General features: G+C 28.0%; 53 protein-coding genes (1 of these 53 running past the window's edge). 32 read left to right on the top strand and 21 right to left on the bottom strand.

Annotated elements, in window-relative coordinates; all coding sequences use genetic code 11:
- The 5 genes from KI686_RS14600 to KI686_RS14580 all read left to right on the top strand — a co-directional run.
- Positions 1 to 1004: the final stretch of an amidohydrolase family protein gene (locus tag KI686_RS14600; RefSeq protein ID WP_237590070.1), read on the top strand. The gene continues 1966 nt to the left of window position 1, outside the view; the window shows 1004 of its 2970 coding nt (coding positions 1967-2970); the start codon falls outside the window, past its left edge; its stop codon occupies positions 1002 to 1004.
- 12 nt (positions 1005 to 1016) lie between these two features.
- Entirely contained in the window at positions 1017 to 2315 is a 1299-nt protein-coding gene (locus tag KI686_RS14595; RefSeq protein ID WP_237590069.1) for an amidohydrolase family protein, read from the top strand.
- A 182-nt stretch (positions 2316 to 2497) separates the two neighbouring features.
- Positions 2498 to 3292, top strand: a complete 795-nt coding sequence (locus KI686_RS14590; protein WP_237590068.1) for a TrmH family RNA methyltransferase — start codon at positions 2498 to 2500, stop codon at positions 3290 to 3292.
- Between the two features lie 6 nt (positions 3293 to 3298).
- Positions 3299 to 4045 carry a polyphosphate--glucose phosphotransferase gene (ppgK, locus tag KI686_RS14585; RefSeq protein WP_237590067.1) on the top strand — a complete coding sequence of 249 codons (747 nt, stop codon included), beginning with the start codon at positions 3299 to 3301 and terminating at the stop codon, positions 4043 to 4045.
- On the top strand, positions 4046 to 5278 hold the full coding sequence (locus KI686_RS14580) for a M48 family metallopeptidase (RefSeq protein ID WP_237590066.1): 1233 nt from the start codon (positions 4046 to 4048) through the stop codon (positions 5276 to 5278).
- Here KI686_RS14580 and KI686_RS14575 read toward each other — a convergent pair.
- Positions 5275 to 5748 (bottom strand): hypothetical protein, encoded by a 474-nt coding sequence (locus KI686_RS14575; RefSeq protein WP_237590065.1) that lies wholly within the window; start codon positions 5746 to 5748, stop codon positions 5275 to 5277. The genes KI686_RS14580 and KI686_RS14575 overlap by 4 nt on opposite strands.
- 99 nt (positions 5749 to 5847) lie before the next feature.
- Here KI686_RS14575 and KI686_RS14570 point away from each other — a divergent pair, with 99 nt between their 5' ends.
- From KI686_RS14570 to KI686_RS14560, 3 genes are all read left to right on the top strand, one after another.
- A complete protein-coding gene (locus tag KI686_RS14570) occupies positions 5848 to 8070 on the top strand; it encodes a RelA/SpoT family protein (protein WP_237590064.1) in 2223 nt (740 codons plus the stop codon).
- 73 nt (positions 8071 to 8143) lie between these two features.
- Positions 8144 to 8593 carry a Fur family transcriptional regulator gene (locus tag KI686_RS14565; protein ID WP_237590063.1) on the top strand — a complete coding sequence of 150 codons (450 nt, stop codon included), beginning with the start codon at positions 8144 to 8146 and terminating at the stop codon, positions 8591 to 8593.
- Positions 8594 to 8632: 39 nt separating this feature from the next.
- Positions 8633 to 9904 carry an adenylosuccinate synthase gene (locus KI686_RS14560; RefSeq protein WP_237590062.1) on the top strand — a complete coding sequence of 424 codons (1272 nt, stop codon included), beginning with the start codon at positions 8633 to 8635 and terminating at the stop codon, positions 9902 to 9904.
- 66 nt (positions 9905 to 9970) lie between these two features.
- On the opposite strand, the gene KI686_RS14555 is transcribed toward KI686_RS14560, so the two are convergent.
- Positions 9971 to 11773 carry a hypothetical protein gene (locus KI686_RS14555; protein ID WP_237590061.1) on the bottom strand — a complete coding sequence of 601 codons (1803 nt, stop codon included), beginning with the start codon at positions 11771 to 11773 and terminating at the stop codon, positions 9971 to 9973.
- Between the two features lie 107 nt (positions 11774 to 11880).
- Positions 11881 to 13317, bottom strand: a complete 1437-nt coding sequence (locus KI686_RS14550; protein WP_237590060.1) for a pyridoxal phosphate-dependent decarboxylase family protein — start codon at positions 13315 to 13317, stop codon at positions 11881 to 11883.
- Between the two features lie 239 nt (positions 13318 to 13556).
- Between KI686_RS14550 and KI686_RS14545 the strand changes: the two genes are divergently transcribed.
- The 3 genes from KI686_RS14545 to KI686_RS14535 all read left to right on the top strand — a co-directional run bounded on the left by KI686_RS14545 (position 13557) and on the right by KI686_RS14535 (position 17178).
- On the top strand, positions 13557 to 14279 hold the full coding sequence (locus KI686_RS14545) for a DUF542 domain-containing protein (protein ID WP_237590059.1): 723 nt from the start codon (positions 13557 to 13559) through the stop codon (positions 14277 to 14279).
- Between the two features lie 80 nt (positions 14280 to 14359).
- Positions 14360 to 15994 (top strand): OstA-like protein, encoded by a 1635-nt coding sequence (locus KI686_RS14540; RefSeq protein ID WP_237590058.1) that lies wholly within the window; start codon positions 14360 to 14362, stop codon positions 15992 to 15994.
- Positions 15995 to 15996: 2 nt separating this feature from the next.
- Complete coding sequence (locus KI686_RS14535; RefSeq protein ID WP_237590057.1) at positions 15997 to 17178, top strand: aspartate aminotransferase family protein; 1182 nt, start codon at positions 15997 to 15999, stop codon at positions 17176 to 17178.
- A gap of 118 nt (positions 17179 to 17296) precedes the next feature.
- Here KI686_RS14535 and KI686_RS14530 read toward each other — a convergent pair whose 3' ends face one another.
- The 3 genes from KI686_RS14530 to pheT are packed head-to-tail and all read right to left on the bottom strand — an operon-like array spanning position 17297 to position 21440.
- On the bottom strand, positions 17297 to 17911 hold the full coding sequence (locus KI686_RS14530; protein WP_237590056.1) for a LysE family translocator: 615 nt from the start codon (positions 17909 to 17911) through the stop codon (positions 17297 to 17299).
- 23 nt (positions 17912 to 17934) lie between these two features.
- Positions 17935 to 18969: a quinone-dependent dihydroorotate dehydrogenase gene (locus tag KI686_RS14525; RefSeq protein WP_237590055.1), complete on the bottom strand. Its 1035-nt coding sequence runs from the start codon at positions 18967 to 18969 to the stop codon at positions 17935 to 17937.
- Positions 18970 to 19013: 44 nt separating this feature from the next.
- Positions 19014 to 21440, bottom strand: coding sequence for a phenylalanine--tRNA ligase subunit beta (gene pheT / locus KI686_RS14520; RefSeq protein WP_237590054.1), 2427 nt, complete (start codon positions 21438 to 21440; stop codon positions 19014 to 19016).
- Positions 21441 to 21673: 233 nt separating this feature from the next.
- Here pheT and KI686_RS14515 point away from each other — a divergent pair, with 233 nt between their 5' ends.
- Both KI686_RS14515 and KI686_RS14510 read left to right on the top strand, forming a co-directional pair.
- Positions 21674 to 23284 (top strand): ArnT family glycosyltransferase, encoded by a 1611-nt coding sequence (locus KI686_RS14515; RefSeq protein WP_237590053.1) that lies wholly within the window; start codon positions 21674 to 21676, stop codon positions 23282 to 23284.
- Between the two features lie 199 nt (positions 23285 to 23483).
- Positions 23484 to 25334 carry an LTA synthase family protein gene (locus KI686_RS14510; protein WP_237590052.1) on the top strand — a complete coding sequence of 617 codons (1851 nt, stop codon included), beginning with the start codon at positions 23484 to 23486 and terminating at the stop codon, positions 25332 to 25334.
- Here the strand turns inward: KI686_RS14510 and KI686_RS14505 are convergent.
- The 5 genes from KI686_RS14505 to KI686_RS14485 all read right to left on the bottom strand — a co-directional run bounded on the left by KI686_RS14505 (position 25327) and on the right by KI686_RS14485 (position 29429).
- Positions 25327 to 25884 carry a phosphatase PAP2 family protein gene (locus tag KI686_RS14505; protein WP_237590051.1) on the bottom strand — a complete coding sequence of 186 codons (558 nt, stop codon included), beginning with the start codon at positions 25882 to 25884 and terminating at the stop codon, positions 25327 to 25329. The two genes, KI686_RS14510 and KI686_RS14505, sit on opposite strands and share 8 nt — an antisense overlap.
- Positions 25885 to 25994: 110 nt before the next feature.
- Positions 25995 to 27155 (bottom strand): peptidylprolyl isomerase, encoded by a 1161-nt coding sequence (locus tag KI686_RS14500; protein WP_237590050.1) that lies wholly within the window; start codon positions 27153 to 27155, stop codon positions 25995 to 25997.
- A 13-nt stretch (positions 27156 to 27168) separates the two neighbouring features.
- On the bottom strand, positions 27169 to 27873 hold the full coding sequence (bamJ, locus tag KI686_RS14495; protein ID WP_237590049.1) for a BamJ family beta-barrel-assembly machinery protein: 705 nt from the start codon (positions 27871 to 27873) through the stop codon (positions 27169 to 27171).
- A 7-nt stretch (positions 27874 to 27880) separates the two neighbouring features.
- Complete coding sequence (gene gldI / locus KI686_RS14490) at positions 27881 to 28411, bottom strand: gliding motility-associated peptidyl-prolyl isomerase GldI (RefSeq protein WP_237590048.1); 531 nt, start codon at positions 28409 to 28411, stop codon at positions 27881 to 27883.
- Positions 28401 to 29429, bottom strand: a complete 1029-nt coding sequence (locus KI686_RS14485; RefSeq protein ID WP_237590047.1) for a DHH family phosphoesterase — start codon at positions 29427 to 29429, stop codon at positions 28401 to 28403. The genes gldI and KI686_RS14485 overlap by 11 nt, the downstream gene beginning before the upstream one ends.
- A gap of 79 nt (positions 29430 to 29508) precedes the next feature.
- Between KI686_RS14485 and KI686_RS14480 the strand changes: the two genes are divergently transcribed.
- From KI686_RS14480 to KI686_RS14455, 6 genes are all read left to right on the top strand, one after another.
- Positions 29509 to 30549, top strand: a complete 1041-nt coding sequence (locus KI686_RS14480) for an alkaline phosphatase D family protein (RefSeq protein WP_237590046.1) — start codon at positions 29509 to 29511, stop codon at positions 30547 to 30549.
- Between the two features lie 51 nt (positions 30550 to 30600).
- The gene (locus KI686_RS14475) at positions 30601 to 31020 is read left to right on the top strand and encodes a nucleoside-diphosphate kinase (RefSeq protein ID WP_237590045.1); all 420 of its coding nucleotides are present in this window, start codon (positions 30601 to 30603) and stop codon (positions 31018 to 31020) included.
- A gap of 166 nt (positions 31021 to 31186) precedes the next feature.
- A complete protein-coding gene (locus KI686_RS14470; RefSeq protein WP_237590044.1) occupies positions 31187 to 32857 on the top strand; it encodes an ArnT family glycosyltransferase in 1671 nt (556 codons plus the stop codon).
- Positions 32858 to 32960: 103 nt separating this feature from the next.
- Positions 32961 to 34055 carry a T9SS type A sorting domain-containing protein gene (locus tag KI686_RS14465; RefSeq protein ID WP_237590043.1) on the top strand — a complete coding sequence of 365 codons (1095 nt, stop codon included), beginning with the start codon at positions 32961 to 32963 and terminating at the stop codon, positions 34053 to 34055.
- A gap of 45 nt (positions 34056 to 34100) precedes the next feature.
- Positions 34101 to 34562: a hypothetical protein gene (locus KI686_RS14460; RefSeq protein ID WP_237590042.1), complete on the top strand. Its 462-nt coding sequence runs from the start codon at positions 34101 to 34103 to the stop codon at positions 34560 to 34562.
- Positions 34563 to 34629: 67 nt separating this feature from the next.
- Positions 34630 to 35250, top strand: coding sequence for a DEAD/DEAH box helicase (locus tag KI686_RS14455; protein ID WP_237590041.1), 621 nt, complete (start codon positions 34630 to 34632; stop codon positions 35248 to 35250).
- A 266-nt stretch (positions 35251 to 35516) separates the two neighbouring features.
- Here KI686_RS14455 and KI686_RS14450 read toward each other — a convergent pair whose 3' ends face one another.
- The 4 genes from KI686_RS14450 to KI686_RS14435 form a co-directional block, all read right to left on the bottom strand.
- Entirely contained in the window at positions 35517 to 36410 is an 894-nt protein-coding gene (locus tag KI686_RS14450; RefSeq protein WP_237590040.1) for a carbohydrate kinase family protein, read from the bottom strand.
- Between the two features lie 3 nt (positions 36411 to 36413).
- Positions 36414 to 37913 carry a mannitol dehydrogenase family protein gene (locus tag KI686_RS14445; protein ID WP_237590039.1) on the bottom strand — a complete coding sequence of 500 codons (1500 nt, stop codon included), beginning with the start codon at positions 37911 to 37913 and terminating at the stop codon, positions 36414 to 36416.
- Positions 37914 to 37920: 7 nt separating this feature from the next.
- Positions 37921 to 39636, bottom strand: coding sequence for a purine-cytosine permease family protein (locus KI686_RS14440; protein ID WP_237590038.1), 1716 nt, complete (start codon positions 39634 to 39636; stop codon positions 37921 to 37923).
- Between the two features lie 87 nt (positions 39637 to 39723).
- Complete coding sequence (locus KI686_RS14435) at positions 39724 to 40533, bottom strand: hypothetical protein (protein WP_237590037.1); 810 nt, start codon at positions 40531 to 40533, stop codon at positions 39724 to 39726.
- 321 nt (positions 40534 to 40854) lie between these two features.
- On the opposite strand from KI686_RS14435, the gene KI686_RS14430 reads away from it, so the two are divergent.
- Both KI686_RS14430 and hxpB read left to right on the top strand, forming a co-directional pair.
- Positions 40855 to 41592, top strand: a complete 738-nt coding sequence (locus tag KI686_RS14430; RefSeq protein WP_237590036.1) for an NUDIX hydrolase — start codon at positions 40855 to 40857, stop codon at positions 41590 to 41592.
- A complete protein-coding gene (gene hxpB / locus KI686_RS14425; protein WP_237590035.1) occupies positions 41592 to 42233 on the top strand; it encodes a hexitol phosphatase HxpB in 642 nt (213 codons plus the stop codon). Before KI686_RS14430 ends, hxpB begins: the two co-directional genes overlap by 1 nt.
- Positions 42234 to 42294: 61 nt before the next feature.
- Here hxpB and KI686_RS14420 read toward each other — a convergent pair whose 3' ends face one another.
- The 5 genes from KI686_RS14420 to KI686_RS14400 form a co-directional block, all read right to left on the bottom strand.
- Positions 42295 to 42900 (bottom strand): DUF6515 family protein, encoded by a 606-nt coding sequence (locus tag KI686_RS14420; protein ID WP_237590034.1) that lies wholly within the window; start codon positions 42898 to 42900, stop codon positions 42295 to 42297.
- A gap of 220 nt (positions 42901 to 43120) precedes the next feature.
- Positions 43121 to 43420 (bottom strand): hypothetical protein, encoded by a 300-nt coding sequence (locus KI686_RS14415; RefSeq protein WP_237590033.1) that lies wholly within the window; start codon positions 43418 to 43420, stop codon positions 43121 to 43123.
- 326 nt (positions 43421 to 43746) lie between these two features.
- Positions 43747 to 44082 (bottom strand): GIY-YIG nuclease family protein, encoded by a 336-nt coding sequence (locus KI686_RS14410; protein ID WP_438617010.1) that lies wholly within the window; start codon positions 44080 to 44082, stop codon positions 43747 to 43749.
- Positions 44083 to 44452: 370 nt separating this feature from the next.
- Complete coding sequence (locus KI686_RS14405) at positions 44453 to 45181, bottom strand: LytR/AlgR family response regulator transcription factor (protein WP_237590032.1); 729 nt, start codon at positions 45179 to 45181, stop codon at positions 44453 to 44455.
- Between the two features lie 3 nt (positions 45182 to 45184).
- Complete coding sequence (locus KI686_RS14400; protein ID WP_237590031.1) at positions 45185 to 46219, bottom strand: sensor histidine kinase; 1035 nt, start codon at positions 46217 to 46219, stop codon at positions 45185 to 45187.
- Between the two features lie 689 nt (positions 46220 to 46908).
- Between KI686_RS14400 and KI686_RS14395 the strand changes: the two genes are divergently transcribed.
- A complete protein-coding gene (locus KI686_RS14395; RefSeq protein ID WP_237590030.1) occupies positions 46909 to 47550 on the top strand; it encodes a DUF6266 family protein in 642 nt (213 codons plus the stop codon).
- 83 nt (positions 47551 to 47633) lie between these two features.
- Here the strand turns inward: KI686_RS14395 and KI686_RS14390 are convergent, their stop codons facing one another.
- Entirely contained in the window at positions 47634 to 47930 is a 297-nt protein-coding gene (locus KI686_RS14390; RefSeq protein ID WP_237590029.1) for a helix-turn-helix domain-containing protein, read from the bottom strand.
- Positions 47931 to 48368: 438 nt separating this feature from the next.
- Here KI686_RS14390 and KI686_RS14385 point away from each other — a divergent pair, with 438 nt between their 5' ends.
- The 10 genes from KI686_RS14385 to KI686_RS14340 all read left to right on the top strand — a co-directional run bounded on the left by KI686_RS14385 (position 48369) and on the right by KI686_RS14340 (position 57294).
- Positions 48369 to 49334 (top strand): nucleotidyltransferase family protein, encoded by a 966-nt coding sequence (locus tag KI686_RS14385; protein ID WP_237590028.1) that lies wholly within the window; start codon positions 48369 to 48371, stop codon positions 49332 to 49334.
- Positions 49334 to 51022, top strand: coding sequence for a ThiF family adenylyltransferase (locus KI686_RS14380; protein WP_237590027.1), 1689 nt, complete (start codon positions 49334 to 49336; stop codon positions 51020 to 51022). Before KI686_RS14385 ends, KI686_RS14380 begins: the two co-directional genes overlap by 1 nt.
- Complete coding sequence (locus KI686_RS14375; RefSeq protein WP_237590026.1) at positions 51019 to 51492, top strand: Mov34/MPN/PAD-1 family protein; 474 nt, start codon at positions 51019 to 51021, stop codon at positions 51490 to 51492. The genes KI686_RS14380 and KI686_RS14375 overlap by 4 nt, the downstream gene beginning before the upstream one ends.
- Positions 51479 to 52354, top strand: coding sequence for a DUF6602 domain-containing protein (locus tag KI686_RS14370; protein ID WP_237590025.1), 876 nt, complete (start codon positions 51479 to 51481; stop codon positions 52352 to 52354). The genes KI686_RS14375 and KI686_RS14370 overlap by 14 nt, the downstream gene beginning before the upstream one ends.
- 222 nt (positions 52355 to 52576) lie before the next feature.
- Positions 52577 to 53128, top strand: a complete 552-nt coding sequence (locus tag KI686_RS14365; RefSeq protein WP_237590024.1) for a hypothetical protein — start codon at positions 52577 to 52579, stop codon at positions 53126 to 53128.
- 178 nt (positions 53129 to 53306) lie between these two features.
- Entirely contained in the window at positions 53307 to 53885 is a 579-nt protein-coding gene (locus tag KI686_RS14360; protein WP_237590023.1) for a Crp/Fnr family transcriptional regulator, read from the top strand.
- A 102-nt stretch (positions 53886 to 53987) separates the two neighbouring features.
- On the top strand, positions 53988 to 55046 hold the full coding sequence (locus tag KI686_RS14355) for a lipocalin-like domain-containing protein (protein WP_237590022.1): 1059 nt from the start codon (positions 53988 to 53990) through the stop codon (positions 55044 to 55046).
- A 196-nt stretch (positions 55047 to 55242) separates the two neighbouring features.
- Positions 55243 to 55824, top strand: a complete 582-nt coding sequence (locus KI686_RS14350; protein ID WP_237590021.1) for a DUF4334 domain-containing protein — start codon at positions 55243 to 55245, stop codon at positions 55822 to 55824.
- 10 nt (positions 55825 to 55834) lie between these two features.
- Positions 55835 to 56578: an SDR family NAD(P)-dependent oxidoreductase gene (locus KI686_RS14345; protein WP_237590020.1), complete on the top strand. Its 744-nt coding sequence runs from the start codon at positions 55835 to 55837 to the stop codon at positions 56576 to 56578.
- Between the two features lie 26 nt (positions 56579 to 56604).
- On the top strand, positions 56605 to 57294 hold the full coding sequence (locus tag KI686_RS14340; RefSeq protein WP_237590019.1) for a hypothetical protein: 690 nt from the start codon (positions 56605 to 56607) through the stop codon (positions 57292 to 57294).
- The last annotated feature ends 377 nt before the right edge of the window (positions 57295 to 57671 follow it).

Below are 57671 nucleotides of genomic sequence, written 5' to 3'. Positions count from 1 at the left end.
ACATTAATATTTATAGAAACATTTCTGGAGGAACAACAACTTCTCAAATTTTACATGGTTCTGCCAACCCAATTGGTGGACGTTCTGCAATCATCAAACTAAAGTGGGGAGAAAATGCAGAAGAAATGATTTACGACAACTCACCTAAATTTATAAAATTTGCTTTAGGAGAAAACGTAAAACAATCTCGTAGCACAAATGGTACTCGTTTTCCACAAACAAGAATGGGTGTAGAACAAGTTTTTATCGATTATTTTACAAGAGCGGAAGAATATGATGCTTTAAAGAAAAGCGGTAAGCCTTATAGAAAAGATGCCGAAATGGAAACATTAGCAGAAATTATTAACAGCGAACGTTATATTTCTTGTCACTCTTATGTACAATCAGAAATTAATATGTTAATGAAAGTTGCAGAAAAATTTGGTTTTACAATTAACACTTTTACACATATTTTAGAAGGATATAAAGTGGCAGATAAAATGAAAGAACACGGTGTTGGTGGTTCTACATTCTCAGATTGGTGGGCTTATAAATACGAGGTTAATGACGCAATACCTTACAATGCAGCAATTATGCATGATGCCGGTGTTACTGTTGCTATTAATTCTGATGATAGAGAAATGTCTAGAAGATTAAACCAAGAAGCTGCAAAAACAGTTAAATATGGTGGTATGACAGAACTAGAAGCTTGGAAAATGGTAACAATTAACCCAGCTAAACTTTTACATATTGATGATAGAGTTGGTAGTATAAAAGTAGGTAAAGACGCAGATGTTGTTTTATGGAGTGATCACCCAATGTCTATCTATGCTAAAGTTGAAAAAACAATCATAGAAGGTAAAGTATTTTTTGATAGAAACGAAGACATTAAAAAACGTGAAGCTATTAAAGAAGAAAGAAGCAAATTAATTAATATGATGTTACAGGAAAAAATAGGAGGTGCTAAAACGCAAACCCCAAGAAAAAGAATCGATATCGATTTTCACTGTGATACAGAAATATAAAGCTACAGAAATATGAAAAAAATAATATATAGTTTGCTATTTACTTTCTTGTTAGGTAATAGCATTATAGCACAACAAACACCTGCAGATAAACAAACTGCAGACTATTCTATAGAAGGTGCAACAGCACATTTAGGAAATGGAGAGGTTATAGAAAACTCTTTAATAATGTTTAGCGAAGGAAAAATTGTTTTTGCAGGAAGTGCAAATGCAAAAATTGCTAGAAGAGGAACCGTTATTAACGCTAAAGGTAAACATGTTTATCCTGGTTTTATTGCAGCCAATGCAAGTTTAGGTTTAGTAGAAATTGATGCTGTTAAAGCAAGTGATGATGAAGATGAGATTGGTACAAACAACCCGCATATAAGAAGTTTAATAGCTTATAATGCAGAAAGTAAAGTGGTAGAATCTATGAGACCAAACGGAGTTTTAATGGCGCAAATTACACCAAGAGGTGGTTTAATTTCTGGTACATCTTCTATTGTACAATTAGATGCTTGGAACTGGGAAGATGCTGCTATTAAGGTTGATGATGCTATACACATGAATTGGCCAGGAAGCCTTTCTAGCGGAAGAAGAAGGTTTGGTGGTGATGGTACATTAAAACCAGACCCAAACTATCCTAAAAGTATAGCTGGTATTAAAACTTATTTTTCTAATGCTAAAACTTATTTAGCAGGTAATGCAGAAAAAAAACATTTACCTTATGAAGCTACTAAAGGTTTATTTGATGGTACTCAAAAACTTTTTATCCATGTAAACGGACAAAAAGAAATTACAGATGCAATTACTATTTCTAAAGAATTAGGTATAGAGAAAGTTGTTATTGTTAAAGGTGGAGATGCAGATAAAGTTGCAGATTTACTTGTAAAATACAACATTCCAATTATTTTAGAAAGACCTCATAGAAACCCAAGTAGTGAAGATGATGCTTATGATTCTACATATACTATTGCAAAAATACTTACAGAAAAAGGTATTACAGTAGGTTTAGGTATGGAAGGGTCTATGGAACGTATGAATACAAGAAATTTACCTTTTTACGCTGGTACTTTTGCGGCTCATGGTTTAGAAAAAGAAGAAGCTTTAAAGTTATTAACTTTTAATAATGCAAAAATATTAGGAATCGATGATTTTGCAGGAACTTTAGAAGTTGGTAAAGACGCAACTTTATTTATATCTGAAGGAGACGCATTAGATATGAGAACTAACATTATTTCTAACGCTTTTATACAAGGTAGAAAAATTAGTTTAGAAACTCATCAAACAAAATTGTGGAAAAGGTATTCTAATAAGTATAAAACAAAATAATTTCATCTTATTAAAGTTTAAAAAAGGCTCGCTTAACGCGAGCCTTTTTTTACTATAAATAATTTTTCCTTTTCACAGAATTTTAAGTACAAATCCAAATAAATACACTCAACTTACTGTTATACAAATATTGTTATTATTTTGACTTAAGACAATACCTATAAATAGGTATATTTGCATTGATGAAAGAAATTACAAGTATCCAAAACTCTTACATAAAAAACTTGCTAAAACTGCAAGAAAAAGCACGTGAACGAAAAAAACAAGGGCTATTTATTATTGAAGGTAAACGAGAAATTTCTTTAGCCATATCTGCTGATTATGAATTTGATACAATTCTTTTTTATCCAGAATTAATCTCAGAAAAAGAAATTTTACACCTATTTAATAAAAACATAAATAGAGTATCAATTTCTAAAGAAATATATCAAAAAATAGCTTATAGAGAATCTACAGAAGGAATTGTTGCTGTTGCAAAAACAAAAGATTTTTCTTTAAAGAACATTAAATTTAAAAGAGAAAAACCTTTAATTTTAGTAGCAGAAAGTGTAGAAAAACCAGGTAATATAGGGGCTCTTTTAAGAACTGCAGATGCTGCAAATGTAGATGCAATATTTATAGCAGACCCTAAAAGCGATTTATATAACGCCAATATTATTAGGTCTAGTGTTGGTTGTGTTTTTACTAACAACATTGCCATTGGTACATCAGAAGAAATAATTACTTTTTTTAAAAAACAGAATATTAATATATATGCTGCTACTTTGCAGAACTCTAATGAATATCATAAGGAAAACTATACAGAATCTTCTGCAATAGTTGTTGGTACAGAGGCAACGGGTTTAACAGAAACTTGGCGAGAAGCTGCTAAACAAAATATAAACATACCTATGCAGGGACAAATAGATTCTATGAATGTTTCTGTTTCTGCTGCAATTATTCTTTTTGAAGCAAAAAGACAAAGAGATTTTAAATAAAAAAAAATGAAAGTATTAGGAATTGACATTGGTGGATCTGGAATAAAAGCTGCTGTTGTAAACACAAAAACAGGAGAATTACTTACTGATAGACACAGAATACCTACACCAAAACCAGCTACACCAGAAGCTGTTGCCAAAGTTGTAAAAGAAATGATAAAGCATTTTGATTGGAAAAAAGCTGTTGGTTGTAGTTTTCCTACCACAATTGTTGATGGAAAATGTATTCATTATGGTAACTTAAGTGAAAAATGGCTAAATGTAAAAGTTGATAAACTATTTAAAAAAGAATGTAAACTGCCATTTTATGTTAGTAATGATGCAGATTTAGCCGGTCTTGCAGAAGTTAGTTTAGGTGCCGGTAAAAAAGAGAAAGGTGTTACTTTGGTTATAACAATTGGTACAGGTATTGGTTCTGGTTTGTTTTTTGACGGAAAATTGATTCCGAATGTAGAAATAGGAAAAATGTTGCATACCAATGGTAAAATTATTGAGTTTTACACGGCAGATTCTATAAGAAAAAAAGAAGATTTATCGCTAAAACAATGGGCTTTACGTTTTGATGAATTATTAGAATATGTAAGAATTGTTTTTTCACCTAGTTTAATTATTTTAGGTGGTGGAATTAGTAAAAAATATGATGAATTTAAACAGCATTTAACAACAGATGTTAATGTTAAAGTTGCTGAATTTAAAAACAATGCTGGTATTATTGGTGCTGCAATGTATGCTAGTAAAATGGAAAAAAAATAAATGCAACCTACTACTCTATTTTATATTTTAATAGCAATTTTAGTTATCAGTTTTATTATTGATAAAGTTTTAGACTTCTTAAATTCTAAACATTTTGATGATGAAATTCCTGATGAATTAAAAGATGTTTATAATAAAGAAGAGTATCTGAAATCTCAAGAATACAAAAAAGTAAATGATAAATTTTCTAATTTAACATCAGCATTTTCTTTGGTGTTAACTTTAGTTTTCTTTTTTGTTGATGGATTTAAACATGTAGATAATTTTGCAAGAAGCTTAACTGATAACCCCATTTTAGTAGCTTTAACTTTTTTTGGTGTTATAATATTAGGTTCAGATATTTTAACAACACCTTTTTCTTATTACAAAACATTTGTTATAGAAGAAAAATTTGGTTTTAATAAATGTACAAAAAAAACTTTTTGGTTAGATAAATTAAAAGGAGGTTTAATGAGTGCTATTTTAGGTGGTGGAATTTTATCTTTAATTATTTGGTTTTATCAATTTGCAGGAGAAAATTTTTGGTTATACGCATGGGCTTTAGTTGCTTTTTTCTCTTTGTTTATAAATATGTTTTACGCAAAACTAATTGTACCTTTATTTAATAAACAAACAGCTTTAGAAGCTGGCGAATTAAAATCAGCAATAGAAAAATACTCAAAAAAAGTAGGTTTTACTATCAATAATATTTTTGTAATCGACGGCTCTAAACGTTCTACAAAAGCAAATGCTTATTTTTCTGGTTTTGGTTCTCAAAAAAGAATTACTTTATATGATACTTTAATAAGTGATTTAGAAACAGATGAAATTGTTGCTGTTTTAGCACATGAAGTTGGTCATTATAAAAGAAAACATATCGTTTTTAATTTAATATCCTCTATGCTACTTACGGGTTTTACGCTATTTATATTGTCTATTTTCATCGATTCTTCTCTTTTATCAGAAGCATTATCAATTTCAACACCAAGTTTTCATATTGGTTTAATAGCATTCGGAATTTTATATTCTCCAATTTCTGAAATTACAGGATTATTTATGAATTATATGTCTCGTAAATTTGAATATCAAGCAGATAATTATGCCAAAGAAACTTTTAATGCAAAAGCACTAATTACATCACTTAAAAAATTATCTAAAAACAGTTTAAGTAATTTAACTCCGCATTCTGCGTATGTTTTTGTGCATTATTCTCATCCAACTTTGTTGGAAAGAATAAAAAATTTAGAAAATTAATTTTTTTCTATTACAGAATAAACAATATCATCTATCATTTTTTTAGAACGTTTACTAGCACTATAAACCAACATTGTTGTCAGTTCAATGCAAGTTTTCTTGTCGTATTTTAGGTAATAAACTTGCTTTAAATAGTTAATTCCTTTTTTAGATATAATTCCCTCTTTAAGTAATATTTTTTCTCCTTTTATTGTCTTTTCTCCTATAAATTTCAGTTCACTAGAATTAGAAATTTTATTCAGTTTTGTTTTTTGTTTTTTATAAGAAATGGGTAAATATAATGCTACAATTAGAGCTTTTGGCTCTTGTGCAGCATACATGTTAGTAGTAACATTTGTAAAAATATCTTTATTTATGTTGATATTTACTTTCTTATTTTGAAGTTTAAAAAGCAGTTCTTTTTCTCCTTTGTCTTGAGATTGAATATGATAACTTAAAATAAATATTATAAATATAAGAATGTTTTTCATTGTTCAAAAATAGAAAATTTAGAAAACTAATTATTTGTTTGTTAAAATACTTCTTCATAAATTCACTTATAATATTATATTTTTTCAAAAGTGTAACTTATGGAATACAACGCAACAATAGAAGAAGAAAATAAAGAAATAGCTAACCGCTATAAAGATTTATTAAAAGGAACTTATGAGGTTTTATCTAAAGAAGATAAAGAACTTATAAGAAAGGCGTTTGATATTGCTGTAGAAGCACACTCTAAACAGCGTAGAAAAACAGGAGAACCTTATATTTTTCATCCAATAGCAGTTGCCAAAATTGTAGCTTATGAGATTGGTTTAGATGCTGTTTCTATTGCATCTGCCCTTTTGCATGATGTTGTAGAAGATACAGAGTACACTATAGAAGATATGGAGCGTCTTTTTGGGGAAACTATTGCTAAAATTGTTAATGGTTTAACTAAAATTTCTCGTTTAAATAAAGAACAAAACGCATCTATACAAGCAGAAAATTTTAGAAAAATGCTATTAACCTTGCATGATGATGTTAGGGTGATTTTAATAAAAATTGCAGACAGGTTGCACAATATGCAAACAATGGATGCAATGCCAGATTATAAACAGGTTAAAATAGCATCTGAAACATTATATATTTATGCGCCTTTAGCACATAGATTAGGTTTGTATAATATAAAAACAGAATTAGAAGATTTAGGATTAAAATATACAGAACCAGAGGCTTATAACAGTATTTTAAGTAAAATAAAAGAGAGTAAAGAAGATCAACAAAATTATTTGAATCAATTTGAAAACACTTTAAAAGCTGGTTTAGATAAAGAAAATTTTGATTATGAAATAAAAGGACGTTTTAAATCTATTTATTCTATCCGTAGAAAAATGATTAAACAAAACGTAACCTTTGATGAAGTTTATGATAAATATGCTATTAGAATTATATACAAACCAAATTCTAATGATGATAAATTTGATGCGTGGAAAATTTACACCATAGTTACAGATTACTTTAAACCAAACCCTTCTAGGTTAAGAGATTGGATTACACAACCAAAATCTACAGGTTATGAAGCTTTACATATTACTGTTGTAGGACCAGATTCTAGATGGGTAGAAGTACAAATACGTTCTAATAGAATGAACGAGATTGCAGAAAAAGGTTATGCTGCTCATTTTAAATACAAACAAGGTACACAAGAAGATAGTGGTTTAGAAAGTTGGTTAAATAAATTAAAAGAAACATTAGAAACTCAGAGTTTAAATGCTGTAGACTTTGTTGAGAATTTTAAATTAAATCTATATTCTAAAGAAATATATGTTTTTACGCCAAAAGGAGATTTAAAATCGTTACCAAAAAATGCAACCGCTTTAGATTTTGCATTTTCTATACATACAGATGTAGGCTTAACTTGTAGAGGCGCAAAAGTAAATGGTAAACTAATGCCTTTAAGTCATAAACTAAAAAGTGGAGATCAAATTGAGGTTATAACCAGTTCTACAAATAAGCCAAATGCAAGATGGTTAGATTTTGTTATAACAGCCAGAGCAAAAGGTAAAATTAGAGCAGCATTAAAAGAAGAAGAAAAATTAATAGCAGAAGAAGGTAAAGCAATATTAACACGTAAATTGCGTCATTTAAAAATAGCTTTCAATGATAAAAATATTAACGAAATAGTAAACTATTTTCAGCTTAAAACAAGTTTCGATTTATTTTTTAGAGTTGGTAACGGTGCAATAGATAACACTCAATTAAAAGCATTTGTTTCTCAAAGAAACAGTAAAATTTTAAACTTCTTTAAAACAAAATTACGAAGAAGTTCTTCTGAAAATGATTTTGTAGCAGAAACAGAAGAAGTTAATAATAAATATGATGCTTTAGTTTTTGGTAAAGAAGAAGAAAAATTAGATTATAAAATATCTAAATGTTGTAACCCAATACCAGGAGACAAAGTATTTGGTTTTTTAACTATAAATGATGGTATAAAGGTTCATAAAATGAACTGCCCAAATGCTATTTCTTTACAATCTAACTATGCATATAGAATTATGCAAGCTAAATGGATAGATTCTACAAAACAAGAATTTAAAGCGATACTAAAAATTGAAGGGGTTGATAATAAAGGAATTGCAAATAAAGTAACACGTCTTATCTCTAGTAATATGGGCGTATTTATTAACAGTATAAATATTAAAGGGGATGATGGAGTGTTTGATGGAAAATTATCTATAAGCATAAAGAATAGTTCGCAATTAAACAAGCTGATAACAAACCTTTTAAAAATTGAAGGGGTTAAAAAAGTAGAACGTGTTAATACTTTGTAAATATCAATTGATTAAAATTGTAAATTAATTAATAAATAACTGTAAATTTGCTTTTTGTAAAAATCACCTGTAAATGAGTAATTCTCTTGAAAATCAAGAAGTAGTTAAAAAAGTTTTCACTGCATATTTAGAAGAAAACAAACATAGAAAAACACCAGAACGTTACGCAATTCTTCAGGAAATCTATACTTCTGAAGAACATTTTGATATAGAATCACTTTATATTAAAATGAAAAATAAAAACTATCGTGTTAGTAGAGCAACGCTTTACAACACCATAGATTTACTTTTAGATTGTGGATTGGTTAGAAAACATCAGTTTGATGGGCAATCTATGGCTCGTTATGAAAAAAGTTATTTCGATAAAAATCACGATCACGTAATTTTTACAGATACAGGAGAAGTAAAAGAGTTTTGTGACCCTAGAATACAGGTTATAAAGAAAACAATAGAAGAAATTTTTGATATTGATATTCATAGTCATTCTCTATATTTTTACGGAACAAAAAAGAAAAAATCTTAAACAACAACACAAAAAAATAAAATATTAAATTACACACTAATGGCTGTAGATTTATTACTAGGATTGCAATGGGGAGATGAAGGTAAAGGTAAAATTGTAGATGTACTTACTAAAAATTACGATATCATTGCTCGTTTTCAAGGAGGACCAAATGCTGGTCATACTCTAATTTTTGACGGACATAAACATGTTTTACATACAATTCCTTCTGGAATTTTTCATAAAACAGCATTAAATGTTGTTGGTAATGGAGTGGTTATTGATCCTGTTATCTTTAAAAAAGAATTAGAAAACCTAGACAAACACGATATAGATTATACATCTAAATTATTAATTTCTAGAAAAGCACATTTAATTTTACCAACTCATAGATTATTAGATGCTGCATCTGAAACTTCTAAAGGAAAGGCTAAAATTGGTTCTACTCTAAAAGGAATTGGCCCAACTTATATGGACAAGACTGGTAGAAATGGAATGAGAGTTGGAGATTTAGAATTAGAAAACTGGAAAGAAAAATATGATGCTTTAACAGAAAAGCACATTAAAATGTTAGAATTCTTTGATGTTCAAATAGAATATGATTTAAAAGAATTAGAAGCAGAATTTTGTAAAGGAATAGACAAATTAAAAACGTTAGCTTTTATTGATAGTGAAGAGTTTTTAAACCAAGCTATAAAAGATAAAAAGACAATTTTAGCAGAAGGAGCTCAAGGTTCTTTATTAGATATAGATTTTGGTACATATCCTTTTGTAACATCTTCTAACACAACAGCTGCTGGTGCATGTACTGGTTTAGGTGTTGCACCAAATAGAATTGGAGAAGTTTTTGGTATTTTTAAAGCTTACACTACGCGTGTTGGTTCTGGACCATTCCCTACAGAATTATTTGATAATGATGGAGCTACAATGGCTAAAGTTGGGCACGAATTTGGTGCTACAACTGGTAGACCAAGACGTTGTGGTTGGTTAGATTTAGTTGCTTTAAAATATGCTGTTGATGTAAATGGTGTTACGCAATTAATGATGATGAAGGGTGATGTTTTATCTGGATTTGATACTTTAAAAGTATGTACTTCTTACAATTATAAAGGAGAAGAAATTAGCCATTTACCTTATAACATAGAACCAGAAAATGTTTCTGTTAATTATACAGAATTTAAAGGTTGGGAAGATGATTTAACAAAAATGACTTCTGCAGAAGAATTACCACAAAACTTATTAGATTATGTTGCTTTTATAGAAAAAGAAACAGGCGTACCAGTATCTATAGTTTCTGTTGGTCCGGATAGAAAACAAACTATTACAAGATAATTTATTTTTAAATAAATATAAAAAGCATCTTTCTAAAACTGAAAGATGCTTTTTTTATGCAAAAAACTATTTAAGATTTTCTATTTCTAAACCAATTAAAGCCAATTTATTTTGTTCTACTTTTAATGCATTTAAAAGTGTTTCTTTATATTCTGCAAAAAAGTGTTTCTTATCGGTAAAAATTTCATTGTAATAATGGATACCAGCCTCTAAATTATTTTTAAATTTTGATAAATATCTCAATTGCTTTTTATCTACAGCTATTTTAATTTCATCAACTTTATCTTCTAAATGCGCAATATAAAGTGATAATTCTTTTATAAAAACATTAGGTCTATCTGCCCTAGTTATCATATTCTTTCTTCCATAAATATGATCAGTAATTCCCTTTAAACTAATTACTTTATCATAATAAGCCATATTAGGTCCTGGACAAACAGAAACTCCATCTCCAGTTTTTTTTGTGCTTACATTATTTAAAATTAATGTTGATGTGCCTAAACCTACACAGATACAAGATTTTTCAATAATTTTTTCTTTTTTAGCGTAATTTTCTTCATCAGAAATATTTAAAGAATCTAATTCCTTTAATTTTAGGTGTTGATATTCTCTAGAAGCTGTACATAATCCACTTTCTTTAAATTCTTTGTTTAAAGCGATGTATTTGTTCGGACAAGACGTACCTGGCCTTCCTTTGTCAATCAACTCTTGTTTTTGAATGTCTTTTGTATTTCCTTTTAGAGTATTAAAAGGAATTCCTAACGGAGAAGTATTACTTAAATATAAATCTTCTTCTTTCGCTTTTCTAAGTTTTTCAATTGTGGTTTTATCTACACTTGTGGCTTCCGGTACCAATAAAAAAGGACTTCCCCAACCTATAGAATCTAATTGATACTCTTCTATTAAAAAAGAATGTTCTTCATCTGTACCTACTCCACCTTGCGTTGTAATTTTTAAATCTAAATCATTAATAGGTATCACTTTATTTGTGTCTTCTAAAGCTTTAAACACTAAAGTTTGTATCTGATTTTTTAAAGTTTCTTTATTTTCTTTAAATTCTTTTAAAACCGGACCTAAAAGAAAACCATCAGTAGCAAAAGCATGTCCACCACAATTTAAACCAGATTCTATCCTGTATTCAGAAACCCATAAACCTTTTTTAGCCAAAAACTTACCTTGTATAAAAGCTGATCTATAATCACTAACTTTTAAAATGATTTTCTTTTTAATAAAACCATTTTTATCAGGAAAAAAATCATTAAAAGAACTAATATAAGAATACAAACGAGGATTTAAACCTGCAGAAAGTACTAAAGAAGATGACAATTTACTTTTAGCAAAACCTCTTAAAGCTGCATGAGCATCATTATACTCTACTGGCATTAATTTTTTGTTTTGGTAATTTTCTTTATCAACTTTGGTCATAATATTTACATCAATATTACCCATTGTTAAATTTCTATTAGTAAAATCTTTCAATTTAGAAAAACTTACTCCCTCTTCTATTAATTTAAAAAAACCTTTTTTAATAACAGAATAATCTGGCAACATAGAAATATAATCACTTAAAGCTTTACTTTTTATTGACGTAATATTTTTAAGTTGATTGAATTTTTGCTCTGTTTGGTCGTGTAATAAGTTTAGATAAGATGTAATTCTTTTTGCTCTAAAATCTTCAACTTTATCAGTTATTTCTTTATAAGGTAGTTCTAATTTTTCACTGTAAAGTTTTCTCATTTTCTCTACTAAAATATCATCAACCAAAGAAACAACAGAATCTATACCGTATTGTGCTACTTTTAAAGGAGAATCTATTGTAAAACCAATACCCATTACAGGAATATGAAATGAATGTGCGCTTTTTTTCATTTATTTTAAATGTTTTATAAACCGCAATGTATAGTTATTTACAACTGAAAAACATGACTATTATCAACTTCATAAAAATTGATAATAGTTATGTTTTATATTATAAATTATTTACCCCATTCTAGTAAGATTTGTTGGGCATATTTATCACACTGATTTAAAGTTTCTTCAACGTGCTTAAAAGTAGTTTTAGGGTTGATTAAACACATTCTTATTACTATTTGATTTAATAAAACAGTAGTAACTAAAAGCGCTTCTTTAGACTCTATTACTCTAGAAGAAATCTCTTGATTTAGAGTGTTTAACTCTTTTTCATTTAAATCTTTACTTAAAGGATTGTATCTAAAATTTATTATTGCCAAAGTAGCAGGAGAAACTATCTCCCAATTTTTACTTTCTCTTAATAAATCTTCTGTTTTATCTGCTAAATCAATATTATAGGTAACTGCTTTTTTAAAGGCATTTAAACCATACGTTTTTATAGACATATAAAATTTTAAAGCTCTAAATCTTCTTGTTAATTGTATACCATAATCGTAAAAATTAATTTCAGATTCGTTACCTTCTATATCTCTTAAATATTCTGGTTTTTCACTAAAAGTATTGCTTAACCAAGAAGAATCTTTTACCAATAAACATCCTATTTCATAAGGCTGAAAAAACCATTTATGAGGATCTACTGTTAAAGAATCTGCACGTTCAATTCCTTGTAAAATTTTACTTCCTTTTTCAGATAAAATGGCTGCACCACCATAAGCTCCATCAATATGAAACCAAAGATTTTCTTTTTCACAAATATCAGCTAATCTATCTAAAGGGTCTACAGTACCTGTATTTGTTGTTCCTGCAGAAGCAATAATGCAAAAAGGGTTTTTACCTTCTAATTTGTCTCTTGCAATTTCGTTTTTAAGCTTGTTAATCCCTATTTTAAACTCTAAATCTGTTGGAATAATCTTTATTTGTTCTTTTTTAAATCCTAAAATTCTTATTGCTTTAATGTTAGAAGAATGTGCTTGATCTGATAGATAAATAACTGCTTTAGAAAAATCATCGCCACATTTAATTCTTCTGGCAGTAGTTATTGCTGTTAAATTAGCCATAGAACCACCACTTGTAAAAATTCCTCCTCCTTTTGTTACAGGAAAATTAAACATTTTTAAAAGCCAATTTAATGTAACAATTTCTAATTCTGCTGCGGCAGGAGAAACAATCCAACCACCAGAAAAGATATTAAAACCTGTAGCTAAAGAATCTGCCATGGTGCTAATAAAGTTACTTGGCCCAGGTACAAAAGAAAAAGATTTTGGATGCGTAGATATACTACTATTAGGTAATACATTTTTGGTTACAAAATCTAAAACTTCATCTGCAGGTGTTGCATTATCTGGTGCTTCTGTTAAAAAAAGGGTATCCATTTCTTCTCTAGAAGCTTTGCTTACAGGGTTTTTATTTTCTTCATCTGCATAATGGTTTACAATGGTATCTACAATTTTATAGCCATATGCTTGCATTTCTTCTTTAGTTAAATAAAAAGGTGATTTCATCAAAAAATATTTTTTTGCAAATTACAAGAACTAAAATTTATAATGAAGATAAAGTTATATTTTCTTTAAAAAAACAACCTCATTTTATATATCACAAAAAAAATATATAACGTAAATATGGTTATCAAAAAAAAACGTAAAGTATTAGTTTATATGATGATAGCTTAAAATTGTGATAAAAGTCATTTTTTTATGACAAAAACTAAGTCAAATTTGTAGAATAAAACTTTACAAAAAAGATGAAGTCTCTAATTAATAAAAGTGTTGCTGGTATTGTTACCGAAAACATAAATACGGCATCTGTTTTTAAAAAGTATAAAATAGATTTTAGTTTTCATGGTAATATGTTGCTCTCTAAAATATGTGAAGAGCGAAATATTAATGTGCAGAAAATTGTTAAAGAATTAGAATCTGTTAATAAAAATAAATATTATTTAAAAGATTATAATTCTTGGAAATTAGATTTTTTAATAGATTTTTTAATAAATATTCATCATGAATATGAAGAAGAGAATATTTTACTACTTAAAGATTACAGTAAAAAAGCTGTGAAAATTTATGGTAAAACAATTAAAGAATTGATAGAAGTAGATAAATTAATTGAAGAAATTTCTGATGAAATATTAGAGCATATGAAAAATGAAGAAACCATCTTGTTTCCTTACATAAAAAAATTAATTGAAGCTAAGAAGAAAAACAAAAAAATAAGTATAACAAACTCTCCTTTAAATGAACCTGTAGAAGCTTTAGAAGACGATCATGGCAAAGTAGGAAAAACTTTTAAACGCATTTCTTTTTTAACAAATAACTACAAAATACCAAAAAATGCATGCAACACTTTAAAAGTATTGTACGTAAAACTAAAGCAGTTTGAAGAAGAACTTAACAAACACATCCATTTAGAAAATAACATATTATTTCCGAAAGCAAAGAAGCTAGAAAAAACAATTTTAACACGTTAAAAAGACAATAAAATAAATTTCACTTTTCTTTAATAGATTGCCATTTAGTTTTCAGTATTTTTGTCTTTAAAACTATTATTTTGAAAAGAATATTTATTCTATTTTTTATACTTATTTCTACTATTGCATATTCGCAAACCAGAATCATTAACTACAAAGCAGAGATTCAAGATACAGATGAAGAAAAATATCCTGGAGCAACTGTTTTAATAGGAAATGTAAAAATGACACATGAAGGCATTGTGTTAACCAGTCAACAAGCATTATTTTACAGAGAAAAAAACTTTTTTAAAGCTATTGGTAAAGTAGTTATAAAACAAGGAGATACAATTACACAAACAAGTGATTATACAGATTATGATGCAAACTCTAAACAAGCATTATCTTGGGGAAATGTTGTATTAAAAGACCCTACAATGACGTTAACTACAGATACGCTTCATTTTGATCGATTAAATCAAAAACTATATTACCAAAATTATGCAACTATAAAAGACGAAACAAACACGTTAAAAAGTAAAATAGGTAATTATTATTTAGAGAATAAAAAATTTACAGCAACTTCTAGAGTTACTGTTGTTAACCCAGAACATCACCTAGAATCTGATCACTTAGATTATTATACAGAATCTGGTTATACTTATTTATACGGACCATCTACGATAACAAATTTAGAAAATAAGAATAGAATTTATTGCGAAAAAGGTTTTTACAATACTAAAACAGATGTTTCTCATTTTGTTAAAAAAGCAAAAATATTTTTAAAAGAAAGAACTATAGAAGGTGATAGTTTGTATTATGATAAAAATAAAGGTTTTGCTTCTGCAACCAATAATATTCAGGTTATAGATACTTTAGAAAACTTTATAACTAAAGGTAATTATGCAGAGCTTTTTGAATTAAAAGACTCTCTTTTTATTGTTAAGAAAGCGGTTGCTATTACTATTGTAGATAAAGATTCTATGTTTGTACATGGAGATACTTTATTGGTTACAGGTAAACCAGAACAAAGAATTGTTAGAACCTACCATAATGTAAAAATTTTTAAATCTGATTTACAAGGTAAATGCGATTCTATACACACAGACCAACAAACAGGTTTAACAAAAATGTTTAAAAATCCTGTAATTTGGTCTGATCAAAATCAAATAACAGGAGATACAATTCATTTAGTTTCTAATGTAGAAACAGAAAAATTAGACTCTTTAAAGGTGTTAAATAATTCTTTTATAATCTCTAAAGATTCTATTTCTGATGATAACTTTAATCAAATTAAAGGAAGAAATATGTTTGGTAAGTTTGAAAACAATAAACTTAGAACACTTTTGGTTAAAGGGAATGCAGAATCTGTTTATTTTAATAGAAACGAAAAAACACAGGTTTTAGAAACCATTACAAAAGAAATATCTAGTAATATTGAATTTACTTTAAGTGATGGTCAAATAGAAACTATTAAATATCTAAAACAATCAGATGGTAACACGTATCCACCATCTAAATTACCAGATGATGTAAGAGTTTTAAAGGGTTTTATTTGGAGAGAAGAAGAACAACCTAAAAAAATGGAAGATATTTTTATTATTGATGATATTAAACTTCCTTTGAATAACGAAGAAGAAGATAATAAAAAGCCCTTAAACGATTTAAATAAAGCATTAGAAAAGAAAAAAGGTAAAAAACCTAAAAAGTCTGACATTAAAAATAAAAAACAATAATATTGAAAACAGATTTTTTTAAATATCAAGCCCAAACCTCACCTCACCCATTTGCTCTAGAAATTTCTAAAGCCAAAGGCAGTTATATTTACGATACATCTGGTAAAGAATATTTAGATTTTGTAGCCGGAGTTTCTGCAAATAGTGTTGGGCATAACAACCCAAATGTTACAAATGCAATTAAAAATCAATTAGATGCATTTTCTCATGTAATGGTTTATGGCGAGTTTATACAACAGCCACAAGTAGAATTGTGTAAATTATTAGCTAAAAGCTCTCCAACAAATTTAAATGCAGTTTATATTACAAACTCTGGTACAGAAGCAACAGAAGGAGCTTTAAAATTAGCTAAAAGAGTTACAAGTAGATCAGAAATAATTGCAGCAAAAAATGCTTATCATGGTAATACCATGGGATCTATGAGTGTTAACGGAGTAGAAAAACAGAATCAAGCTTTTAGACCATTAATTCCTGGTACAAAATTCATAGAATTTAATAATGAAATAGAAATTGATAAAATTACACAAAATACAGCTGCTGTAATTTTAGAAACCATACAAGGTGGAGCTGGTTTTATAGAACCTAAAAATAATTTTTTATTTAAGATAAAAGAACGTTGTAAAGAAGTTGGCGCATTATTAATTTTAGATGAAATTCAATCTGGAATAGGTAGATCTGGTAAGTTTTGGGGATTTGAAAATTATAATGTTGTACCAGATATTGTAATTACGGGTAAAGGTTTAGGCGGCGGAATGCCAATAGGTGCTTTTATATCCTCGTTTGAAAATATGAGTTTATTAAAAGACAATCCTAAATTAGGTCATATATCTACTTTTGCTGGTCATCCTGTAATTGCAGCAGCAGCAAATGCAACTGTTACAGAAATTATCAGTAGAAATTTGATTGCAGAAAGTTTACGAAAAGAACAATTGATAAAAAAGCAACTTAATCATCCTTTAATTAAAGAAATTAGAGGTAAAGGTTTAATGCTAGCAGCAATTTTAGAAAGTCCAGAATTGGCTTCTAAAGTAGTTTTTGAATGTTTAGATAAAGGTTTAATACTTTTCTTTTTGCTTTTTGAAGGAAGAGCTTTAAGAATTACACCACCGCTAACAATTTCTGATGAAGAAATTATAAAAGGTTGTGATATCATTTTAAAAGCTATCAATAAAATTTCAAATTAGAAATTAATTTGAATAATCGCTTATTTTTTTGTAGTTAAATAAAAACTTTAAGATAAGGTATTTAATTAACTTACAATTAGTATTTAATAAAAAATAAGGTCTTTAAAAAATTGTATTATTAAATTAATATAAAGATAGCTATTAGAATAAAAACTACAACTTGCATCCATTTTAAATAAAAGCCAATCTTATTATTTTTTTTAATTTTTTCTGATATTGAACCTGCTAAAACAGCTATTAAAGAAAAAACGACTAATGAAATAAGCATAAAAATAAATCCTAAAGTATAAAATTGAATTATAGGATTTATGGTATTACTAAAAAGAAAACTTGGAAAAAAAGCTAAGAAAAAAATTGAAACTTTAGGGTTTAATACATTCATAATAAACCCTTGTTTAAATAGCTGCTTTGTACTTTTTTTAGTTACTTTATCTTCAGACAAAATAATATTAGGGTCAGATTTGTACACTTTATAAGCTAAATACAATAAATATAAAGCGCCAAATAACTTAATTAAAAAGAATAAATTTTCAGATTCTTTTATAATTACAGAAACACCAAAAGCTAACAAAGTTGTATGTATTAAACATCCTGAAATTAGGCCAAAAACAGTTGCTAAACCATATTTTTTTCCATTTACTATGCTTTGTGTTAAAACAAAAATATTATCTGGTCCTGGCGCAAGAGCCAAAACAAAAGTTGCAGCAATAAAAGAAAGTAAGGTTTCTGCCATAAATTCTAAATTAAATATACAGACTAACTTCTTGCTAAAATTGCTTTATTTATTTTTTTTACTAAACCTGGTCCTTCATAAATAAAACCAGTATAAATTTGTACTAAATCTGCTCCTGCTTCAATTTTTTCTATTGCATCTTCTGCAGAATGTATACCTCCTACTCCTATAATAGGAAATGATTTATTAGAATTATCTGCTAAATACTTAATTACTTTAGTACTCTTATTTTTAATAGGCTTACCACTTACACCACCGTTACCAATTTCTTGTAAACGTTTCTTAGACTCTTTTAAATTGTCTCTAGAAGTAGATGTGTTAGATGCAATTACACCATCAATTTTTGTTTCTGCAACCAATTCTATAATCTCATCTAACTGAATATCATTTAAATCTGGCGCAATTTTTAATAAGATTGGTTTTTGCTTTTCTTTTTTATTATTTAAGTTTTGACAATTTGTTATTAGTTCTACTAAATAATCTTTATCGTTTAATTTTGCATGACTGCCAACATTTGGGCAACTTACATTTAAAACAAAGTAATCTACATAAGCATGTAAAGCGTTAAAAACCTCTAAATAATCTTTAGTGTAAGCTTCTGGCTGTGTTGCAGTATTTTTACCAATGTTACCACCAATAATAATTTTTCCTTTATTTTTTTTAAGGTTTGTAATAGCAGCTTCCATACCTTCATTATTAAAGCCCATTCTATTAATAATTCCGTTATCATCTTTTAAACGGAATAACCTTTTTTTAGGATTCCCTGCTTGACCTTTAGGTGTTACAGTACCTATTTCTACAAAACCAAATCCAAAATTAGCTAATTCGTTATATAAAACCGCATTTTTATCAAAACCAGCTGCTAATCCTACCGGATTTTTAAATGTTAATCCAAATAAATTACGCTCTAATTTTTTATCGTTTATTTGATATAATCCTCTAAATATATTTGATAAAAAAGGGATTTTACATAAATTTCTTACTAAAGAAAAAGTAAAGTAATGTACTTTTTCTGGATCAAATAAAAAGAAAATTGGTCTTACTATTAATTTGTACATAATTTTAAATCTAAAAAAAGCTCCTTAATAAAGGAGCTTTTAAATTATCTTAAAACAGCATTTAAATTTTTTTCAAAAGTTTGCTGTAATTTTTGCATTATTTTATCAATTTGATTTTCAGTAAGTGTTTTAGTTTCATCCTGAATTAAAAAACTTACTGCATAAGATTTTTTACCTTCTGGTAATTTATCACCTTCATAAACATCAAATAAATCTACTTCTTTTAATAACTTTCTTTCCGATTGAAAAGCTAAATTATAAACCTCTTTAAACTCTGTTTTAGTATCTAACAATAAAGCCAAATCACGTTTTACAGTCGGAAATTTTGGTAAATCAGATACTTTTACTTGCTTATTGCCTATAAATTTAAGAATTGCATCCCAATCAAAATCAGCAAATAAAACTTCTTGTTTTATTCCAAATTCTTTTAAAACAGCACGTTTTACAACTCCAAATTCTACCAACTTCGTTTTGCCTAAACTTAAAGAAAGTCCTTCAGAAAAAACATCTTGTTTTGTAGGTGTTGGTTTTACTTTATCTAAACCTAATCTACTTAATAAAGAAGTAATAACACCTTTTAGATAGAAAAAGTCTGATGTTTTATTAGCAACACTCCAACTTTCTTTTGTTCTGTTACCTGTTACAAAAAGCGTTAAATGCTTATTTTCTTGATATTTTTCGTTGTATTTATGGTATGTTTTACCAAACTCATAAAATTGTAATGAATTATTTTTTCTATTAATATTGTAAGAGACAGACTCTAAACCACTAAATAACAAAGATTGACGTAAAACCTTTAAATCGTTACTTAACGGATTTAACATTTCTACATTTGCTTCTTCATTTATATTTTCTGAAAAACCTGCATACTCTGGTTTTGTTAAAGAGTTTGCCATTGTTTCATTAAAACCAAGTGCACTTAATTGGTTTGCAATAATATTTTCTACCTTAATTTCTTTGTTAGAATCAAAAGAAATAGAAGTATTTAATTTATGAGAAAACTCTATATTATTGTAACCATAAACTCTTAATATTTCTTCTATAATATCTGCTTCTCTCTGAACATCTGTTCTATAAGAAGGAATTGTTAACCCTAAACCACCGGCAGTTTCACTATTAATTTTAATTTCTAATGAAGCTAAAATATTTTTTATTGTTTCTTTAGATAACTCTTGCCCTATTAATCTGTAAGCATTATCATAAGATAAAAATACTTGAAAGTCTTCTATTTTAACAGGATAAAAATCAGAAATATCAGAAGCCATTTTACCTCCTGCATATTTTTCTATTAACAAAGCAGCTCTTTTTAAAGCGTATTTTGTTAAATTAATATCGATTCCCCTTTCAAAACGGAAAGATGCATCTGTATTTAAAGCGTGTCTTTTTGCTGTTTTACGAATAGAAACAGGATTAAAATAAGCACTTTCTAAAAAAATAGAATTGGTATATTCTGTTACACCAGATTCTAATCCACCAAAAACACCACCAATACAAAGCGGATTAGAGTCTCCATCACAAATCATAATATCTTCTGATGATAATTCTCTTTCTACTTCATCTAGAGTAGTAAATTTAGTACCTTCTTCTAGAGTTTTTACAATAATTTTGTTTCCTTTAATTTTTTGTGCATCAAAAGCATGTAAAGGTTGCCCTAACTCGTGTAAAACATAATTTGTAATATCTACAATATTGTTTTTAGGTGTTAAACCAATTGCTTTTAATCTATTTTTAATCCATTCCGGAGATTCTTTAACCACAACATCTGTTATTGTAATACCAGAATAACGAGGAACTAAGTCTTTATCTTCAACTTCTACATCAAAACGTAAAGTTCTTTCATCTACATGAAAATTACTAACAGACGGAGAAATCAACTCTAATTTTATATCTTTTTGTATTAATCCTGCACGCAAATCTCTAGCTACACCAAAATGGCTCATAGCATCAGATCTATTTGGTGTTAAACCAATTTCAAAAACATAATCTGTTTCTATATTAAAAACTTCTGCTGCAGGTGTACCTACTTCTAAGTTTTCATCTAAAACAAGAATTCCGTCATGCCCTTTACCTAAACCTAATTCGTCTTCGGCACAAATCATTCCATGACTTTCTTCTCCTCTAATTTTACCTTTTTTTATTTTAAAACCTTCTCCTTTATCATCATATAAAGTTGTGCCAATAGTTGCAACCGGCACTTTTTGCCCAGCAGCTACATTTGGTGCACCACATACAATTTGTACAGGTGCTTCTAAGCCTAAATCTACAGTTGTAACTTTTAATCTATCTGCATTAGGATGCTGCACGCATGTTAAAACTTTACCAACAACAATCCCTTTTAAACTTCCTTTAATAGACTCTTTGGTTTCAATGCCTTCAACTTCCAATCCTAAATCAGTTAACAACTCTCCTGTTTTAATAGGTTCCCAATCAACCTGTAAAAACTGTTGCAACCAATTGTATGATATTTTCATATTCTTTTTTTAAGGTTTATTAACGGCAAATTTACTTAAAATCTACTTTTTATTCCTAATTTTATCCACTTTACTTTTTTACACAATAAAAATTAAAAAAGATCTAAAAAAGAGTACTATAAAAATGATAAATTGATTAATTGTAATCTATTATTTATCAATCCAATGAGTTAAGATATATAATGTTAAAAAAACTACTTTACCACGAAAATAAATATTATTTTCTAATTTTTTTGTTAATAATAATTGTAACAATTTTAGGTTTACCTTTAGATTTAATAAATCCTGATGCGGCTTTATACGCAACAATTTCTAAAACAATTTTTGAAAATAATGATTTTATAAATCTTTATTCTTTAGGATATGATTGGTTAGACAAACCACATTTGCCTTTTTGGTTAACAGCTATTTCTTACAAGATATTTGGTGTTTCTAACTTTGCTTATAAAATACCTGGTGTATTGGTTTTCTTTTTAGGTATTTGGATGACTTATAAGTTTACGAAAGAAAATTACAATAAGAAAACAGCCTTTATTGCTGCAATAATATTAGCGACTGCTACACATTCTGTAATTTCTAATTTTGATGTTAGAGCAGAACCGTATTTAACTGGTTTTATTATTGCTAGTTTGTATTATTCAGATAGGTTTTTAAAATTGAATAAACTTTATTATTTAATTTTAGCTTGTTTGTTTGCTGCATTTGCAATAATGACAAAAGGTATTTTTGCTCTTATACCTATTATTTTTGCTTTATTAGGAGAGTTGGTTGTAAAACGTAATTGGAAACAATTATTAAACCCTGTATGGTTTTTAGCAGCTTTTTTAATCTTTATTTTTATTATCCCAGAACTATATTCTTTGTATTTACAGTTTGATTTACATCCAGAAAAAATTGTTTTTGATAAAAATAACACCTCTGGTATTCAATTTTTCTTTTGGGACAGTCAATTTGGTAGGTTTTTTAATACAGCGCCAATAAAAGGTAGTGGAGATAAATTTTTCTTTTTTCATACAATATTATGGGCTTTTTTACCTTGGGGAATTATATTTTACATAGCTAGTTTCTTTAAAATAAAACAAAACCTAAAAAAGGTGATACAAAAAGAAGAGTTCTATACAATATTTGGTAGCTTATTTACTATTCTAATTTTTTCTTTAAGTAAATTTCAATTAGCACATTATACCAATATTATATTTCCTTTTATGGCTATAATTGTTGCAAATTTTATTTACAAATTAGAAGTTTACTATAAAAATGTTTTTAAAAGTTATCGTGCTATTCTATGGTTTCAAAATATTGTAGGTTTACTATTAATGATCTATTTATTTGTAGTTATTAAACCTAAAGTTAATTACTTATTTTTTGTAGTTATTATAATTTCTCTCTTAATTTATGTAATCATAAAAAAATCTAACGAACAAAAATCCATTAAACTATTTTTCTTTTCTTCTTTAATCTTTTTAACTATTTACAGCTTTTTATTAACTCATTTTTATCCTACTATATTAGAATATCAAGGAGGTGTAACTGCTGCTAAATTTGTAAATAAAAATTACCCAAACCAAGGAAGTTTAATAGATAATAAAGAAAAACATTTTGGTTTTGAATTTTATTTAAAAGATTCTTTAAAAAGAGTTGATAGTTTACAAATAAGTAAAGAAAAAGGACGAATATTTTTTGTTGATAAAAACGAATATCAACTTTTATTAAGACAGAATGTTAACTTTAAAGTTATTAAAGAAGTTGATAATTTTAGAGTAAGTAAAATAAATTCTAAATTTTTAAATTCTAATACCAGACCTGCTTCTTTAAGTAAAAAGTATTTAGTAGAGATACAATAACACTCATATTAATTTACATTAAATTAAAGATAATTTAATATTTTTGTAAATTGATATGAGAAAAATACCAAATTACATCAAATACATTTTTTTTAATGTATTTTTCGTTTTTGTTTATTCATTTATTTTTAGGATAATCTTTTACTATTTCTTTTCTAATTTAAATGAGGTAAATTTAAATGAAGTAAAAAAAGCTTTTTTGTTAGGATTTCGTTTCGATTTAAAATTAGCTATCATTTCATTTTTTCCACTTGCTATTTTAATTTTAATAGTTAATTATCGTTTTTTTAAAGCTACAATTTTTAAGAAAATAGCAAATATTTATTCTGTTTTAACATATTTAATACTCACTATTTTTTATGTTTTTGATTTTGGATATTATGATTATTTACACACACGTTTAGATAGTTCTTGTCTCCGTTTTTTTAGTAATTTTAAAATATCTTTACAAGTTTTAATAGAAAGCTATCCTATTTATAAAGGTTTTTTATGTCTACTTATTTTCTGTTTTATTATCCATAAATTATCTAATAAAGTTTATAATTACTTTTCTCATCAACAAAATAGTGAGTTAAAAAAACTAAAGTCTTTATATTTTATAGTTACAATTTTACTTTTATCTTTTGGTATTTACAATAGCTTTTCTCACTATCCTTTACGTTGGAGTCAAGCTTTTTTTTCTAAGAATAATGCTGTAAATCAATTTGCATTAAATCCTGTTTTATATTTTTTTGACACATTTACTTATAGAAGTGAAAGTGTAAATATGAATGAATTTAAAAAGTATTATCCTGTTATAGCCAAACATTTAAATTTACCGCAAGATTCTATTTCATTTGAAAGAAAGGTTATTTTTGATTCAACTTATACTAAAAAACCAAATATTGTTATTGTAATGTTAGAATCTGTAGGTGTAAAGCCTATGAGTTATTATGGTAATGCCATTAAAACCACTCCAAAGTTAGATTCTTTAATTAGTAAAAGTCTTAGTTTTTCTAACTTTTATGTGCATAAATCGGGTACAGCGCCTAGTGTTTTTGCCAGTGTAACAGGTTTACCAGATATAGAAAAAGTAAAAACAGCTTCTAGAAATCCGTTTATTCAAGATCAACGAATTATTTTTGATCAATTTGATGGATATGAAAAACTTTATTTTTTAGGAGGAAGTGCTAATTGGGCTAATATTAGAAGTATTTTTCAATCTAATATAAACGGATTAAAAATATTTGAAGAAGGAAGTTATAAAACAGAAAAAAGGGCCGATGTATGGGGTTTAGATGATTATGATTTGTTTAAAGAATCTAATAGAGAATTAGAAAAATTATCAAAAACAAACAAACCTTTTATAGCATACATTCAAACAGCGTCAAATCATATTCCGTTTACGGTACCTAATAAAAAAGAAAGTTATAAACCTTATACAAAAAATGAAATTGAAAAAGATTTGTTAACTAAATCTGGTTTTAAATCTATAGAACAATTAAACGCATTAAGATATTTAGATTTTAACGTTAATAAATTTTTAGAAAGAACCAAAAAAGCTGGTTATTATGACAATACAATTTTTGTTTTTTTTGGTGATCATAATACAACTATGAAAAGGACAGATAAATATACAAAAGAGTCAGATTTAAACATTCAATTACAACATGTTCCTTTTATAATACATGCTCCTAAATTTGTAAAAACAGAAATCATTTCTAAAAATGCAAATCTTATTGATTTATTTCCTACTGTTGCCAGTCTTGCTAAAATAAATTACACAAATTATACATTAGGTAATAACTTATTAGGTGATGCACCAAAAAATTCAACATCTTTTATTTACCTTAAAGGTAGCGGTACTATAGGCCTAATTAAAAATAATTACTATTATTCTATAAATAAAGCAACAAAAACAACTGGTTTATTTAATCTTAATACTAAAGAATTAAAGGATTTAAAAAAAGATTACCCTCTTAAAACAATAGAAATGAATCGTTTATTGAATGCTTATTATCACTCAACTAAATATTTATATTACAACAATAAAAAAACAACTACTAAGTAAAAAGTTTATTGTCTACTTTCTTAAAAAAGAAATAATAAATATTTGCTAAAGTTATACCTATTATAACACCTACAAGAATATCTATAGGAAAATGAACTCCTAAATATAATCTACTATACGCAAATACTAATGGCCAAATTAATATAAAATAGATGTATTTATATTTATCTTTTAAGAGTAATATTACAAAAACTGAGAAAAAAGTTGATGTTGTTGCGTGACCAGACATAAAACTAAAACCTTTTGGGCTTTTTAATATTCTTAATAAATGTTTAATCTCTGGATCGTTATTAGGTCTTAAACGTTGTACAGAGTTTTTAATAAGGTTTGTAAATTGATCTGAAAAAGCTACTAATAAAATTAAAGATATAGCTATAAAGCCACCTCTTTTCCAGCCAAAAGTTTTGAATACTAAAAATAAAACTAAAAGAAATAAAGGAGTCCAATTAAATTGATTAGTTATACCTAACCATAAAGGATCCCATTGTTCACTTCCTAAATTATTTAAAAAAACTACAATATTTTTATCAGTTTGTATAATATTGTCCATGCTTTTGTTTAGTATCATCGATTTCTATAATTACTGAGGAAATATAAGTAATTATAACGTAAAAGTATATTAGAAAAAACTTTATGTATTAGTAAAAATATCGTAAATAATTATTCACCAACTTTTAAAAGTTCTATTTCAAAAACTAAATCTGATTTTGCCGGGAAAGGACCATATTTTTCTTCTCCATAACCCAAATAATAAGGTATATATAGTCTAACCTTCTCTCCTTCTCTCATTGTAGAAATACCTTCTTTAAAACCTGCAATCATTGGTCTTTTAGGGTCATCTAACTGACAAACAAAAGGCTGACCTCCTGTATCTTCTGTAGATTGAATCTTTTTTCCGTCTGCAATATAAAGTGTATATCTTAATTCTAAAGGTTTTGTACTAACAGCTTTTTTACCAGAAGTCTTTTTTAATTTTAAAATTTTTAATCCAGAATCTGTTTTAACAGCTTTATTAATATCTTTTTTAGCTAAAAAAGCTTTTCTTTCTGTTAAATACTTTACATACCTAGCTCTTTCTAAAGCTTCTTCCTCTTTTTTATGCTCTAATTCAGATTTTGTAAATTTATCAAACTCGTTTGTAAAAACTTCTGCAGCATTAAAACTATTTGCTTCTGCTCCTATTTTTACAATTTTAACATCTAAAATAGTGTCATTTTTAACAATTTTATCTACAACAGCCATTCTTGTGGAGTCTATTGCTTTTTTAAGTGATAAAGAATCTTTAATCTTTACTTTTAATTGTTTTAATGTATTAAAATCAACAACTGTTTTACCAAAAACAGAATGTTTACCATTTAAATGAGGTATAGATCTATGAGTAATAAAAAATTGGCTATTGTTGGTTGTAGGACCAGCGTTGGCCATAGAAAGTATACCCTTATCGTTATGGGTATACTTTAAATTGCCATCTTCTTTTTTAGGAAATTCATCACCAAAAAAATAACCTGCATTTTTTTGTCCTTTAGATGTAAAACCTCCTGCTTGTATCACAAAGTTATTTACAACTCTATGAAAAAGAATATTTTTATAAAAATTTTCACCTTTTAAAGAATCTAATAATTTAGGGTTTGTACCTTCTACTAAAGACACAAAGTTAGCAACTGTTAAAGGAACATCTTTAGCATATAATTCAACTAAAATATTACCTTTATTTGTTACAATTTCGGCATAAAGTCCGTCTTTTAAACCTTCTTCTTTTTTAGAAGTACAAGCACTTAAAAAAAGTATAAATACCAATAAATATATTAGATTCTTTAACATAATAGGTTAATTATTACTTTAAAATTTCTAACAATTCTACTTCAAAAATTAATGTTGAATAAGATTGTATGTTTTCTCCTTTATTTTGTGGTCCGTAAGCTAATTCTTGTGGAATAAAGAATTTGTATTTAGATCCTACTTTCATTAATTGTAAACCTTCTGTCCAACCTTTAATAACTTGGTTTAAAGAAAACTCTGCTGGTTTACCTCTGTCTACAGAACTATCAAACACTTTACCTTCAATATTTGTACCGTGGTAATGTACTTTTACTCTAGTTTCTGGTCCTGCTGGTTTTTCTCCATCACCTTCTTCTAAAACTATGTATTGTAAACCACTTTCTGTTGTTACAACACCTTCTTTAGATTTATTAGCTTCTAAAAACTCAATTCCTTTTTGTTTGTTTACTTCTGCTTTTGCTAAATTTTCTTCTTGTTTAGCAGCTTGCTTTTTCTGAAAGTAATCTCTTATAATATTTTGTACGTCTTTATCTTCTAGTAATAAATTAGTAGAATCTAGACCATTTTTTATTGCTTGTGTTAAAACGGCTGCATTAACTTCTTCAAATCCATTTTTTAATTGGCCAGACATTGTTAAACCAATTGCATAACTTACAGAATCTATATCTGTTTCTAAAGATTTTACCTCACTTGCTTGATTACCACAAGAAAATAAAGACGCTGCTACTGCGATTGAAAAAACACTTTTTATAATTTTCATTTTTTTACTATTTAATATTAATTAATGTTACTGTACTTTTTATTGATTGATTTATTCCTATTCTATCTCTATCACCAGAAATACCAAAAGCATTGTATGATGGAATAACAAATGTAATGGTTTCTCCTACTTTCATCAACTTTATTCCTACTTGAAGTGCAGAAATAAAATCTTCTTTATCTACTTTATATTCTTTAATACCTAATTCTTCTGTACTATAAATTACATTTCCTTCTAAATCTGTAATATTATATTGTAGTTCTACTGTATCTCCTAACTTTGGTAATGGTGTGTTTTCTTCTACCTTATTAATGTATGTGTACCAAAATCCATTACTAGAAATGCTATATTTTTTTGTAGAATCTAATGCTATTAAATTTAATATTTTCTGTTCTTCTTTTTTATTTAACCTTTTTGTTTCTGCAACAGTTTCTTTTAAAATAGTTGTAGAAATTTTAGGGTTTATTGGTTTTCTTGGTGTTGTTTTTGTACAACCAAGAATAAAAAAACTTACAATAATTACAAATTTAATTTTCATAAGAAGTTTCTAACTCTTTTTTATATTGTGGCAACAAAGTAACAAATTTAGTTACAGTTTCTGACATAGAATCGCTAGATTTTCCACCTGCAGCATTATCATGCCCTCCACCATTAAAATGATTTCTAGAAAATTTATTTACAGAAAAACTTCCTTTAGAACGAAAAGATATTTTAATGTTTTTTTGCTCATTATCTTCAATAAAAATAGCGGCTAAGATAATTCCTTTTAAAGAAAGTGCATAATTAACAACACCTTCTGTATCTCCTTTTTGAAAATCAAAACGCTTTTTTTCTTCACTTGTTAAAGTAATATAAGCTGTTTTATAAGAAGGTAGTATTTGTAAATTACTTAATGCTTGCCCTAATAATAATAATCTATTATAAGAATTGGCATCATATACATTGTTATGAATTTTATCATTTTTGGCTCCTTTATCTATTAAAGCAGCAATTATTCTATGTGTTGTACTTGTTGTAGATCTAAAACGAAAAGAGCCTGTATCTGTCATAATACCAGTGTACAAACAAGTAGCAATATCTGCATCAATTAAATCTAAATCGTTGTTCATCTCTATAAATTGATATACCATTTGGCAAGTAGAACAAATAGTAACATCAGAATACATATATTTTACATCATCTGGTTGTTGATGATGATCTATCATTGCAAAATCTTTTGGATATTTTTCTAACGTATTTTGCATATCAGAACCAACTCTATGCAAAGCATTAAAATCTAATAGAAAAATAATATCAGATCTATTTATCGCTTTTTGAGATTGATTATTTTGCCAATCGAATCTAAAAGTAGTTTCAGATCCAGGCAACCAATGTAAAAACTCTGGATATTCATTTGGCACAACTACAGTACAATTATGACCTTTTTTGTCTAAATAGTGTTTTAAAGCTAAAGTAGATCCCATTGCATCTCCATCAGGATTCCTATGCCCTACAATCACAATACTTCTTGGTTTTTCAAGAAAGACTTTTAACTCGTTAAATCCTTTTAAAATCATAAGCTGCGAATATACAATTTAATAACATTGTTCAAAATATATTTAATCTACATTTGTAGTAACAACAAACTTTATTATAATGAAAACGATACTTAAATTTAGTTATTTTATCTTATCTCTAGTTTTAATTTCTTGTTATCCTCTAAAAAACAACAATAAAATAAATCAAGTTAAAGAGGTAGATTTTACCATTGCTTTTGGCTCTTGCAATAAGCAAAATTTAGAAAACTTACTTTGGAAAGAAGTAAAAAAGAATAATCCAAATTTATGGATTTGGGGTGGTGATAATATTTATTCTGATACAGATGATATGACAATTTTAAAAAAGGATTACGAAACTTTAAGAAACCAAAAAGGTTATTTAGAGTTAGTAAATGATATACCTGTTATGGCAACTTGGGACGATCATGATTATGGCCTTAATGATGGTGGAACAGAATTTTATAAAAAAGATGATGCACAACAAGTGTTTTTAGATTTTTTTAATGTTGATGAAAACAGTCCTCGTAGAAGTCAAAAAGGAGTTTATCAATCACAAATATTTACAACAGAAAAAGGTAGTATTAAAGTGATTGTTTTAGATACTAGATATTTTAGAACTGCACTAACAGAAGATACAGAAAACTCTAAAAGGTATAAACCTAACACTTATGGTAAAGGTACTGTTTTAGGAGAAACACAATGGAATTGGTTAATTAATGAGTTAAACAATTCTAAAGCAGATTTTAATATTATTCTTAGTAGTATTCAAATATTATCTGGTGAACATGGTTTTGAAACTTGGGGTAATTTTCCGCATGAAGTTGATAAATTAAAGAAAACAATTGTAAATAGTAAAGCTAAAGGTGTTTTACTATTATCTGGTGATAGGCATATTTCTGAATTTTCTAAAACAACAGATGCTAATCTTTCTTATCCTATTATAGATTTTACTTCTAGCGGACTTACGCATGTTTATAGTGATTATAGTGGAGAACCTAATAAATATCGTATTAAAGAAGTTGTTTCTAAAATTAGTTTTGGACTTTTAAAATTTGATTTTGATAATAAAGAAATTATTATGCAAATGAGAGGTGTAAACAATAATTTGCAACAAGAATTAAGGCAAATTTATCCTTAACTTGTTATTTACTTTAAAAAATGTATTTTTGTCGAAATCTAAAAAAATAAGATGGCAACAAATAGAACATTTACAATGCTTAAGCCAGATTCTGTAGAAAACGGACATACTGGTGCTATATTAGAAAAAATTAATGCTGCAGGATTTAGAATTGTAGCTTTAAAGAAAACTCAAATGACAAAAGCTGATGCTGAAACTTTTTATGCTGTGCATAATGAGCGTCCGTTTTTTGGAGAATTAGTTGAGTTTATGACACGCGGACCAATTGTAGCAGCAATCTTAGAAAAAGAAAATGCTGTAGAAGATTTTAGAACTTTAATTGGCGCTACAAACCCTGCTGATGCTGCTGAAGGAACAATTAGAAAAATGTATGCTACTTCTATGGGAGAAAATGCTGTACATGGTTCTGATTCTGATGAAAATGCAGAAATTGAAGGAAACTTTCACTTTTCTGGTAGAGAGCAATTTTAAAAATTGTACAAAATATATTTCTATAAAACTCGTAACTTTAATGTTACGAGTTTTTTTTTGTTATTTTAATTTTACTTTAATAACATCACTAATAATGACTTTCTAATAAGATTTATTTATTTTTACAACTAACAAAATTTAAAACCTACATAACTAATAAATTAAAATGAAATTAATTTATAACACAAAAAATCTATTTTATTTTATTTGGTTTATTAGTTTATCAATACAAGCTTATTTTACAGAAATAACTTATGATGAGGCTTATTATTGGATGTATTCTAGAGAATTAGCTTGGGGTTATTTTGATCATCCACCAGCAATTGCACTGATAATAAAAATTGGTTATTTTTTATTTTCTAATGAGTTTGGTGTACGGTTATTTTCTATTTTAATGAGTACCCTTACTCTTTTTATTTTAGAAAAAATCATTCAACCTAAAGATATAAAATCTTTTTTTCTATTGATTTTTTCTGTAGGAATACTTCATTTTATAGGCTTTTTTGCTATACCAGATTCCCCATTATTATTTACTACAGCTATTTATTTATTTTTTTATCAGAAATTTACAATTAAACCAAACATTAAAAATTCATTTTTATTAGGTATTACAATTTCTCTAATGTGTTTGTCTAAATATCACGGAATTATAATTGTCTTTTTAACCATTATTTCAAATTTAAAACTTCTTGTCAGTCGTTATTTTTGGATTGCAGCTTTTACAGCTTCTTTACTTTTAATTCCTCATTTTTATTGGCAAATAAATGCAGGGTTTCCATCTGTAAATTATCATTTATTTGAAAGAAGTACAGCTGCTTACAAACTTACTTTTACACTAGAATATTTAGGGAGTCAACTTGTTTTATTAGGCCCAATTACTGGTATCTTATTTTTTATTGCAGCTTTTAAAATAAAAGCTAAAAATCAATTTGAAAAAACACTAAAAACACTTTTTTGGGGTGGATATATTTTCTTTTTCTTAATGAGTTTTAAAGGAAAAATAGAAGCTCATTGGACGCTTTTTATTGTATTACCCGCGCTTTATTTTGGTTATCACTATTTAATATCATTACAAAATCAAAAAAAAGTTATTCGTAATATATTTTTAATTTCTGGAATATTAATTATAGCTGTTCGTGTTTTAGTTGCCATAGATTTGCAAAGTAATAACGCCAATTTAATTGCAAAATTAACCAAACAATTTAGAAACAAAGAAGACATGCTTGCTATTAAAAAACAAGCCAAAGGTAATCCTGTAGCATTTATGAATTCTTATCAAAAAGCTTCGTTATATTCTTTCTATTCTCAATCAGAAGGTTTTAGTTTAAACAATATAATGGGTAGAAAAAATCAATTTGATATTTGGAATGTAGAAGACAAGTACAGAGGCAAAAAAATAATGATGATTCCTAATTATGATATTAAAGAGTTTGATTCTATTAAAGGTGTTTCAAAAAAAATGATATATCATTTTATTGATAATTTTCAATCTTTTTCTAAAGTTAAAATTGATGTAAAAAATATAGAAAGCACTGCTATAAAATCTGATACATTAAATATAAAAATCAACTTAACAAACACTTTAAAAACCAACCTTAATTTTAATATAAATGAAGAATATCCTTCTTATTTATATTACCAATTTTTTGAAGGTGATAAATTAATTAAACAACAAAAATCAATTAAAATTGATAACAAAACACTAGAAAAAGAAATCAATACAAAAGTTATTGTTCCAGATAAAGCAGGTAATTATGGCTTGTACTTAACTATTAAAACAGGCTGGCTACCACCAACAATTAATAGTAAACGATACTTAATAAACGTTTCAAATTAATTATATCTTTCATTTTAATAATAAAAACCTGATATTGCAGACATTACAACAATTATCTGTAATTAAATAAGGCAATTGATTTTAATATATTGAAACATAAAACATGAAAAAACCATATATTTTCTTACTGCTATTTTTATCATTATTTACAAATGTAAGTTTTGCACAATGTGATGATATTAGTTTAGAAAACCTTACAAATCCTGGACCTTATGAAGTTAAAACACTTACCGAAGAAGATGGAATACGTAATGGACCAGAATATTCTGGAGCTACAATTTACTACCCTACAAATACCATAAGTTTATTACCAAGCATTGCAATTGTGCCTGGTTGGGGAGCTTCTCCTTCTAGTGTAGAAGAATGGGGACCTTTTTATGCTTCACACGGAATTGTAACAATTATAATTGGCACAAATAATCTTTATACAGATCTAGTAGATGCTCGTGCACAAGCTTTATTAGATGCTTTAGAAACTGTAAAACAAGAAAACTCTAGAGAATCTTCTCCATTAAAAGACATTCTTAATTTAAACAAAATGGCTGTAAGTGGTTGGTCTATGGGCGGTGGCGGAGCACAAAGAGCTGCTACGTTAGATAGTACTATTAATGCTGTAGTTGCTTTATGTCCTTATTTATTTGGTTCAAACCTTAATCACCAAAGTCCTTTATTAATTTTTAGTGGAGAAGATGATCCTACTGCGCCACCAGAAGAACATGCAGATGTTCATTATAAAGAGACTCCTGATACTACAGATAAGTTATTGGTAGAAATTGCAAACGGAGACCATTCTGTAGCTAATACACCAAATGGTGGCGAAGGTATTGTTGGTAAAATAGCATTGTCTTGGCTTAAATTATATTTAGAAGACAATACTTGTTATTGCCCTTTATTAAAAGACGAGCTTTTGCTTGAATCTTCTATTACCTCTAAAATTGAACAAAGTTTTGAATGTGAATCTTTGAGTTTAACAGACAATAAATACATAACTGGTTTTTACCCAAACCCAGCCAAAAATATTGTAACCTTTAAAGTTTTAGAAAATGTAGATTTCGAACTTTTTTCTCTTTTAGGTCAATCTGTTTTAAAAGGAAAACTTACAATAAACAATAATCAAATAGATGTTTCTAACCTACCAGAAAACATCTATTTATTAAAAATTAAAAATCAAACAATTAAACTTGTTAAACAGAATTAATTGTTTTTTAAACTGAATTTTACTCTGATTTATAAAATGTAAATGATGAAAATTAAAGAACTAAAAAAAATAAAAGAGTTAGAAAATAATAAATTAGTTAATAAACACCTTCAATTAAAAGACCTTTTAACTCTGTTAGAAAAAAGAGAACTAAATACTGATGTTATCAATACCATCAACACAGAAGTTGACAAAGTAAATGCTGTATCTAATTTAGAAAAAGAGTTGAAAAATCAAATAATTAAATCTCAATCTAACATTATTAATCTTATTGAAAAAGAGCATAAACTTGTTGCAAAAAATCATTATAGAAAAACATGGATGGCAATAGGAATGGCTGCATTTGGATTACCAATGGGTGTTATTTTTGGCAGCCTTATGAACAACATGGCTTTTATGGGAATAGGATTACCCATTGGTATGGTTATTGGCCTTGCTGTTGGGACAAATATGGATAAAAAAGCTTTTGATGAAGGCAGACAACTTAACTTAGAAATAAAATATTAAGTACAACTACTCTTAAAACTAATTACATCAATATAATTGTATATTTGCTAACTTTATATTGAAAACTATGATGCCTGCACCTTTTAAAAAATTACATCCTCATTTAAAAGAGATGTTAGAGTCTCTAGACATAACAACTCCTACTCCATTTCAAATTAAAAGTATTCCTATCATAAAAAGTGGTGCAAATGTCTTTTGTACTGCTGCAGAAAATAGTGGTAAAACAACCTCTTTAATACTAACTACTTTAAATAAATTAAAGTGCGAAGAAGTTGGTACAGCACCAAGATCTATTGTTTTGGTAGAAAATAATGAGCGTGCAATTGAGCTTTATGAAACTTTTTTAAAGTACACCAGAAGAAGTTCTTTACGTGTGTATTTAGGTAATGAAAAAGAACATATAGATTTATTAAAATCTGAAATATTTGAAGGGATAGATGTTCTTATTGCCACACCTAAAATAGTAAATAAATTACTTTTATTAGAAGGATTGAATACTACTCAAGTAAAAATATTTAATATAGATGATGCTAGTTTTTTAACAAATACATCTGATTTTACTGCTTTAATGGCAATAACACAAAGCATTCAAAAATGTCAATTTGTTATCTATTCAGAAAAAATGAATCCAACTTTAAAGCGTTTAGAATCTTATTTTATGGAATATGCTAAAATAGTTTCTGTATAAAGTTTTTTATATTTAGAGACGTAAAACTCCAATTATTGGTTTTGGAGCTATTAAAACCGATGATATAAAAGGTATTTTTAAAACAGATGTTTCTGGAGTTGCTGTTAGCAATAAAATTACTGAAGACTTTAATAGTCTTAAAAATTTACCAGCAATTACTTAAAGCCTCTTCTGTTGATGAGCAACGTCATTCTTTTTAGAATAAGAAAAACGGTATAAATACAAAACTAATCTTTGTATTTATACCGAAATAAAGAAAGGGGAAATTATTTTTTATACTCTAAATCTATAAAGTTTTCTATTTTTTCTTGATTAATTATAGGATTCGCTCCTTCGCAACTAGCCACTAAAGCTCCCATTGCACACGCAAAGTTTATAGATTCTTGTGGAGAAAATTCTTTTAATAATTTATCTATTAAGGACGCTAAAAAAGAATCGCCAGCACCCACAGTATCTACAACATCTACTTTATAACCATCATTATTATAAAATGTATTTTGATAATATAAAATAGCACCCTCTCCTCCTCTGGTTACACAAATAGAATTTGTATTTGTTTTTGATGCTATAAATAAAATTGTTTCTTCTAAAGTAGTTGTATCCGCATTTAATGCTTTAGCTATTTCAAAGATTTCTTCATCATTAAACTTAATAAAATCAGCTTCTAACATCAGATGCTTTAAAATATCTATTGTATAATGTGGTGCTCTAAGATTTACATCAAAAACTTTATATTTTGCAACTTTTAAAAGCGCATTTAAAGTATTGTTAGAAACATCGTTTCTGGCAATTAAACTCCCATAAATAAAAGCATCTGCTTTTTTTGTAATTTCTTTAGCGCTTTCGGTTAACTTAATATAATCCCAAGCTCTCGGAAAATTAATAGTATAAGAAGCAGAACCGTTTTCATCTAAAGTAACTGCTACTTCTCCTGTTTTAAATTGATTATCAACCTGAACATTTTCTATCAATACGCCTCTTTCTTCTATAAAATCTTTAATTTCAGAACCCGCTGTATCTTCACCTATTTTTGTAATAATTGATACTTTATTTTCTAAAGACTGTAATCTTAAAGCAACATTTAAAGGTGCACCACCAATTTTTTTATGATTCGGAAAAACATCCCATAAAACTTCACCATAACAAACTATATTTTTCATAAACTATATCACTTTAAGAACAGAACTATTCATTTTCTCAACACATTTTTCAATTCCAAATTCTGTAATATCATGGTAGCTTTTAATGTAAGATGCCACAAAAGTTTTAGAATCCTTTAGTTTACCAAAAACAGAAGCTATTTCTAAAAATGCTTCAGGAGTTTTTACTGCTTCTAATGCTTTTTCATTTAAAATAGTTTTCATAGCATCTTTAATTAATAAAGGTTGTCCATTTTCGTTTTTACCTAAACTATAAATTGCCCAAGCTGCTACTACAAATGCTGCAAAATCTACAGATCCTTTATTTTCTAATTGTTTGTTTACTGTTGGTAGAATAAATATTGGGAATTTTGCAGAACTTTCTGAACAAATTCTATCTATTTGATCTTTAATATAAATATTACCAAATCTTTGTAGTAAAGATTCTTTATAAGCATCTAAATCAACACCTTCTAAACCAACTAATGTAGGGGTAACTTCATGGTTCATGTAATTTTTTAAAAATCTTCTAATTTCAGTATTATTTACAGATTCATCAATAGTTGCATAACCAATTAAATCTCCTAAAATACCTAATACAGAATGCCCTGCATTTAATAAACTTAATTTCATTTTTTCAAACGGAACAACATCTTCTACAAACTGAGCGCCTACTTTTTCCCAAGCAGGTCTTCCTGTAATAAAATCGTCTTCTATTACCCATTGTTTAAAAGGTTCACAAACTACTGGCCATGCATCATCAATACCAGAAGTTTCTATTAAGTTTGTAATATCAGAGGCGGCTGTTGCCGGTGTAATTCTATCTACCATCGCATTCGGAAAAGAAACGTTTTGCTCTATCCAAGTAATTAATTCTGGCGCTGCTTTAGCTACGTAACTTAACAGCATCTTTTTTGCCATATGTCCGTTACCTTGTATATTATCGCAAGATTGTAAAGTAAAACCTAATAAACCTCTTTCTTTTCTTAGTTTTAATGCTGCTGTTAAGTAGCCAAAGATTGTTTTAGGTTCCTTTGGATTTTTTAAATCGTGATGTATTAAAGGGTTTGTAAAATCAAACTCTCCTGTTGCTTCATTGTAATTATAACCGCCCTCTGTTATAGTTAAACTTATAATTTTAGTATCTACACTCGCCATTTTTTCAATCACTTTTAAAGGATTTTCTGGTGCGTATAAATAATCTACAATAGAGCCAATTACTCTTTTGGTTAAAGTGCCATCTAATTCTTTAATTACCAAGGTATACAAACCATCTTGATTTTTAAGAACATTATATATTTTAGTATCAAAATCTAATAAAGCTACGCCACAAATACCCCAATCTGTCACATTTTCATCATGTAATAATTGGTCTGTATAAAAAGCCTCGTGTGCTCTATGAAATCCACCAATACCAACATGTACAATACCCGTTTTAATATTATCTCTATTGTAAGTAGGACATGAAACTTTATTAGCAATTAATGCCAAATTATTTTGATTTAATTTAATTATATTTTCCATGATTTTTTTATTTATTTAAAGAATTACCCCTTTTAAGTGCCCAAATTGATGTTATAAAATAGATTGTAGTACAAACAAATGCATAGGTGTAAAAGATTTCACGATTTTGTACATATATTTCTTGCGTATCGCTACCAAATAAAACAAGGCACGCCAAAATAAGTGTTATAGCTAATACTATTATAGAAATAACTTTTAAAACTCTGGTAAAAAGTGATGTATCTTTTATTAAAACAACTTCTTTTTCTGCCTTTTGTTCTTGAAATTTTTCGATATTTATATTTCTTAACCTTTCTTCTTCTTCTTCTTTCGGATACTTGTTTTTAGCTCCGTATTTTCCTGCTAAAAAGGTATAAACAAGTATTGTAAAAATCCATGTTGGTATAAATAGATAATAAAAAGACATTACATTTAAAACATTTAAACCAAAACCAAACAACAATCCTAAAGCCCAAGAAGCAATTGCAGGTGTACTAAATGTTAATTTACGGTAACGTGCAAAATAACGTGTATAACCTATTTTAGGAAAAATTTGATGTTCTGCAAAAACAATACTTCCTACAGGTACAACTAATAAACCTGCATACGTTAATAATGGTAGCATTTGAGAAAACACAAAAGGGAAACAAGCTACAATCATTGTTACAATACCTACTATTATTGTTGTCTTTTTTCTAGAATTTTTAGTAAATATAGCTTGTGCTGCTAAACCTGCTCTATAAAGATTAGCCACTGCAGTTGTCCAACCTGCTACAATTACAATAACAAAACCAGACCATCCTAAAGCATAAAAAGCAACATCTCCTGGGTCTAATTCAGTAATAGACTTACCAATAATGACAGCTGCACCTGCACCCATTATACCCGCAGAAATCCATGCCAGAAAATGACCAAACATCATACCAGTACTGGTTGTTAAACCGTAAGACTTCTTTTTTGCAAACCTAAATAAAGCCATATCTATAAGTCCAAAATGAGTAATAGAATTTGCAGCCCAAGCAAAACCAATAACTTCTAACAAGCCAATACCTGGTTCTCCATCACTATTAACACCGGTCCAAATAGACTGATCTCCTAAATCAATTAATTCATTCCATCCACTTGGCAAAGTTTGTCCTAAAACATCTAAAGAAAGAGCAGGTAAAAGTATAAAAGCACCACTTATAAACATTACAAATAACCAAGGCGCGCAAATTGCAGAAAATTTAGAAACTGCGGTAAAACCATAAATAGCAATAGCAACTACAACAATACCAACACACAAAACGATTAAAACAAACCAGAGATTTGTTGGATACCAATCTAATTGAGCAGGAATATTAAATGCAAAACGAACCGCTGTAGAAGACACCGTTATCATTGCTGCAGAAATTACTGTAAAAATAATTACGTTGGCCCAATTGTATAGTTTTGTCATAGAATCTCCGGCTATCTTATTAAGATATGTATACAAGCTTAATCGAGTATCTACAGCTATGGGAGATGTAATAAACGTCCAACTTAAAACGGCTAAAATATTACCAATCAATAAACCTAAAATAATGTCTTTTGTAGTTGCACCTAAAGCAACAAAGGTTGCACCAATTACAAATTCTGTGGCGGCTACATGTTCTGCTGCATATAAGCCCGCAAAATGCGACCAATTATGTAATCTATTCTTAGCAATTGGTAATTGTTCTACTTCTAATTTTTCGAACTGCTGGTATTGATTGGATGTTTCCATATGATCTGTTTTAAATTAGTTCCTTTCTATCTATTTTTTACAGTATACAAAATAGCAAACTGTAATTTTTTGTTGTTTTTTATCGGTTTAAAATAATGTTATATCTATTTGAATTACTGTTCTTTCTTGTTCTGGATTCCACATTAAAGTTACGTCTACAGGTAGTTTATAATCTAATAAAGAAATCTGTTTGTTATAAGTAGCACCTACATTTATAATATTACCTGCATTTGCCGTATAGAAGGTTTTATCAGTAATAAAAGACCAAGCACCACCTGCAAAAAGGGATAAACTTGCATCTTTATTTTGCCATACTTTACTGTTTATTTCAAAATAATGTGTCCAAGAATCTTTTAAACTACCATCTTTTTGCACTTCATAATCTCCAGAACCTCCGTTTATAATAGTCGCTAAATACAATAATGTATTTGGTGTTATGTTATATCCAAAATTAACATCTACAAAATTATACCCTTGCGTTTTATCATAACTCCAAAATTGTAATTGATCTCCTCTTTCTTCAACACCTGTGTAATTGTTATGCGAAACAGCTTCTATAAAAAAGAATTTTGAAAAACGATATTTTGTATAAATAGATACTTCTTTATAATATGCACTTACATTTTTGGATGTTTCTAAATTTTTTACATCAATAGGAGAAAAACTTGCTCCACCCCAAAAACCGAAAGTAAACTTCTTATTTTTAGAATTGTACTCTATGCTAGAAGCAAATAAAGCACCAGGATGTACAACAAAACCATGCCAAGTATGCATGTTTTTTACATGAGCACTTACGCTAAAAGGATTGTAATTATTTTGAGTATTATTATCTTGAGCTAATAAATTGTTAGTAATTAAAATTAATACTGCAGGTAACACTAATTGGTGTTTTATCATCCTTTTTAGAAAGCAGGTAAACATTGCCATTTTTGTTTAAATAAGTTATTTCTATTTTAATTATAATATTGATTTTATATCAACCTTATTATAAAACGTCATTTTAACGTTTATTTTTCAAAAGTATAAAAAAAATACTTACGTAATGTTAAAATTCGTAAAATTTATACAATATTTTACCATTTTAGTATTCTATATTACCATTTGTAAAACTTATAACAGAATTAAACTTTCTTTTTAATAACGTAAAAAAAACGTTTAATCTATTTTTATATACCTTCTTAAATATATTTATTTAACTTTGTTTGATAAACTATATTTATGGAGAACAAATTAATTGATAATATATCTGTAGACTGTGTTGTTTTTGGTTATGATGCAGATACAAAATCATTAAACGTATTATTGATAAATCGTTATTTAGAATCTAAATTAAACAACGAAGTATTAGTAAATGATTACGTACTTACCGGATATCATGTTTATGAAAATGAAACTTTAGATGAATCTGCATCTAGGGTTTTAGAAGAATTAACGGGTTTGACTAAAATATATAAAAAACAGTTTAAAGCTTTTGGTGATCCAAATCGTTTGATGAATGAAAAAGACTTGATTTGGGTAAAAAATGAAGACTTTAACTTAAGAACAATTACTGTTGCTTATTACTTTTTGTTAAAAACAGAAGATGTAGATGTTGATAAAAACAAATACAAAGCCAAATGGTTTCCTGTAAATAATTTACCCGAATTGGGGTTTGATCATCAAAAAATTATTTTAGAAGCTTATGAAGATTTAAAAGTAAAATGTTTACAAGATCCTATAATTTTTGAATTGCTACCCGATAAATTTACAATTAATGATGTGCAAGATGTATACGAGTCTATATTAGGTATCTCTATAGATAATCGTAATTTTAGACGTAAATTAATCAATAAAAAATACATTGTTTTTTTAGATGAAAAGCAAGTAGGTGTTTCTAAAAGACCCGCACAACTTTACATGTTTAGTAAAGATATTTATAAGAAAATGTTTCAAAAAAACTATTTAATTAGCATTTAATGATTGTAAACACTTTTATTTTTGATATGGACGGAGTTATTATAGACTCTGAACCTTTTTGGAGACGAGCTCAAATAGATATTTTATCAAAATATAATAAAACTATTAGCATTGCAGATTGTATTAAATATACAATGGGTAAAAGAATTGATGATGTTGCTTTAACCTGGTGCCAATTACACGCTTTAAATATTGCCCCTAAATTACTAGAGAAAGAAATTATTACTACTGTTGCTAAATTAATTAGCGAAAAAGGAAAACCTAAAAAGGGCTTATATCAATTATTAGATTTTTTAAAAGAAAATAACTACAAGATTGCTTTAGCAACTTCTTCTAGCCTACCAATTATAAATGCAGTTTTTAATAGATTAGATATTGCACATTATTTTAATGTTGTTTGTAGTGCAGATGAAGAAGTTTATGGCAAACCACATCCTGCTGTGTATTTAAAGGCTGCCAAAAAATTAAATGTTTTACCTAACAATTGTTTGGTTTTAGAAGATAGTGTTACTGGTTTAATTTCTGCTAAAGCTGCTTCTATGAAAACATTTGTAATTCCTGAAGATAAAACTGACCCAAGGTTTAGTATTGCGGATAGTATCTTTAATTCTATGTTAGATATAATTACTGTTTTAAAATAGGATTCATAAAAAAAGAGCATGATTTGCATCATACTCTTTTAATAACTATCAAAAAAAACTATTATTTTACATCAATAATCCCCACTACTTCGTAAGCTCTAGTTCCATCAATTTGAATTTTCTCATACAAGATATTTGCATATTCATAATATGTTAAACCATCTATAACTACTTTTTCATAATCTTCTGGCAATTCATAAACTATGGTTCCTATTTCTGGATCAACTACTTCATACTCATTATCTACTTGGTTGTAAAAAACACCATTAATAGTAAAATAAATATGGTTATTGAACTGAATTCTTCTGTAATTTACAGGTAAAGTTCTTATTCTAAAACCTACTTTTGGTGCAATTGGTATATATCTACCTCTAGATTGTGTATAATACCTATTATTAGCATAATAATAGTTTTGTCCGTTGTGTTTAACTACTATTTTGTTTGGTACATTTCTAACAGCAACTACTTTCTTTGTTTGCTTTTTATAAGTTACTTTACTACTTGGTATTTTTTTTGTAGAAATACTTCTTGTAGTTGTTACCTTTTTAGTTACCGTACTTCTTCTATTATTAGATGTTGTAGTTGTTCTTTTTTGTGCTGATATTTCTGTAGAAATTGCCACTATAAATAATGAAGGCAATACAATTGTTTTTATAAATTTTTTCATAATCTTAATATTTTAAATTAATTTACTTTCTATACTAATAAGACCAAAAATTATGAATGTGGTTTAATCAACTTACTGTCTAAATAGACAAACTAGGCTAAATTATCTATCAATTGGAAGAATTTATATACGGATTGGCTTTATTTTAATGCTACCTAAAAGACATAAAAAAAGGCATGCTCCATAAGAACATACCTTTTTAAAAACCAAACCAAAAAATTTATTTCAATAGTCCTAATAGACCTGTTAACTCTGTTAAATTTAAACTTGAGTTACTATCTTTATCTAAAACATTAAAATTCTCTGCTACAGATCCTATTGCTTCGGTTGTACTAATTGCCGAATCTTTGTTAGTATCTAACAAGTTAAAAAGCTGAGATATTTGAGCTACTGTAGAATTTGAACTTAATGAACTTAATAAAGTTGCTGCTGAAGAGATATTAGATGTGTTTACATTTTTAATACTATTACAGCTAAACATTGTAGCAACTAAAGTCAATGATAATATGATTTTTTTCATAAATACTATTGTTATTTTTTAACACTACAAAGATAGTTTTATACTGTTTTAAAATATAAGATAATAGATAAATTGCCCGTTTTTACCGCTTAATTGTACTATTTTATAGAATGAAGGAAAATCCACCTTAGTTTAAATGCCTTTTTTACTTTGTTGTAATGACAGGCTTTAGGTTTATAATATGGGTTTATATATTTTAAGAATTAGCTTATACATAAAAGTGTCATTCCGACGAAGGAGGAATCTCACATAAGACAGAACAATAAGACTCTTACTCATAGACTCCTCATTACTTCGGAGTGACAGGCGTTTAGGTATTAATAATGTTAATTACTAATAAACTGGTCTTCTAAAAATTCGAAACGACTATTAAAAGAACTAATTAAATTCATTTTTTTCTCTCTTCTCCAACCTTTTAATTCTTTTTCTCTAGCAATAGCTAATTGTATCCATTCAAATTTTTGATAATAAACTAAATGTTTAACTTTATACTTAGATGCAAAAGTTTTAACTCCCTTTTCTATATTTGTTTTATGTTCTATTAATCTCCTTCCTAAATTATTGGTTACTCCAATATATAAAGTTGTACGGTTTTTATTGGTAATGATATAAACATAGTATGTATGATATCCTTGTTGAAACTCTAACATATTTTCTAGCAATTTTATTTTTTTTATTAGACTTTATGCTAAATATATGAAAATCAGATTTAAATATTTTTTATCAAAGTATACTTTCATACTTAGCGTGTCATTCCGATGAAAGAGGAATCTCATACAAGACAGAACAATAAGACTCTTACTCTAAGACTCCTCATTGCTTCGGAGTGACAAACGTTAGGATTATAATACGCGTTTATTCATTTTAACAATTAGCTTATACATTAAACGTGTCATTCCGACGAAGGAGGAATCCCACACAAAACAGAAGAACAACACCCTTACTCTGAGACTCCTCCTTACTTCGGAGTGAGTAACATACGTTAAGTTTAAAACGCTTGGTAATTTTACATTAAAACACCATAAAAAGCACTTACAAAGAATTGTTATTGATAAACTCTAAAAACTTAGGTTTGTACTGTTCAGAAACGGTAATACGTTGTTTGTTAATAATAATCTGACTACGTTCTATAACATCCACATTTTTTAAAGACACTATAAAAGAACGATGAACACGCATAAACTGTGTAGCGGGTAATTCGCCCTCTAAAGACTTTAAACTCATTAAAGTTAAAATTGGTTTAGGGTTGTCTTTTAACCAGATTTTAATGTAATCCTTTAACCCTTCAAAATACAAAACATCTGCTAGTTTTATACGTAACTGTTTGTATTCAGATTTTACAAAAAGAAACTCTTTTTCGCTAGAAACTGTATTTTCTTTTTTTCCTTTTATCAACTCAAACCAAGTATTTGCTTTGTTTGCAGCAACTAAAAACTCGGCATAATCAAAAGGTTTTAAAAGATAATCTAAAGCTTCTACTTTAAACCCTTCTAATGCATAATGATCAAAAGCTGTGGTAAAAATAACGCGTGTTTCTTTAGGTAACATTTTAGAAAATTCTATCCCTGTTAAATCGGGCATTTGTATGTCTAAAAATAACAAATCTACAGATTCTTCTTTTATAAACTCTAAAGCCTCTATAGCACTACTGCACTTCTTTTTTAAAACTAAAAAAGGTGTTTTTTCTACATAGCTTTCTACTAAGTTTAGCGCCATAGGCTCATCATCTACTACAACACATGTTATTTTTATATTACTCATTTTTTAATGGGTTTCTATTTCTAATTTTGCCAAATAACGATTTTCTCTAATTTCTGTGGTAAAGTTATTTTTATTTGGATACAATAATTTTAAACGTTTTATAATATTTGGTATGCCAATACCAGAGCCACTTTTATCATTTGTTTTCTTTGGAAAATTATTATTCTCTATGGTAAAAATTACTGTTTTTTCTTTACAATCCATAACAATATCTATAGAATTTTGTTCGCTTGCAGAAACACCATGTTTAAATGCATTTTCTATTAAAGATATAAATAACAAAGGAGCTATTTTAATGCCTGTTTCTTTTTCGGGAAATTGATAATTTACCGTTGTTTTATCAGAAACTCTTAACTTCATTAAATCGATATACTTTTTCATAAAATCTATTTCTTTAGTTAAAGTCACTTTTTCTACATTGGTTTCATACAACATATATCGCATTAATTTACTTAAACTATGTATCGATTTTTTAGCCTGATCTGGCGATATATCTACCATTGCATAAATATTATTTAATGAGTTAAAAAAGAAATGTGGCTGCAATTGATAGTGTAAATGTTGTAATTCTGATTGTAGTTTGTAGTTTTCTGCTTCTTTACGTTCTGCTTCTGTTTTTACCCATCGTTTGGTGCTTTTTACAGCAATAGCAAATAACAAAGGCGCCATATAAGAAACTATTTGTACGTATATAAACATTTTAAAAGGTGGCCCCTCGTTGGTATTGTTATTTCGTCTTTTTATTAATTCTTGAAAAAAAACGTCTTCAATGGTTTCTTTTAAATAAATAAATAAAACAATGATTAACAAATTTGTTAGTACAAATACAATGGCTTTTTTAGGAAACAAAAACCGATCTATTAAAAAGAAATAGTTAAAATAAAAGATAATTGAAGAAAAAAATAAGGGAATCCAAAAATGTGCTATTACCCTATCAATTTCTTGTTCTTGCCCATACGAAAGTAAATATGGCATACTAAATAACACTAACCATACTAAGATATGAGAGAGTATTGTAATCTTTTTATTCTTATGCATGCTGTTTTATTTTATAGTGTGTTTTAAATTGATAACACGCTTTTGCTTATTATTTTATTGATGCCTTTTGTGTATGTAAAATAACTTTATAGTTTTCTGTTTGATTGCTTTTTTTAATAAAATAAATTAAAAACGATTCTTTTTATTAGAAAGCAAAAATTAGTTTTTAGCTATAGATATTTTATAAACTCATTTCAAAAATAAAACTATTTATGTTGTAGATGCTATTTAATAGATAATTTACAGGATTAAGTATACAAATTCCTTCATTTTATCGATAGTAATTTTTAAAAAATAATCAATAACAAAATACTTCACTTTGTTTTTTTTAAAAAAATATTAGAGCTAGTAATATTATGCTTTTTATTTCTATAGATCTTGTTTGGGATTGCTTCGGATTTTCTCCCTAAATGATCCATTTTTAAAAAATACACACAAAGCTTACTCGAAGGTTTCCCGAACAAAACCCGAACAAAACCCCTTAAATTTAGCGCTTTTGTTTCATTATACATCAACAGGTGTTATTGTGGGGTATTAAAGAGCTACAAATGTCTAAAAGTATCTTTTTATAGCAGAGTCATTTACAAACCATCAGTTTACATCAATAGATGTCAGTATGCGTCATCTGTTTGTTTGCTAACTGATTAGGCTTTAGATTCGTGTTATATTAATTTAAAAAAAGAATAATTATGGCAACATTTGAAAAAGGAATTCTAGGTGGATTTTCTGGTAAAGTAGGTAATGTAGTAGGTACAAGATGGCGAGGCAAAAATGTAATGCGTAGTTTACCACAACGTGGTAATTATACACCTACGCCTAAACAAGAAGAGCAACGCGAAAAATTTAAAACGGTTATGGGGTTTTTAAGTCCGATTACAGAGATATTAAGTCTCTATTTCGGAAACCCTCAAGGAGATAAATCTCGTGCTAATTTGGCTACTTCTTATCATCTTAAAAATGCAGTGGTAAGTACAACACAAGGTATGGTAATGGATTATGCTAAGGTGTTAATTAGCAAAGGCGATTTAAGGGGTATAGATGGGGGGACTTTAGCTGCTGGTGCAGGGCAAACACTTGTTTTTGGTTGGCAAGATAATAGCGGACAAGGTAAAGCTACTGCTACAGATACGTTAATGGTAGTGGTATATGCACCCGATTTAAATTTGTTTTATAGCAATGCTGCCGTAGCCAACAGAGATGCTACTACTGCTACCATTAATTTGCCTAATTTTATGGCTAGTTTTAGTGTAGAGGTTTGGGCTTCTTTTAGCAAGCCCGATACTAATTTTGCAGCTATTAGTACCTATATGGGTACTGTTGCGGTACTTTAAAAAAGATTGTTTAATGTAAAGCTTATTTTGGGGTGTTGGTTTTGTAAACTAACACCCTTTTATGGTTGTTTAAAAAACTAGTTTTAATTTATTTTTACATTTAGCATGGCTCTGTGTAATAATATTTTATTAATTAAATGTTTTGGAAACATAGGACTATGCCCCAGTTTAAAGTTAGGAATGCTGTGTGTTTTTCTTAATCTATAAATGGTACTACGGCTTACGTTTAAATGCTCCATAGCTTCTTCTGTAGTTAACCACACTTCGTTTTCAAATAAATGAGTGTCAAATTCTAAATGGTTGATTTTACTTTCTAGTTTTTCTTTTTTCATGTTTTTATTATTTAAATATATAGCTCTAAAACAGCGCTGATTACGCACTAATATAGTTCTTTTTCTTGTAATTGTTTTTCTTTATCTCAAAAAAACAGAAAACAAACACCTGATATGCAAATATTTAAACCACTTTTTAAACAATATAATAGACTCTATAAGTATAATAATTGGGTTTGTCTTTATAAAAATATTATATACCTATAAGTTGATTTTTTTAATAAAAACCTTTACAGTTTTATAAAAATTATTTACTTTAGAAACTTATAAAAATTGCTAATATATAATGTATAAAAGTACTATTGTCCGTTATTTTCACTGATTTAATAGTTCCTTTACTTTTTATATAAACCGTTCTCTGCAAGCAAAACCAAAACCCACCTCTGCCATTTTTGACAGTAAATATTTACAAATAAGTCATTCTGTCTGAATTAATTAACTGGTATTGTTATTGTTTATTTTGAGGTAAATCAAAAAAATATTCTCATGGCTACAGACAAAACACAACATCTCCAACAAGTATTAGAAACACACAGAATGGCACATATCGAGAAATTACTCGATAAATACAAAGAAAAAAGACAAGAAGTTAAGGAAGCCTTAGAGGAGAATTATAAAGACAAAATTTATAATCCTATAAACTCTGGTTCGTACGCAAAGCATACAGCCATCAATATTAAATTTGACTTGGATATTGTCGTTCCTTTTAAAAGAAATTCTTTTGATACATTAGAAGAAATGTTTAATGATGTTTTCGATTTTTTGTATGAAAAATACAAGGATGTAGCAGAAGTAAGAAAACAAAAAGTTTCAATAGGAATTATTTTTGATGCAGATGATAATGGGGACGAAATAAATATTGATGTTGTCGTAGGTAGAGAATTAAATCAAGACCAATATACTGAAGACCGTAACCTTAACTTATTCGTCAATTCTCAATACGGATTATTAGACGAAAAAACATATATCCAAACCAATATTCAAGCTCAAATAGACCATATTAAAGGAAAGAATAATGAAAGAAGCATTATTCGTTTATTAAAAATTTGGAAAACAACTAATAACGAATCCTATAAATCATTTTTTTTAGAACTTATTACAATTAAAGCATTTGATAAAGAAAGTATTTCAGGCAATTTGTGGGATAAATTAAAATCAGTAATGGAATATATAAAGGAGAACATTACAAAAGACAACTTCACTCTAAAAGACCCTGGAAATACTAATAATGATGTTGCAGATACATTAGAAGATTGGGAGAAAGCAAACTTATCGAACAAAATGTCAAATATGATTTCTAACATTGAAAATAATAGTGATAATATCAAAACATATTTTCCAATTAATGAGGAGTTTAAAGAAGAAGAAGATGAAAATAAAGGTCAATATGGCTTAAAAGATGCAAGTATTGTTGCCCCTTCTATTCCAAACAAAAGCCAACAGTTTGGGTAATGGGTTTTCATAACATAGAAGAAATTAATAATATTGTTTCAACAATTCCTTTTATTGATGTTTTAGAAGAGTTTAAACAAGTTGGAATATTTTTAGAAGGAAAAACATCTGTTAATCTAGAAGGGCTTAACGAAAGCTTGAATTTTGATGTTCAAATTTTCCCTCAATACCCATTAAAATCACACGATTCTGAAGCCATAAAGTTTATTAATAAAGATTTAATCCCGTATAATCATGTTATGGGAGATGGCTCAATATGTATTCACACGCTCCATAGTCCAAAACTAAAGCAAAAGCTACTTGCAGATTTTGAATCATTAAAAGCTTGGATAGAGAAATATTACATTAATAAAAATATAGATTCTCATTATGAACATATCATTATAAATGAACAGCCATTTGACGATATTTATTATTCCTATCAATTTACTGATGTAGATTATTCTTTTTCAAAAGGCGAATTTGGACAAGTAGATTTAACTCCTTTAAGCATTGGTGTTTATAAGAAGAAACCAATATCTAACTTTCTAATAAAATCCTTTCAACCATTAAAAAAAACTATAAAGATAAATTCTAAGTGGAGTGAGTATTATATGAATTTTGAGGTTAAGAATATAGGATTATTTCTTTTTCTTGAGGATGTTCCTGCTTTTCATAATCGTTTTGCATTCTCTAATTGGTTAGAATTAGAGAACTATATTCCAACTGATTTTTTGCAATTCTTGAATGATTTTCAAAAAAGAAATAAAAAAAATAAAAATACTTTTCTTCCAATATTTTTTGGATATAAAACTGTGGAGAATGAAATTCATTGGATTTCTACTCTTGTAAAAATAAATGAAATACCTACAATAGGTATTCCAGTTATAGATTCAAAAGGTGTTAAATTAAAAGGGCAATGGGAAAGTAAACTAATTAACCGGAAAATTAATTGGGCTATAACAAGAAACTCATCTTATAAATATTTATTTGGGAGAGGTACTTTTTGTGATAAAATTACTAATGCTAGAATTTTAATCATTGGTGTAGGAGCAATTGGTAGTATGGTGGCAAAAACATTGGTAAAATGTGGAGCTAAAAATATAAGTATTGTAGATTATGATGTAAAAGAACCTGAAAACGTGTGTCGTTCTGAATATAATTTCAGCAATGGACTCTATGATAAGACATTTGAATTAATTAAAATGCTACAAGAAAATTCTCCTTTTGTTAATGTGAATTTTCATAATAACAATGAATACTTTGAATCATTTATAAAAGCATTCCATAAAGATAAAGAAGCTAAAAAAGAATATGAAAAATCTTTAAATCAATTCGATATTGTCTTTAATTGTTCAACAGATAGTGATTTAATGTTTGTATTAGACCAATTGAAGCTTAGTACAGACTTAGTTAATCTCTCAATTACTAATCATGCAAAAGATTTAGTTTGTGCGTTTTACCCCAACATCTACAACTATGTTCAAAATCAATTTATTAACATTTTAGATAACGATGTTGACGATTTATACAATCCTACTGGATGTTGGAGTCCCACATTTAAAGCTTCGTACAATGACATAAGTTTACTAACACAATATGCTTTAAAAGAGATAAATAGAAAGTATGAAGAAAATAAACCTAAAGACAATTTTACACTTTCTATAAATTCTGAAAATAATACTAATATCAAATTCACTCAATATTGAAAATAATTAACTCACATAAAAATGTATCTTTAGAATATGAAGAAGATTTAATCTTAAAAATTGAGAGTCTAGCATTTAAACACTATCCTAATGAATTTGGAGGTTTCTTAATTGGGTACTATTCTGACGATTTAAAAACATTAGTTTTAACAGATGTTTTATCTCCAAATGAGTATAAAAGTCATAGAGTATTATTTGAACGAAGTGCAGAGGGAATTAAAGAAAAGTTGTTAGAGTTATTTAATCTCAACGAAAAACGCTACTATGTAGGAGAATGGCATTCGCATCCTGATGCTTCTTCTATGTATAGTTTAACAGATTTAAATGCTATGCAAAGTATAGCAGAAAGTGAAACTATAAGAATTAAAAATCCAATTTTATTAATTGTAAGCATCAATAATCAGAAGTTAAAAAATTACACATTTTATTTATACGACAACAATACACTATTTGAATATGGCAGAAAGTAAAAAGATAGAATTAAAGAGTTTGTTTGCAAGTATGCAACACCAAATGTCCGCACAACTTAGTACTAATAGAGATAATATTACACACTCAGGTTCAAAAGGTGATGCTTTAGAAAATGCTTGGATTGAATGGTTAAGAAAATATTTACCAAGCAGGTATAGTGTAGATAAAGCAATTGTTATAGATTTTGAAGGGAATATTAGCCATCAAATAGATATAGTAATTTATGATAATTGGTTTACCCCTTTCATCTTTACACAAAATGGATTTCATTATATCCCAGCAGAGGGCGTTTATGCTGTTTTTGAAGTGAAACCTGATATTTCAGATTTTTCTGATGGAAAACACAATATTGCGTACGCAGGAGAAAAAATAGAAAGCGTAAGAGTTCTTAAAAGAGAGGCAGCAAGTTTTATCAATGGAGGGATTAAAAATTCAGCAAGACCACTCACTAAAATACTTGGAGGAATATTAACTTCAACAAAATCAGGAGAAAAAAGTAATAATAATACTTTGATTAAGCATTTCAAAGAACAGACAAACTTGAAAAGTATTGATATTGGTTGTATTGCTGATTATGGTAGTTTTTATATTGACTATAGCAGTCCAAAGAGAATCATTAAAAAGTTTGGAAGGGAACAAGATGTTACTGGAGAGATAACAGAAGCAGGGATGCAACCTTATCTTGAATATTATGAAAACAGACAATATTTAGACTCACGTTTTAGTTCTTCAGAAAATTCTTTTGTAACATTTTTCATGCAATTAACAAGACATTTACAACAATCAATCGGAACAGTTCCTGCAATAAACTTAAATAAATATTTAGAAAGTATAAATGAACAAATTGATGAAGATATTTAATATCTCAAAAAGTCTGCTCAAAGAAATGCCAGCAGAGAACAATGTATATAAAACATAGCTAGTTAGTGCCAAAATGAAGGTTCTACCCTATTTGCAAGCACCACCAAATTTACAAATTTGGCTAAGTTATAACCTGAAAATTAGTGCATATCTATACGCTACGTTTCATATACTAACCGTTGTACCACATTTAAGAAAAAACCGATAATCCAAGAAAACTTAATGACAAAAAATCAAAAAAAAATAGCTATAATAACTTCTATAATCGGAATAATCGGATTTTTAATTTGGCTTTTATTTGAACCTTCATTTGAGCCAGCAATTGGATTTATTTTAAGTCTAGGAGGTTTTTTTAGCTCTTTGACTTTTAACTCGAAGTATAAAAAAAATCGATTAAAAGGAACAGTGAAATTTAATTACAGCAATAATAACGGAATTTATGAAATCGGAAAAAACGAATTGACTTTTGAGACAAAATGGTCAAAAGCAAGTAATCAATCAATTTATTTATACAATGACCCAGCGATCATTTCGGGAATAGCAATTGCAGATACGAAAAATCAAATGAATGAGATAAAAGATGCTACTGAATTTGATTTCTCTTCACGATGTCGGACTGTCCAAAAACACGGAATAGCAATACTTAAAAACACATATGAGAATTTTGCAGTTATTAGAATATTAGATATTAAAGATAATACACGAGGAGACAATCAAGACGAATTACATTTCGAATTTCTTATCAATCCGAATAACAAATCTGATTTTTCTTGAGTCAGTAAATAAAAAACGTGGCACAACACCGATATAGTTTATTGCTTGTTCTTAGCCTACTTACGAAAACCCTCCCGGATTTTCTATCTGGTTTTTATTTACTAAATTTAGTGCTTAATTCACGTAACAAACCATATAAAAACACGTTTGCAGTAATTTAAAAATAGCAGAATAGTTAATGGATATTTTAAAATATATACAACAGCAATACAGCCATTTTAATCTTACTGAAGAAGAACTTTCAGTATTAGGAGAATACATAACAGTTCAACATTTTAAACGTAATGAATTATTCTTAGAAGAGCATACTACTTGCGAAAAAATGGGATTATTAGTAACAGGAACTGCTTATTCATATATTATAAATGACCAAGGAGAAGAAGTAATTCAAGATTTTCTTTATCCTAATGGTCAAGAGATTCTTTTTAATTATGAAAGTTATTTTCAACAAGAGAATTCTATTTTGAACATCAAATTTCAAGAAGATGCCATGGTATCTTATTTTAACTTAGAGGAGGTTAAAAAATTATACAAAGAATATCCTCGTTTTCTTCAATTTGAATTTTTACTAACACAACAAGAATTTATAAATGCTGTTCATAAAAACCAAATGCTACAACTTAAATCTGCCGAAGAAAAAATAAAATTACTGCAAAACCAAAAGCCTAAAGTTTTTGAACTATTTCCATACGTAAATATTGCCTCTTATTTAGGGATCCATAGAAACACGTTCAGACGTGTTTTCTCAAAACAATAATTATTTTTGCACCATATGGTGCGCTTCCTAAGTTTAATCCTAATATACTTTTGTATTAGAGTTATTTAATCAAAAAAATATAAATAATTTAAATAGTATATTATGAATAATATAAAAGGAGAATTAAAAAAAGCAGATGAAGATTATGGTAAATATGGTCTTACGAAAAACAAGACATACGATTGGGAAGATGGGCAACGCTTAAACCCAGATAACTTTCAAGCAGGAGAGTATGAGTGGTGGTACACCGATGGTCATTTAGCAAACGGCTATTTCTTTGTGGCAGCCTTTCATTTTGAATTTAATGCCAAGGGAGAACCTGAATGCTTTATAACATTTAACTTAGCAAATGAAGAAGGGGTAGTTCTAGATCTTATACTTCCAGTTAATTTTGACAACATCACAGCTAAAAAAGAGTATTGTGATGTAAATTTTAACGGACACTACATCCACTCTTTAGATGGTTTAAATAAATTTGAGGTATTCATTGATGCTAGCCAAATTGAAGGTAATTATGGTCTTCATTTAGAGTTTGAGAAACAAGTACCTACCTTTAAGCCTGGTAGTGCACATTGGGATGCCGATGGTAAATACTTTGCTTGGCTATGTACTGCCCCAAGCGCTAGCATTACAGGTACTATGACAATTAATGGTCAACAAGAAACGGTGCAAGGAAGTGGCTATCACGACCACAACTGGGGTAATTGCCCTATGAGCGATATCCTGGGCGATTGGTTATGGAGCCGTGCTGAAGTTGATGGCATTACGGTTGTTACTTCATCTGTACGTTTTAATGAGCAATGTGGTGGTAAAGAAACTAAATTTGCTTATTTGGCAAAAGGAGATAATATTTTAATCAATGCCATTGAGGATGATGTTATTTGTTTAGAAGGTATAAAAATACCACAACCTGATACTGGCAAAAAAACAAGTAGTGACTGTATTTATATTGTAGAAGGTGAGGAAGGTTCTAACTACATCCGATTCCAAGGTCAAAAAGCGGTAGCGTCATTCCCTTTTGGTGAAAATAAAAACTGGAGAACTTGGTATACACGCTTTGTTTCAAAAACCATTTTAGATCTTAATATTAATGGTGAAGTTATTAAAGCTACAGCTCCTTCAACCTTAGAAGTCATGGATTTTTTTGGTGAAAAAAAGTAACAAAAATCAATTATAAATAGAATACGCATATAGCGGTTTAGATATTTTTTCTAACCGCTATTTGTGTTTTAATAAAGCGTTATTAAATATAGATTGATTTTTGCACCATATGGTGCGCTACAAAAACCTAAAAGAACTATATGTTTGAATTATATATACTTACTCATTAAGATATTAACAATTAAAATAGTGTATTATGAATTTAGATAACAAAAAAGTAAACAAAGAGCTTTTAAACGAGTTGCTTACTAATAAAAAAGGTGATGTTGCAGATGTCCTTAGAGTTTATGACCAATTAGAGCCTGTAAGTTTAGATTTTATGACAGGTCGATGGAAAGGAGAAGAAATAAAAACAGGTCATGCTTTAGATGGTATGCTAGTACCTTCTGGTTGGTATGGTAAAATATTCATTTCACCTGAAGAGGTACATCCGTTAGTTTTCTTTGCTAAAAACAAAACACAATTATATTCAGTAAATCCTAAATATCTTCCAATGGATCTTAAAGTTCCAAAAAATAAAGTATTGGGAGTTTTAATGACATTATCAAAACCTTTTGTCCAAACTAAAAAGACTAGTGCAAGACTTAGAATGATTGAATATAGAGGAAGAGCAACGGCTACTATGGCCTATGATGCAAAACCAATAAATGATCATTTTGTAAAAATTGATGAAAATACGGTTTTAGGTTTGATGGATAAAAAAGGAGATTCTAAAAATTTCCCTTATGCATTTGTACTTAAGCGAGACGATGAAACAAACTTCAACATAAATTTTTAAACTATTACCTATGGAATTTAAAGAAAAAGTAGTACTTATCTCAGGAGGAGCTAGTGGTATAGGACAATTACATGCTACAAAATTAGCTACAGAACATGGGGCAAAAGTTGCCATTTTAGATATTAATAAAAAAGGATTAGAAGAAACTTCATCTAGGTCAGAAAATATACACCCGTATTATTGTGATGTAACTAATATAGAATTAGTAAGAGAAACAATTAGTAAAGTGATTGCCGATTTAGGACCTATAGATCGCTTGTTTAATTGTGCCGCAATTATGCCTGCCGGATTGTTAAAAGACTTAACAGCAGAACATATCAATAAATTAATGCTTATTAATTACCATGGTATGGTAAACATTTGCCAGACTGTAATACCTGATATGTTAAAAAGAAATAGTGGTGATGTAATTATTTATGGGTCTACTGCGGGAATGATTGTTACTTCCAAATTTGGAGCCTATGGAGCTACAAAATCTGCTAATAATTTTTACACCAAAGTATTAATTGAAGAAAACAAAAAATCTAAAGTAAGGATATTACTTGTTTGTCCACCAGCTGTAGACACTCCGCTTTTAAAACAAGCTGAAGATACAGATCAGCCTGATATTTTTAACACCTCCTTTTTTAAGAAATATATGACCTCTTCTCCTGAAGATGTTGTAAAAGCAGTTGAAAAAAGTATTAGAAGAGGTAAGAAAGTGTGTTACCCTGGTTCAGCAAAAGTAACCTCATTTTTAAGTAGATTTATGTAAGTACTATTGTTTTTTACACCAAATTTATGACCAAAGTAAATAAAACTTTAGAACCCTATGTGTCAGTTGAGATTGATAGAGCTGATGCTCGCAACACAAAAAAAGAACTACATTACAAGGCAGAAGAATTTATGGCTTCAAAAGATTCTTGTAATGTTAAAATGGGTAAAAGTTATGTAGTTGGAAACCTAAAAGAATATAAAATACATATTGAAGATAAAGAAATAAACTTAACTGTGGAAATAAAAAGAACCACGCAAAGTTGGAGACCAAAAACAGGACATATGGTATTTGGTGAAGATGAAAGTAAAGAATTCAACTGGGTGGTACCTGTACCGCAAGGTGAAATTGAACTAGAGTACAATTATAAAGGTTCAGAAACAAAAACTGCTGGTTCTGTATACCATGACCACAACTGGGGTTATATTTCTATGTTGGAAATATTTAATCATTGGTATTGGGCAAGAGCTGAAGTAGGTCCTTATACTATAATTGCTTCTGAAATGATATCTGAGAAAGAATTTAACAATGACAATATTATTGTTTTTAATATCTCTAAAGATGGCAAAACAGTTGCAGACAATGACCCTGCATATTTCAGGTTTACAGGAAAAGTTGAAATAAAAGTTTATAAATCAGATGAATTAATAGAAAAATATAGCAGTAATAAAGCCGTATGGGAATTAATGTGTTTTGGTGACCCAGTAGGGAAATAACTACAGCCAACAATGTATAAAAAACATAGTGCGTTTGGTGTTAATCCAAACGCCTTTTTATACCTATAAAGTCCGCTAAATATAAAATTTGGCATTTATAGTAGAAAAGATAAAAGCAAAATATTTATATTTAGCTAAGTAATAAACTGACACGATAGTGCTTATCAATTGCCCTACGTTTCTTATACGAAACGTTAGGGTTAATTTAAAAAACATTTCGTCTTCGAAAATCAACAATTCGGAAAGAAAAGGTCTATTCAATAACTTAACGCAACAAATCTAAAATTATAGATTTGTAAAATGGAAGTAAAAAAACATAGACGATTAACCCTTAAAGAAAGAGTCATTATTCAGACCCTTTTAAAAGAAAAAAAGAC

This window comes from Polaribacter sargassicola, assembly GCF_021991835.1.
Taxonomy (GTDB): domain Bacteria; phylum Bacteroidota; class Bacteroidia; order Flavobacteriales; family Flavobacteriaceae; genus Polaribacter; species Polaribacter sargassicola.
This window is presented reverse-complemented; position numbering and strand designations above follow the sequence as displayed.

Bases quoted from the DNA above. Each gene is read 5' to 3' on its own strand.
- KI686_RS14485 (WP_237590047.1), bottom strand. From the start codon at position 29,429: ATGATTTTAAAAGGATTTAACGAGTTAAAAGTCTTTCTTGAAAAACCA.
- KI686_RS14565 (WP_237590063.1), top strand. From the start codon at position 8,144: ATGAGTAATTCTCTTGAAAATCAAGAAGTAGTTAAAAAAGTTTTCACT.
- KI686_RS14530 (WP_237590056.1), bottom strand. From the start codon at position 17,911: ATGGCAGAAACCTTACTTTCTTTTATTGCTGCAACTTTTGTTTTGGCT.
- KI686_RS14420 (WP_237590034.1), bottom strand. From the start codon at position 42,900: ATGAAAAAATTTATAAAAACAATTGTATTGCCTTCATTATTTATAGTG.
- KI686_RS14545 (WP_237590059.1), top strand. From the start codon at position 13,557: ATGAAGTCTCTAATTAATAAAAGTGTTGCTGGTATTGTTACCGAAAAC.
- KI686_RS14360 (WP_237590023.1), top strand. From the start codon at position 53,307: ATGGATATTTTAAAATATATACAACAGCAATACAGCCATTTTAATCTT.
- KI686_RS14365 (WP_237590024.1), top strand. From the start codon at position 52,577: ATGACAAAAAATCAAAAAAAAATAGCTATAATAACTTCTATAATCGGA.
- bamJ (WP_237590049.1), bottom strand. From the start codon at position 27,873: ATGAAAATTATAAAAAGTGTTTTTTCAATCGCAGTAGCAGCGTCTTTA.
- KI686_RS14400 (WP_237590031.1), bottom strand. From the start codon at position 46,219: ATGCATAAGAATAAAAAGATTACAATACTCTCTCATATCTTAGTATGG.
- gldI (WP_237590048.1), bottom strand. From the start codon at position 28,411: ATGAAAATTAAATTTGTAATTATTGTAAGTTTTTTTATTCTTGGTTGT.
- KI686_RS14385 (WP_237590028.1), top strand. From the start codon at position 48,369: ATGGCTACAGACAAAACACAACATCTCCAACAAGTATTAGAAACACAC.
- KI686_RS14525 (WP_237590055.1), bottom strand. From the start codon at position 18,969: ATGTACAAATTAATAGTAAGACCAATTTTCTTTTTATTTGATCCAGAA.
- KI686_RS14415 (WP_237590033.1), bottom strand. From the start codon at position 43,420: ATGAAAAAAATCATATTATCATTGACTTTAGTTGCTACAATGTTTAGC.
- ppgK (WP_237590067.1), top strand. From the start codon at position 3,299: ATGAAAGTATTAGGAATTGACATTGGTGGATCTGGAATAAAAGCTGCT.
- KI686_RS14580 (WP_237590066.1), top strand. From the start codon at position 4,046: ATGCAACCTACTACTCTATTTTATATTTTAATAGCAATTTTAGTTATC.
- KI686_RS14570 (WP_237590064.1), top strand. From the start codon at position 5,848: ATGGAATACAACGCAACAATAGAAGAAGAAAATAAAGAAATAGCTAAC.
- KI686_RS14445 (WP_237590039.1), bottom strand. From the start codon at position 37,913: ATGGAAAATATAATTAAATTAAATCAAAATAATTTGGCATTAATTGCT.
- KI686_RS14465 (WP_237590043.1), top strand. From the start codon at position 32,961: ATGAAAAAACCATATATTTTCTTACTGCTATTTTTATCATTATTTACA.
- KI686_RS14590 (WP_237590068.1), top strand. From the start codon at position 2,498: ATGAAAGAAATTACAAGTATCCAAAACTCTTACATAAAAAACTTGCTA.
- KI686_RS14575 (WP_237590065.1), bottom strand. From the start codon at position 5,748: ATGAAAAACATTCTTATATTTATAATATTTATTTTAAGTTATCATATT.
- KI686_RS14380 (WP_237590027.1), top strand. From the start codon at position 49,334: ATGGGTTTTCATAACATAGAAGAAATTAATAATATTGTTTCAACAATT.
- KI686_RS14405 (WP_237590032.1), bottom strand. From the start codon at position 45,181: ATGAGTAATATAAAAATAACATGTGTTGTAGTAGATGATGAGCCTATG.
- KI686_RS14350 (WP_237590021.1), top strand. From the start codon at position 55,243: ATGAATTTAGATAACAAAAAAGTAAACAAAGAGCTTTTAAACGAGTTG.
- pheT (WP_237590054.1), bottom strand. From the start codon at position 21,440: ATGAAAATATCATACAATTGGTTGCAACAGTTTTTACAGGTTGATTGG.
- KI686_RS14505 (WP_237590051.1), bottom strand. From the start codon at position 25,884: ATGGACAATATTATACAAACTGATAAAAATATTGTAGTTTTTTTAAAT.
- KI686_RS14500 (WP_237590050.1), bottom strand. From the start codon at position 27,155: ATGTTAAAGAATCTAATATATTTATTGGTATTTATACTTTTTTTAAGT.
- KI686_RS14340 (WP_237590019.1), top strand. From the start codon at position 56,605: ATGACCAAAGTAAATAAAACTTTAGAACCCTATGTGTCAGTTGAGATT.
- KI686_RS14435 (WP_237590037.1), bottom strand. From the start codon at position 40,533: ATGATAAAACACCAATTAGTGTTACCTGCAGTATTAATTTTAATTACT.
- KI686_RS14440 (WP_237590038.1), bottom strand. From the start codon at position 39,636: ATGGAAACATCCAATCAATACCAGCAGTTCGAAAAATTAGAAGTAGAA.
- KI686_RS14560 (WP_237590062.1), top strand. From the start codon at position 8,633: ATGGCTGTAGATTTATTACTAGGATTGCAATGGGGAGATGAAGGTAAA.
- KI686_RS14430 (WP_237590036.1), top strand. From the start codon at position 40,855: ATGGAGAACAAATTAATTGATAATATATCTGTAGACTGTGTTGTTTTT.
- KI686_RS14395 (WP_237590030.1), top strand. From the start codon at position 46,909: ATGGCAACATTTGAAAAAGGAATTCTAGGTGGATTTTCTGGTAAAGTA.
- KI686_RS14345 (WP_237590020.1), top strand. From the start codon at position 55,835: ATGGAATTTAAAGAAAAAGTAGTACTTATCTCAGGAGGAGCTAGTGGT.
- hxpB (WP_237590035.1), top strand. From the start codon at position 41,592: ATGATTGTAAACACTTTTATTTTTGATATGGACGGAGTTATTATAGAC.
- KI686_RS14480 (WP_237590046.1), top strand. From the start codon at position 29,509: ATGAAAACGATACTTAAATTTAGTTATTTTATCTTATCTCTAGTTTTA.
- KI686_RS14355 (WP_237590022.1), top strand. From the start codon at position 53,988: ATGAATAATATAAAAGGAGAATTAAAAAAAGCAGATGAAGATTATGGT.
- KI686_RS14450 (WP_237590040.1), bottom strand. From the start codon at position 36,410: ATGAAAAATATAGTTTGTTATGGTGAAGTTTTATGGGATGTTTTTCCG.
- KI686_RS14470 (WP_237590044.1), top strand. From the start codon at position 31,187: ATGAAATTAATTTATAACACAAAAAATCTATTTTATTTTATTTGGTTT.
- KI686_RS14455 (WP_237590041.1), top strand. From the start codon at position 34,630: ATGATGCCTGCACCTTTTAAAAAATTACATCCTCATTTAAAAGAGATG.
- KI686_RS14460 (WP_237590042.1), top strand. From the start codon at position 34,101: ATGAAAATTAAAGAACTAAAAAAAATAAAAGAGTTAGAAAATAATAAA.
- KI686_RS14555 (WP_237590061.1), bottom strand. From the start codon at position 11,773: ATGAAAAAAAGCGCACATTCATTTCATATTCCTGTAATGGGTATTGGT.
- KI686_RS14550 (WP_237590060.1), bottom strand. From the start codon at position 13,317: ATGAAATCACCTTTTTATTTAACTAAAGAAGAAATGCAAGCATATGGC.
- KI686_RS14595 (WP_237590069.1), top strand. From the start codon at position 1,017: ATGAAAAAAATAATATATAGTTTGCTATTTACTTTCTTGTTAGGTAAT.
- KI686_RS14475 (WP_237590045.1), top strand. From the start codon at position 30,601: ATGGCAACAAATAGAACATTTACAATGCTTAAGCCAGATTCTGTAGAA.
- KI686_RS14370 (WP_237590025.1), top strand. From the start codon at position 51,479: ATGGCAGAAAGTAAAAAGATAGAATTAAAGAGTTTGTTTGCAAGTATG.